Here is a 56,972-nt window from a genome sequence, read left to right on the forward strand (position 1 = left end):
TACTACCTCAGTTAAAAAACATAGATTTCTCTTTAAATTTTACACATCCTTTAAATTATTTAGTACTACTAAAAGAAGAACTGTTAAGAGTTTGGGTTGGCAAGTGTTCGCAAAAAACTAAAGACCTTTTTGGTTATACAAACAGTAATACTAAACTAAAATGGGATTTATCGCATTTAAAATTATGCCTTGCACATTTTGGGGGAGAAGATCAATGGTGTAAATATTTAGAGTCTGACAGGTATAATTATACCGCAAAACTAAAAACAAATCCTGAGGCTGGTATTGACTTTATTAATACTAAAAATAAAGATGAAACAGAGATTAGCTGGAAAAAACTAGAAGATTGCTGGAAACACGTGGATTGGTATTCCATTATATGCAGTATGATGCTGCAACACAAAAATGTCTATGCAGACATTAGTTATATTTTATATAATGAAGCCATTTTTCCGTTATTAAAAGAAACCATTAATCACCCAAACTTAGGTGACAAAGTATTATTTGGAACCGACTTTTTTGTAGTACGTAACCATGCATCAGAGAAAGGTCTGGTATCTAAAACATTAAGTAACTTATCAAATGAAGAATTCGATAAAATAGCACGAGAAAATCCAAGTAATTTTATAAAACCAACAGAAAACCTCTAGTATAATCATATCCATATTGTAATAATTAAACTAGTTTAAATAAAAAATTAACATTCTTAACATTCACCTTACATTTTAGAGTTCTTTTCATAATTTATTCTTAACATCTAAATTTTTACAAATAGTAAAACAATATATTTATTTGCGTTGTAATTTTTAATAATTGTAAATAAATTATAATGAACACTAAAAGAACACTGTTATTATTTTTAATAACTTTAGGTATATTTTATAAAATAACTGCTCAAAATGGAACGCTAACTGGTACAGTTAGTGATTCTAGTTTCCCTTTACCTGGAGCTTCTGTATTAATTCCTAATACAATAAAAGGCACCTCAACAGATTTTGATGGTAAATTTACACTAAACAATTTACCATCTGGTGTAATCACCATTGAGGTTTCCTATATAGGATTTAATAAAAAGAGTATTGAAGTTACTATTAAAGACAACGAAAATACAGATTTAGGAATAATAAATTTAACACCTTCATCTGAACAGTTAAACGAAATTGTTTTACAAACAGGAACAAAACGAAATAGCGAAGCTAGAGCATTAAATATCCAGAAAAAATCTTTAGCGATTTTAAATGTAATCGCTGCAGACGGTATTGGAAAACTACCAGACAGAAATGCTGCCGAAACTGTACAAAGAATACAAGGAGTCTCTATTGAAAGAGATCAAGGAGAAGGACGTTTTGTATCTGTAAGAGGTTTACCTCCTTTCTGGTCTTCTACAACAATAAACGGTAATAGATTGCCTACCGCAGAAGAGGAAACAACGACACGTGCAACAGCTTTCGATTTTTTCCCATCTGAAATGATTGCTTATGTTCAAGCCGCAAAAGCAATAACTCCAGACATGGAAGGAGATGGCATTGGTGGTTCGGTTAACTTTATAACTCAAACTCCTCCCACTAAAGAAACATTATCGGTAACCATAGGTACAGGAACAAATGTAAAAGCAGAAAAAGCAAACTATAATGGCTCTTTTACATACGGAAACCGTTCGGAAAATGGAAAACTTGGTTTTTTAGTAAATATATCTCATTGGAATCGAAATTGGGCAACAGACAATTTTGAAGCACGAAGAAAAGGAGACCAAGGCGTTTTTAGGTTAGAATTAAGAGATTATACAGGGCAAAGAGAAACAACAGGAATTAATACTGCTTTAGACTACAAATTAAACGCTAACAATACTTTAAATTTTAAAGGAGTATATGGCACATTAGTAGATGAAGAAACTCATTATAAGCATAGAATTCGTTTTGATAAGTTTGATGAAGCAAATAATACAACTCGTATTGAGCTACAAAATATTAACAACGAATTAATAACCGAATTAACCGCTTTCGATTTTGGAGGAGAACATAAATTGGCTAATGGTTCTGGCACCTTAGATTGGAACATTGGAACTTACGAAAATGAGTTTAGATACGGAAACATACCAAATGCAGAAGACAACAGTTATTTTGTTTTAAAATTTAATCAATCTGGTGTTGGCATTAAACCAGCTTATGCTATATCTAGGCCAGATGGAGCAGATGACCACAGAGCATATTGGAAAGCGGATGGAGGACCTTTAGACTTTAACAATCCCGAATCTATTTTTAATGTCTTTTCAGACTCTAATTTTAAGCTAGATCCTGCACAACAATCATTAGCTTCAGACGGATTAAATTTTTATAAAGTATATGTAAATGAAAAAGATAAAGTTGTATTATCTATAAATTATAAACATGATGTAAATGATATATTTTCTTTAAAATTTGGAGGAAAATACAGAGATAAAGAACGTATTGCAGAATATGGAGATTATTTTTACACGTTTAATCAAGATGTAACTTTAAATGATTTATCTCAATATTTAATTGAACAACCAGGCAAGTCAGATTTCCTAAAAGAACTTACTGGTAACGCCTCTAACGCTTTTAATCAGGTTTTATCTACAGCTGGAATGAGTGAGTTTTATAACTTAAATCAAGGTGGTTTTTCTTTTATCCCAGGAGATTCAGATGCTTTAGCTTCTGGCGGAGGATTATCTAGAAACTTTACAGTAAATGAAAAGCAATATGCTGCCTACGGAATGGCTACTATTAAACCATCTGAAAAACTTACAATTGTTGGTGGCGCGAGGTTAGAGGTTACTAAAACTGATGTAAAAGGCTTTTCTTATGATGAGGACAACGAACAACTTAATAGAGTAAATAACAAAAAATCATATCATGCTTTCTTACCCATGTTACATGTAAAAATGAAGCTTACAGATAAAAGTAATTTGCGTGCTGCAATTACAAGAACATTTGCAAGGCCAAATTTTGGAGATATTTCTCCAGGTGTATCTTTTAGTGAAGCAGACAATGAGGCTCAAGGTGGTAACCCCAACTTAAACCCAACATTTTCATGGAATGGTGATCTTCTTTTTGAACATTATTTTTCAAACGTAGGTATCTTTAATGCTGGAGTATTTTATAAAAAGCTAAAAGATCCTGTCTTTTCATCTACCTCCTTTATAAATACTATAGAAACTAAAAGGCCAGAAAACGGTGGAGAAGCCTACATTGCTGGGTTAGAATTAGGAGCAAATATTCGTTTCGACATCTTTGCTAAAAAAGGGTTTTTAAGCAAATTAGGTGTACAAACTAACGCAACATTTATGGATTCTAAAATGACGATTCCTAATGGAGATATTAACGGAAACGATCGTGAAATTAACACACCTTATCAAGCCAAAAAACTATATAATGCTCAACTATATTATGAAGATGATAAATTAAATATAAGAGCTGCATTTAACCATAAAGGCAAGTACATTGTAGATTTTGGAAACCAAGATATAAACGATGAGTATTATGGCAAATATTCTACTCTAGATTTATCTGCTTCATTACAATTAAATAAAAGATTTTCGCTGTTTTTAGATGTTAATAACATTTTAAACGAACCTTTAATTTATCACTATGGCGAAAACGATACAGCAAGACCAAAACAAGTTGAATATTACGGTGTAAAAGGAAGTTTTGGTATTAAATACAACCTTTAACACAAATTAGTCTTTTTTAATTAAAGTTGTTTATTAATAGCTCTCTGTAAAAGGAGAGCTGTTTTACTATTTAAATGCAAAAAATTAAAACAAACCATTTCACGTTTATAATACAAGCTTCAATAGCAGCCTTTGGCACCTATTTTTGCATGTATGCTTTTAGGAAACCCTTTACCGTAGCAACATACGAAGGTTTAAGTTTTTGGGGAATAGATTATAAAATTTTATTAATAATTGCTCAAGTTCTAGGTTACACACTTTCTAAGTTTTTAGGAATAAAAATCATTGCAGAAATGAAAGCCAATAAACGTATTCACTATCTTATTGGTTTTATTCTTTTAGCAGAATTAGCCTTGCTTGGTTTTGCAGTAATACCAGCGCCTTATAATATTAGTTTTTTATTTCTAAACGGTATTCCTTTAGGTATGGTTTGGGGTATAGTCTTTTCTTATTTAGAAGGTAGAAAAACAAGCGAAATTATAGCAGTAGTATTATGCTCTAGCTTTATTATGTCGTCTGGAATAGTAAAATCTGTTGGTAAATATGTTCTCGATACGCTTCATTTCTCTCAACAATGGATGCCTTTTATTACTGGTTTATTTTTTATTCTTCCCCTACTTCTATTTGCCTTTTTATTAGAGTGTTTACCAAACCCAACAAAAAAAGATCAAGAAAGTCGTACAACAAGAAAACCCCTTAACAAAAAACAACGCATACAACTTTATAAAGAGTTTGCATTTCCACTAACCTTAATTATTATATTTTATATTTTTATAACAGGGATACGAGATTTTAGAGACAATTTTGCTCGTGAAATTTGGGATGATTTAGGCTATACAGATAGTGTAAGCATCTATTCTTTATCTGAAATACCTATAGCTATATGTGTCTTAATTATTATGGCTTTAATAGGTTCTGTTTCAAAAAACTTTAAAGCTTTTAAATATTACCATATAGCCATTTTGTTAGGAGGTGTCATTATTGGCCTGTCTACTCTAACCTTTCAACTACAAATAATGTCTCCTGTTATGTGGATGATTTTATCTGGTTTTGGTATGTATTTAAGCTACCTTCCTTTTCAAGGTATGTTTTTTGATCGTATGATAGCTACTTTTAAAATTAACGGTAATGTGGGGTTCTTAATTTACATTGCTGATGCCTTTGGGTACCTTGGAAGCATCTTAATTCTATTATATAAAAACTTTGGAGACGATAAAATGTCTTACTTATCATTTTTCACCTATTTAATATATGTTATCTCATTATTATGTATAACTATAGCAATATCTTCTTATTACTTTTTTAAAAAAAAATATCGTAAAAAAACACCAACAACAATACTATTAGCATATGAACAATAAAATATACGACCTAATTATAATTGGAGGAGGCGCGTTAGGTTCCTTCCATGCCTACCATGCTTTAAACCTTGGATTATCTGTTTTAATGATTGAAAAAAACTCTAAACCTCAAGGCGCTACAGTACGTAATTTTGGACAAGTAGTACCTTCTGGCATGAATACCAAATGGCAAAACTACGGAAGAACAAGTTTAAACATATATAATACTATTCAAAACCAATTTGATATTAGTATTAGACAAAACGGAACCATATATGTTGCTTCAAACGAAGAAGAAGTTCAATTAATTGAAGAATTGCATCAAATTAATAAAGCAAACGATTATGAGTCTCATTTACTAACCAAACAACAATGTTTAGAAAAGTATAATGGATTAAAGGCAGATTACTGTAATGCTGGCTTATTTTTCCCTCAAGAAGTTACAGTAGAACCAACAGTTATGATTCATAAATTACGAGAATACATGATTGAAAACTTCAAGTTAAACTATTTATCTAATACTACAGTAATAAATACTCAAGAAGCTAATGGTTATGTAGAAACAATAACTTCAGGTGGACAAGTCTATAAATCCTCTAAAACAGTTATTTGTAGTGGAAACGATTTTAAATCCTTATACCCAGAAGTTTATAACAAAAGTGATTTAGTAGTTTCTAAACTACAAATGATGCAAACAAAACCTCAACATAATTATAAACTTAATGGTTCTATTTTAACAGGATTAACCATTAGACGTTATGAGGCATTTGAAGAGTGTGCTTCATGGAAAACTGTTAAAGCAAAAGAACTTGCCGATAGCTTCGAAAAACAATTTGGAATACATATTCTATTTAAACAAGCTACAGATGGCTCTGTAATTATTGGAGATTCTCATGAGTATGCAGATGCAAAAAATAGCGATGATCTAGACTATAATTTAAATATGGAAATTGATGATTTTATGATAAAAGAAGCTAAAAAAATTATTAATCTTCCTACTTATAAAATACAAAATCGTTGGGCAGGATTTTACAGCCAATGTAAAACCAAAGATATTTTTGAACACCAAGTAAGCCCCAATGTACGTATTGTAACGGGAATAGGAGGAAAAGGTATGACTGGTAGTGCTGGCTTCTCTGCAGAGAGCTTAAATAAAATTTTAAACTAAAATACAATAAATGAATACAATAAAAATGGTAGTGCTTGATATGGCAGGAACTACAGTTAATGAGCATAATGTTGTTTACAAAACATTACAAAAAGCAATTACTAATTATGGTATAGATATATCGTTAGATAAAGTATTAGAAATTGGAGCTGGAAAGGAAAAGTTTCAAGCCATAAAAGATATTGTAAACACTATAAATTTAAATACAGACGTTAATGTAGAAGCTATTTTTAGTGATTTTAAAACACTATTAGAACAAGCCTACAATACCCTGGAGGTCTCTCCCGTAAAAGGTGTAGAAGATGTTTTGTTAAAATTAAAAACCGAAGACATAAAAGTTGTTTTAAATACAGGGTATAATAGTATAGTAGCTAATAATTTACTACAAAAATTAAAGTGGAACCTAGGCACTCATTATGATTTATTAATTACTGCCGATGATGTAGATAAAGGAAGACCACACCCAGATATGATTTTAAAAGCAATGCATCATTTTAATATAGATAATCCTTTGCAAGTATTAAAAGCAGGAGATTCTGCCATAGATATAGAAGAAGGTAAAAATGCTAATTGCGGTATTACAATAGGCGTTTTATCTGGCGCGCAAACAAAAGAACAATTAATGCAGATGAATCCAACCTATATTTTAGAATCTTTAGCAACATTAAGAACAGTTATTTAATAATAGTTAGATAATAAAACAAACATTAACTAACTGTTATGCATACTTAAAGTAATACTAATTTTAATGTTATGAGTTTTACAAAATGATTACCAATAGTCGTTATTTTAATATTTGTAAATAAAATGATTTAATTTTAATTATTAATTTACAAATATTAAAATAATGAAAACAAAAACTATCAACGCATTAATTGTTTACCTATTATTAATTTTTCTCGGTTGCGAAAAACCAGACATTTCAAATAATACAGACGAAGTAAATAACACTCCTCAAACACTAAAATCTAACAAAAAAAGAAAAGTTTTATTAGTTGGTATTGATGGCCTACAATTTGAAAAAATTGCAGGAGTAAATACACCTAATATAGATAAGCTAAATATAGTACGAGCGTACAGTGCTGGCATTACAGGAACAGCATCTGAACAAAAAACGAAGAGCGGCCCAGGGTGGACAACAATATTAACAGGTGTTTGGCTTAACAAACATGGAGTTTCAGATAATAGCACATCTAATAGATCCCAAGCTAAAAGTGTTTTTCAATACATAAAAGAATATAACCCTAGCTTAAAAACAAGTAGTATTGCAACTTGGTCTCCTATTCATGATTTCTTTACAGAGCAAATGAATTTTGTAGATAATAGATACGATGGAGGCAATGATGATAATGCTGTAACACGAGCTTTAAACGATTTAAATACTAATAACCCCGATTTCCTCTTTGTTCATTTAGACGAAGTAGATGGTGTTGGGCATAGTTCTGGTTTTGGTACTAATTATAACAATAGTATTGTTAAAGCAGATACTAGATTAGGTAGTATAATGGATGCTATTGAATTAAGAGAGCAAACATTAAATGAAGACTGGTTAATTATTGTAACTACAGATCATGGAAGAAGCCCTAATGGCGGATACTCTCATGGAGACCAAACCTTATCAGAAAAAAATATTTTTATTGCCATGAATAAAACCGGCAATGAAGAATTTAACGAAACTGCCAATTCTGTGCCAAATACAGGTTTTAATGGCTTATATAAAATTCCAGCACAAACAGCCATTGTCCCTACAATATTAACCTATTTGAGTGTACCTATTAAACCCGAGTTTAAATTTAACTCCACTTCTTTAATAAATACTGTTGGTCCAAGAAAAGTAATGTTAGATGAAAACAACAAGCTTTTTTGGTTATATAATGGTAGTGAATCTGCCAACATATACAGAAATAATGAACTTATAGCAACTGTAAGCGCTAACCAAGGTACTTATAACGATACTAATGCCTCTACTATTTCTGGAACAATAAACTATACTATTGAAATAAATAACCAAATAGGCTCTGTACAATTTAATAACTCAAATATTATAGCAGCTTTAGATTGGAATGATGCTTTAGATATTAGAGCTTATTTTTTTAGAAACGATTTAAACTATTTAAGATATAATAAAGCTACAGACCAAACAGATGCTGGATATCCGCTAGCAATAAATAGTAATAACTGGCCTGGTTTAAACGACTATAAAAATTTAATAACTGCTGCTTTTAAAGGGAGCAACGATAAAGGGTATTTTTTCTTAAATAATGGTACGTATATTCGTTATGATATGGATAACGATAGTATGGATTCTGGATACCCACTTAATATAGATAATTCTACATGGCCTGGGTTAGAAAACTATGGAAATAAAATAGTCGCTGCTTTTAAATGGAATAATAGTAAGGCCTACTTTTTCTTAAATGATGGTACTTATGTCCGTTATAACCTTTCTAACGACAGTGTAGACAGTGGTTACCCAAAAGCTATTAACAATAGTACTTGGCCTGGTGTGGAAAATTATGCCAATATGATTACTGCTGCTGTAGATTGGAACTCACAATACTTTTATTTGTTTTTAAGTAATAACACCTATATAAAATACAATAAACTTACAGATAGTGCAGTTTCGGGATACCCTAAGCCTGTTAATAATACTACTTGGCCTGGTTTATTAAATTAATCTGAGTAAAAATATAATACAAGCATCACGCAATCCGTGGTGCTTCTATTTTCTGGAACATGCGGTAAACGTCCATTAAAATAAATAGAATCTCCAGCTTTTACTAACACTTCTTCGTTATCTATTATATATGTGCATTCTCCACTAATAACATATTTAAACTCCCATGCATCTGTAATAATTTTATCTCTTTTAGAGTTTGGTGAAACAGTAAGTAAAACAGCCTCAAAACCTATAGCATTTAAACTTTTACCAAATATTTGATGATATGTAAAACCCTCTGCTTCAATTTCTTTTTCTATAAATTGCTGCTCTTCTTTTTTTACATGTATAAACTTAGCGCCTGTTTTTTTCTCTACAGCTTCAAAAAAGGTACTTGTATCTATACTTAAAGCATTTATAAGGCCTAATAAAACAGGTAAAGAAGGAATTGTTCTTCCATTTTCTATTCTAGATATTAACCCATTACTAACTCCAGCATCTCTAGCTAAATCACTAATAGTTATACCTTGTTTTTTTCGAATTGACTTTATGCGCTTACCAATACCAATTAAAAAATCATCCATTCTATTCTTTTTTGTAAAAAAACAAAATTTAATTTACAGTATTACATGTTAATATATAAAAATAAAAGAGGGTGCTAATGGACTGCACCCCAAAAGTTGGACTGATTAATATTAAATTTTAGATAAATGAGCTCGATATTGTATCGGGCTCATTCCATTTAAAGCCAACGAAATTCGTTCGTTATTATAGTAACTAATATATTGTTTAATTTCCTTTTCTAGTATTTTGATGCAATTATATTTTTTCAAGTAAAATAATTCAGATTTTAGAGTACCAAAAAAGTTTTCAATAATAGCATTGTCTAGGCAGTTCCCTTTTCTGGACATACTTTGTTTTATGTTATTTTCCTCCAATAATTTTTGATATTCTTTCATTTGATATTGCCAACCTTGGTCAGAATGCATCAATATTTCATTTGTATTGTGTTTTTTAAAAGCTTTTTTAAGCATCTGGATGATTTGTTTAAAATTGGGGATTTTAGATAGTTGATAACTAATTATCTCTCTACTACATAAATCTATGATTGGGGATAAATACAATTTTTCACCATTGACCTTAAATTCTGTAATATCCGTTGCCCATTTTTGGTCTGGAAAATCAGTTTTAAATTCTCTCTGAAGAATGTTAGGAGCTATTTTCCCTTGTTTTCCTCTATATGAACGGTATTTCTTTTCTCTTACTAAAGATTTTAGCCCCATAGATTTCATTAATCTTAAAACAGTTTTGTGATTGATTAAAACCCCTTGATTTTTTAATTCCAGTGTTATTCTTCTATAGCCATATCTGCCTTTGTGCTTATGGTAAATTTTAGATATAGATACTTTAATAGCTTTATATTTATCAGGTTTCTTATTTTCTTTTAAGTGATAATAAAAACTATTTCTCGCCATTTTCATATGATTTAACAACAATGATAAATCGTGTTCATGCCTTAGCTCATCAATGACTATCGATTTTTCCCTCGGGCTTGAGCTAAGGCATGTAGCTTTTTTAGCAAAGCAAGTTCGGCTTTTAAAGATTTATTCTCTATAAGTAACTCTTCCTCTCTGGTAAGAGGTCTCGATTTTTTATTTGGAATCTTACTCTTGCTCATTGGACTACGCCTGCCTTTAGGCTTATCTTTTAACCCTTCTAAACCTAATGATTTATAACGTCTTCTCCAATTTAAAATAACCGATTCGCTACCAATATCATACACTATGCAGGCTTGCCTTACGGAAAGATGGTCTTTGGTAATATGATTTAAGACCTTGAGTTTAAAAGCTACAGAATAACTATTGTTTTTCTTTGGTAACAAACCAACATAGCCATAGGCCTTATATCTCATTAACCAACGTTCAAGTATTGATTTGTGTAACCCTTTTTCTTTACTAACACTTAAACATGTTTGGTGATTCCTAATGATTAAGTCGATACATTCTTTCTTAAATTCAAATGTGTATTTTAATTTTCTAGACATAAAATACCCCCAAATTGTGTCTAACATTTTGGGGGCACTCTATAATAACACCCTCTTTTATAATTATCAAAAAAATTGTTGTTCTATTATTTTCCTAACATTAACAGTTCATTACACACCACTTCTGTAGTGTAACGCTTCATACCATCTTTATCTTCCCAGGTACGCGTTGTTAACTTGCCTTCAATAGCTATTTCCTTTCCTTTTGCAACGTACTTTTCAATAATCTCAGCTACTTTACCGAAAGCGACAATGTTATGCCATTGGGTATCAACAACCTTTTCTCCTGTAGCATTTTTATAGCTCTCATTAGTAGCTAAAGCAAATTTTGCTAATATTTTACCCGATTCTAGATTAATAATTTCTGGATCATTACCTAAGTTACCAATCAACTGTACTTTGTTTCTAAGTGTGTTCATAATTTCTATATTTTAATTGTTTAACAGTTAATACTATTGAACCTTCATGGATTCAACACTGCAAATATGAAACAACAACCAAATACTATTCGGTTAACACACATTTAATTTCGTTTGTAAACATTTGTAGTCGCTTAAATTCGATTAATTAGAAGGATAATCCTTAGCAATCCTAAGGATTATCCTTAGCACTTTTTTAGTTAATCTTTTTACCTTTATTTTTTTAAACCCTACATTTTTTGAATAGTTATTATATAATAGATAATGAAAACGATCTAGTTCAAAACATTAGCAATGTTATGGCAGATTATTCTACGTTTCATTCTTTAGGAAACTCTTCAAATTATGAAGAAGCCATGAATACTATTTTAAAACGCAAACCAGACATTGTTTTTTTAAATTTAGATAATGTTTTAGACAATTCTTTTCAGTTTGTAACAGAGTTAAATAACTATTTAGAAACTATTCCTCATTTTGTAGGTATTTCTACTACCAAAGATTTCGCATATCAAGCTATTAAGCATAATTTCTTAGACTATTTAGTAAAACCTCTTTTAGAATTAGATTTAAGGAAATTTATATTAAAATATAAAAAAAATCACGCTGTCTCTTGTAATAAAATGTTGTGCTTAAAATCTTATAACGATTATCAATATATTAATATTGATGAAATTATGTTTCTTAAAGCAGATAACAATACAACAGATTTTTACATTAATGATGGTAAAATTATAAGTGCGTACAAGACCTTAAAAATTTTTGAAAATTCTTTACCTAATAATTTTTTAAGAATTCATAAAAGCTATATAGTAAATAAAGATTATGTCTCTAGAATTAACTATAGCAAACTTAAATGTACGGTAGACCGAACCTCTCATAAAATTCCTTTTACCAAAACTTATATTCATAATATTGAATTTATAAAAGAATCCTTATCTAGTTTATTTTCTCCAAATTAAAAGTTCTACTTGTAGTTTTTATAAAAAAACTACTCTAATTTATCAAATAAAATTATCGCCTTAGAAAAGCACATTTAAAATTAGTAAAACCTTAAAAAAAAGCATTTCACTAGCGTAGAGGTGTTGTTTACTACTATACTCTAGGCGTTCACTAAAGCCAGTATTGTTTTCTAGTTCAATCCTTTATATCCTACTACATTTGTAGTATAAGAAGCTTCTAAACCAAACATTAAACAAACAAACCCAACAAAGCCACTCCAAATTTTTGGAGTAACTAACTAATTTAAACAATCTAAAACTTATACTATGAAAACCTCAACAAAAATACTCGCGTTACTACTTTTTGCTTCATTATTTTTCTCTTGCTCAGTAGAAGACGTTAATGAAGATAACTCACAAAATATCGAGTTAGCTACTGGAGGTGATGATTCCTCTGAAGTTGATGACGATAGAGACCCAAACGGAGAATAAAACTATTTTTTATAGTTAAAAAAAGCCTTAAGCCTAAGTTTAAGGCTTTTTTTTTTAGCTTTGTTAAACCACAAATAATTACCCGCTATAATCTTAAACTTAAAACTACATATTACTAAATATTGTTTCATTTTTATAACACTAATTGTGTTATACAATTGTTCTGATAATAAAGAGCCAGTAACAGAGACAGTAATAATAGAAAACGACTCTATTAGAAACAAGCGTTTATTAGATGAGGCTTACGAGATTTCTTTAGGAGAGGACTCTATTAGTTTTATAGAAGCTAACAAAAAAGCCTATAAATCCTCTTTAAAATTAAAAGACACTTCTGGAATAGCCGAAACACATTGGAATTATGGTACCTATTACGCTAAAAAAGAAGTATTCGACTCTTCTTATTACCATTATTACCAAGCCTACAAATCTTACGAAGCAATAAACAACGATTATTTTTCTGGAAAAATGTTGTTTAATATGGCCTTTGTACAAAGTCGATTTGAAGATTATGTAAGTAGCGAAAATAAACTTTTTGAAGCTATTTCAAAATTTGAGCCTCTAGATAAAAATTTATCTCTTTATAATTGCTATAAGCTTTTAGGCACCATTTATAAAGAATTAGAAGATTACGAAAACTCTATTAATTATCACAATATTGCTTTAGACTATTTAAAGCGTGTTAAAAACAAAAAAGGCAATATAAAAGAAGGCGCTTTAAACGACCTTGCACTAACCTATCGAAAACAAGAAAATTACGATAAAGCTATTGAGTATTTAGAGCGTGTACTAGAATTAAAAGATCTATCTACAATAAACCCTAAATTATACGCCAAAATCATTGATAATTTAGCCTATACAAAACTTTTAAAGAAAGATACTCTAAACATAAAAAAAGACTTTGAAAAAGCATTAAGTATTAGAAATAAAGTAGAAGATTTTTCAGGTATAGTAATAAATAAACTGCATTTAGCAGAGTATTATATAAAAGCACAAGACACAGCAAAAGCAATTACTTATGCCAAAGAAGCCAATACTTTGGCTTTTAATATTGAAAACAATAGAGACATCCTATCTTCCTTACTTTTATTATCTAAGGTAGATACAAAAAATGCTTCTAGTTATTTAAATGAATATGTTTCGCTTAACGAAAGGCTAGAAAAGCAAGAACACAAAATAAAAAACAAATTTGCTCGTATACGTTTTGAGACAGATAATTATATTTATAGATCCGAAAAACTATCATCACAAAACACCATAATTCTAATTACATCAATTGCAGTAATATTTATACTCATATTATTACTATTTATTAGATCTGAACGTGCTAAAAACAGAGAGTTAATATTAGAAACCCAGAAAAAGCAAGCAAATGAAGATGTTTATAAATTAATGCTTAAACAACAGTCAAAGCTAGAAGAAGGTCGATTAAAAGAACGCAATAGAATATCTGAAGAATTACACGATGGCGTTTTAGGCAAAATTTTTGGAACAAGAATGGGGTTAGGATTCCTTAACCTTCATGGAGAGCCAGAAGACAAAGCCAAACAACAAACATACATTGATGAGCTACATAAAATAGAACGAGAAATTAGAGCCATTTCTCACGAACTAAAAAATGATGTTTTACTCTCTAAACAAGACTACATTACACTTATTAAAGCCTTAGTAGAAGAACAAAGTATTGCAGGAAATTTTAAATATAATATTACAACTATAGATGAAGAGTATTGGAATGAAAGTAGCGATGTTATAAAAATAAACTCCTATCGTATTATACAAGAATCTCTTTTAAATATTATTAAACACGCAAAAGCGACAGATGTAAATATTACTTTGGGTTATACAAATGAAAATCTTAACTTTACTATTGAAGACAATGGCGTAGGATTTAATAATAAAAAAATAAGTAAAGGGATTGGAATTTCTAATATAAACTCTAGAGTAAAAACAATAAACGGCACCTATTCTTTAGTCTCCCAAAAAAACAAAGGTACCAAAACCACTGTATTAATTCCTTTTAAGACTAAAACCAATGAAACCGATTAATGTATTAATTATAGACGACCACCCTATAATTGCAGATGCCTACAAAAGTGCAATGTTAAAAATAAGTAAAACAGAAGAAACTTATAATTTTAATATTAAAGTAGCAAACGATATCGATACAGCTATTTATGAGCTTAAAAACACAAATGATAACAAAATTTTTAACATTATATTTCTAGATATTAAACTTCCTAAATCTAGTAATGGTTTGTTACTGTCTGGAGAAGACCTAGGTCTAGAAATAAGACGTATTACCCCAAAATCTAAAATTATTGTGGCAACTACTTACAACGATAATTATAGACTTAATAACATATTAAAAAGTATAAACCCAGATGGCTTTTTAATAAAAAATGATATCTCTTCAGATGAATTGGTAGAAGCCATAATAACCGTAATAGAAAAGCCACCACATTACAGTAAAACGATATTACAACTATTACGTAAACAAGTTACTAACGATTTTATATTAGACAAAATAGATAGGCAATTACTATACGAATTATCTATAGGAACAAAAATGGGAGACCTACCAAATGTAATTCCATTATCTATTGGCGGTCTAGAAAGACGTAAACGACAATTAAAAGTTTCTTTTAATATTGCTAAAATGGATGATAAAACCTTAGTAGAAATAGCAAAACAAAAAGGTTTTATTTAAATATTAAGCAAGTTTCCTTAGCAATTATAAGGAAAAGCCTTAGCAATATCTCTTCTTTTTTATATAACTTAGTTACTCCTTGAATACTAGGAATTTCCTCCCACAGCAAAAAATCATTGCGTCACTATTTTTTAACTAAGTTATAATACCCCAAACATTATGAAATTAGAAGACATATTAGAATTAGAGGAAAAACAATTATATAACGAAGCCTACCATAGTTATAATATTTTACTAAATGAAAAAAAACAAGATTTCAAACTCTGGAAACACTATTATTTCTTTTTATGGTATATGCTAGATGTTGTAGATGGCCAATTTACTATAGATATAAATTTACGCAGAACACTAGTTATAGAGTTTAAAAAAGGGCTAAAACTATTTAAAAACATACCAGAGTTTAATTTTATTACAGGCTATACTATATCAATCATGCCATACATATTTGGTAATTGTAATAAATATGAAAAAAAAGGAATACAACTGTTAGAAAAAGCAAACCACCTAGAGCCTAACAATTCTATATATAAAATGACATTATTAGGAGCACAATGGGATTTTGGTGGACAAGAGCGATCTTACAACGAGGTTTGTATAAAATCTAAACAAGAAATACTTAAAAAATATAAAGGTAAAGGACTAATAGATAGCTATTTTAGCAGAACCCTAAACAGGTATGAAGAAGTATTAAAGTAAAAAAAATGTTTTTCCTTATTAATACTAAGGATTTTCCTTATAGGTATTAAAAGTTAATAATTTATCTTTACAATAATAAAATTATAGACATGGTCAAGTTTATAAATGTTATTAATAAAAAGAATGAATAATAGTAAAAAGAAGCTTAACTGGCTTTGAAAGTTATTTTGATGGGAGCAAAAATAATATATCAAACCAGTTAGCTTTTTTTATAAAAAACATATAATATAAAGAAGCTATTATAATCAATAAATTGATTGATTAAAGATAACCAAAATCTAGCTGGCGATAAATCACTTAAGTGTAGGGACTTCAAGTAGACTAAGTCGGTTAGATTTTTTTTATGCGTTTATTAAACAATAAAGCAACTCTTCACCTTGTATTCCCTTATTACAGGTCTTATTGTTAAACTTATAAGTTTGTTACAATTATATTAAGTTTATTATCTTAGATTATTAAAATAATACCTCTACAGTAATGAAGCTTATATTAATTCTTGCACTCTCCTTTAGTCTAAGCTATTGTAATAGCCAAAACACCTTACAATATAACAATAACAAAAACGCTCCAAAAGCAACACTACAAGACGTATCATGGATAGCTGGACATTGGATGGGGGAAGCCTTTGGAGGAATTACCGAAGAAATATGGAGTCCTCCCCTAGGAAATTCTATGATGTTTAGTTTTAAACTAGTTAATAATGGCAAAGTTGTATTTTACGAGCTAGGAGCCATTACCGAAACTAATGGCACACTATTACTTCAATTAAAACATTTTGGTCCGGACTTTAAAGGCTGGGAAGAAAAAGACGACTCTGAGGTTTTTAAATTAGTAAAAATTGAATCTAATCGTGCTTATTTTAACAACTTTACCTTCGAAAAAATAAGCGATAACGAAATTAATCTTTATGTAGTTATTAGTGAAGAAGGAGCAACAGAAGAAGTTAAATTTAATTATAAGAGAAAACTATAATGATTCGTATAGAAACAGAACGATTAATTCTTCGCGAATTTATAGATAGCGATGTCGATGGTTTATTTGAGTTGGACTCTAACCCAATAGTACACAAATATTTAGGCAATAATCCTGTAAAAAGCAAAGACGAATCTTACAAGTACATACAAGATTGCAAACCAAAATATAAAAAACACGGTATATGTAGGTTAGCAGTAATAGAAAAAGCAAGTGGTAATTTTATTGGTTGGTCTGGCCTACGCTTTATAGATGATTATACCTTTAACAATCATACAAATTTTTACGACGTTGGTTACCGGCTAATTCCTAAATACTGGGGCAAAGGTTATGCAACAGAATCTGGAATAGCATCAGTTAACTACGGGTTTAACACCTTAAAACTAGACACTATTTATGGTATTACAGAATTAGGTAACGAAGCATCCCATAAAGCACTTTTAAAAATAGGTCTAGATTATCTAGAAGATTTTTATTACCCAAAAGAACAACTAAAACTACGCTGGTATAGTATTAAAAACAACTAAAACTATGGAAAGAAAATGCCCAGAATGTGGTGAGAAAATTGCAGGCAGAATAGATAAAAAGTTTTGCAGTGACTACTGCAGAAACTCGCATAATAACAAATTAAATAAAGATGGTAAAAACCTTATTAGAAACATTAACAATAGACTCCGTAAAAATTGGCGCATATTAGAAGTTTTAAACCCTAACCAAAAAACAAAAACCACTAAATCTAGATTAATAGAGCACGGTTTCGATTTTAATTACTTTACAAGTACTTATACAACTAAAGCTGGTAAAATATATTATTTTGTATACGATCAAGGCTATCTCCCTTTAGAAGATGATTTTTATGCCTTAGTAAAAAGAACATAACACAGCCATAGCAGATTTACTGTAAACACATTAAACCTTGTAAATCATTTCCAATTTTGTCCCTTTAACTCCATAGCAGCTTTTAAAATATCTTTTTGACTTATTTGTCCAACCAATTTTCCATTCTCTACAATAGGAAATCGGCGACGTTTAGATTTTAAAAATTTATTAGCAGCATCAAAAACATCTAAATTACCATCTATGGTTTCTACATCTTTAACCATATGCTTTTCAATTGTATTTTGCTCCATTGGCATATTGTAATAACGGCTTTCGCTTATCTGTTTTATACAATCGCCTTCAGAGATTATACCTACCAATTCATTTTTATCATTAACAACCGGTCCGCCAGAAATACGATGTTTTATTAGCATATTAATTACCTCTTCTACAGATTGATTTGGGTTAAATGTTATTAAATCTCTAGACATATAATCACTAACTTTTAAAGGCGAACTATCTGCTTTTTGCTCTTGTCCTTTTCTTGCCCCTTGAAAACTTTTAATACCCATAATATCTTTTTTTAGTTTAAAACTAAAGTTACTCATTTTTAAACACTTAACCTAAACACAAATAACTATCAATAATTTCTTATTTTTATAACTCCCATAAAACCTCAAACTAATGTTTAAAAAAAGCATAGCATTATTACTAATTATATTTTCTGTTTATGTAAGTTTTGATGCGCTTTTACCAGATCATATTTCTTCTATAAATACTAGTAAAACACAATTTTCTACAGCTCGTGCATTAACACATTTGTCAGAAATTTCTAAAGCACCTCATTTTGTTGGTAATGCTGAACATAAAAATGTAAGAAATTATATAGAACAGCAATTACAAAATCTAGGATTAAAAACACAAATACAAGAAGGTTACACTATAAGCCAATGGGGAAACCTTACTAAAGCAAAAAACATTTTAGCTAGAATTAAAGGAAGTACAAAAGGCAAAGCACTAATGCTATTAACACACTATGATAGTAATCCACACTCTTCATTAGGCGCAAGCGATGCTGGATCTGGTGTTGTAACCATTTTAGAAGGCCTTAGAGCTTATTTAGCAGAAGGAAAAACACCAAAAAATGATATTATTATACTTATTTCTGATGCTGAAGAACTAGGATTAAATGGTGCCGATTTATTTGTAAATCAACACGAATGGGCTAAAGATGTTGGTTTAGTTCTTAACTTTGAAGCTAGAGGTAGCGGTGGCCCAAGTTATATGCTTATTGAGACTAATAATGGCAACGCTAATTTAATGAAAGCTTTTGTTAAAGCAAACCCTAAATACCCAGTAGCAAACTCCTTAGCTTATAGTATATACAAAATGCTACCTAATGATACCGATTTAACAGTATTTAGAAAAGATGGAAATGTTAATGGTTTTAATTTTGCTTTTATAGACGATCATTTCGATTACCATACAGCATTAGACACATACGATCGTTTAGATAGAAACACTCTAGAACATCAAGGCTCGTATTTAATGCCTTTGCTTCATTATTTTGCAGATGCAAATTTAAATAACTTAAAAAGTACCGAAGATTATATCTATTTCAATGCTCCTTATTTTGGAACAGTAATTTATCCTTTCAATTGGATTTTTCCAATGTTAGTATTAACTATTATTGCATTTATTGGCTTATTAATATATGGTTTCAAAAATAAAAGACTAAAAAGGCAAGAAGTCTCTAAAGGTTTTTATGTATTTATAACTACTTTAACAAGCTGTGGCTTATTTGTTTTTTTAAGCTGGAAATTAATTAATATTATATACCCAGGTTACAAAGAGCTACTACATGGCTTTACATACAATGGTCACAGTTATATATGGTGTTTTGTATTATTAAGTCTCGGTATTATATTTTATTGTTATCATAAAGTATACAAGCCTTTTAACACAGCAAGTTTATTAGTTGCTCCCATAACATTATGGCTTATTATTTGCACTCTGGTAGCTTTTAATTTAAAAGGTGCTAGTTTTTTTATTATTCCTGTAATTTTTGCTTTGTTAGCCTTTTTTGTGCTACTAAAACAACAAAAACCTAGTATTATATTATTAACCTTACTTTGTATTCCTGTGTTGTTTATAATAACACCACTCATTAAAATGTTTCCTGTAGGTTTAGGATTAAAAATTCTTTTTGTAAGTGCAATTTTTGTTGTTTTAATTTTTGGACTTACACTACCCGTTTTTGGTTTTTTTAAACATAAAAAACGATGGAGTTACCTATTCTTTTTATTTGGAATCTTTTTCTTTTTTAAAGCACATTTTAACTCTAAATTTACAGCAAACACACCAAAACCTAATAGTTTAGTTTACATCTTAAATAACGATGATAATACAGCACTTTGGGCAACTTACGATACTACTTTGGATACTTGGACTAAAAACTTTATTGGAAATACACCAAAAGAAGCTTCTTACTTAAATAAAAATATATTTAATAGTAAGTATGCTTCTGGATTTACCTATGCAACAAAAGCGCCTATAAAAACTATTTCTAAACCAAAAATTGAAATTTCTAACGATACTATTATAGGAAACAAAAGGTATTTTAATATCTGTATAATGCCCACAAGAGCGGTTCAACGTATGGAAATCTTTTCAGATTCCACAAACGTCTTTCATTCTTTTAAAATTAATGGTGTAAAAGCCTATAGAGCAAAAGACTCTAATTTTGTTTTCGAAACACGAGAGCATAATAGATTATTTAGCTATTATGTTGTAAATAACGAACCATTAGATCTATTCATTAGTGTTCCTGCTGCACAAAAAACATCATTACAGCTACATGAAGCTACTTTCGATTTACTAGAGAATAATTTATTCACTATACCAAAACGGGAAGAAAACATGATACCAAAACCGTTTGTTTTAAACGATGCAATTATTACAAAACAGTCTATTAACATTAATTAGCATTGTTTTAAGAGTTTAAGTCTATATTTTTTTTATTTTGGCAAACCATAAACACAAAACAAATGAAACGACTATTAGTATTAGCGCTTTTAACAAGTTGCTATTTTGTAACTGCACAAAATAAATCTGAATTAACTAAGCATTACGAAGCCTATTATAAACAAATGAAAACACAAGGTGATGCCCAAGGTGTTATTAATGCGTTAACACACTTAAATGTTATTGCGCCTTCTCAAGCTAGAAAAGATACTTTAGCTTATGTTTACTTAAACGAAGGAAAACACATACAAGCCATTAATACTATAGGCTACGAACCCAATGCAACAGACTCTAATTTAGCCAAGGAAATCAAGGCAGTTTCATTAAAGTCTTTAGGAGAAGCTAAATTAGCAATACCACACTTTGAGGCGCTCTTTAAAATAAACCCAAGTCCTAATATTGCATACGAATTAGCTGAATTAAATTTACAACTAGGCAATCTAGTAGAAGCTAGAAAACATAGTGCTTTTGGTGTTAACAACTCAAAAGACGACATGTTAAAAACATACTACGAAACACAACAGCCTTATCAAGTACCTTTAAAAGCTGCCTTTACTTATTTAAGAGCATTAATTAAGTTTAATGAGGATAAAAAAGCAAACATAGACACTGCTGTTTTAATGCTAGACGAAGCCATAAAACAAGCGCCTAACTTTAACTTGGCGTACGTAAGTAAAAAAGCAATATTATCTTTAAAAGCAAAACCAGAGACCGATACAGCAACTCCAAAGAATTAAATAAGAAAAAACATATTTAAAAGCAGTAATTAGAAGGTTCTAATTACTGCTTTTTTGATTTTAATTATCTTATTTAGGTAAAATTTGTAACAGCTAACTATTATTTAACGTCCTATTGTTACTAATAAATCAAACATTGAAAAAGCATATTGTTAATAATTGCTCGAAAATAGCATAGATGTAAAATAAAATACGCAGAAACTTTTGGTATATAAAACTATAATAAATTATGAGTGTAGATGGAACGTATGGCAGGCTAAGTGGACATAACCTAAGGTTTAAAGAATTGCGAAGAAAAAAATTAGATCGCAGAGAATCTAAAATTTGGAAGAACACATACATTTTGCAGAATAATAAAAAAGAAACTCATTTTAAATCTGTCCTCCAGAACAGCTAAACAAAATTAAACAACAAATACAAAAGAAAGTTAAACGTCAACTGTACATAGACCTCTTTGTTTTTGCAGTATCAATGATTCTAGCTAGTTTGTTATTTATTTTTTTATTTGTTAAATAACCATAGCATTTACTTTAAAAAAACACCGTAACAAAAAATGCAACCCTAAATAGAGTTGCATTTTTTGTTATTTTAAACTTGGTATTATTACCAAATTCTCACACGCTTTTCTGGTGCTATATACATTTTATCTCCTTCTTTAATATCGAAAGCTTCATAGAAAGCATCAACGTTTAATAATGGTTGTACAGCTCTATTCATTCCTGGTGAGTGCGGATCTGTTTTAATTCGTGTTTTTAATGCATCATCACGCATTTTTGTTCTCCAAACGGTTGCCCAACTCATAAAGAAACGTTGCTCTGGTGTATACCCATCTATTTTTTCTACTTCCTTACCTTCTAAACTCATTTGTAAAGCATCATAAGCAGCAAGTACACCTCCTAAATCTCCAATATTTTCTCCTAAAGTAAACTCTCCATTTATATTTACACCTGGTAACACTTCTATAGCACTGTATTGATCTGCTAATGCTTTACCTAACCCTTCAAATTGTTTTAAATCTTCGTCTGTCCACCAGTTATTTAAGTTTCCATCTTTATCATAACGCGCACCAGAATCATCAAAACTATGAGAGATTTCATGACCTATTACGGCTCCAATACCTCCATAATTAACAGCATCATCTGCTGTGTAATTATAAAATGGTGGTTGTAAAATTGCTGCCGGAAATACTATTTCGTTGTAAGCTGGATTAAAATAAGCATTTACCACTTGTGGTGCCATAAACCATTCGCTTTTATCAACTGGTTTACCTAATTTTTCTAAATCGTCTTTAAAATTCCATGCTCTTGCGTTTAGCATATTTTGAAGATATGTTCCGCCTTCTTCAACACCTTTTATGTCTAGTGCAGAATAATCTTTCCATTGGTCTGGATAGGCAATTTTCACTTTAGTAGCTCTTAATTTCTCAATTGCTTTCTTTTTAGTGTCTTCGCTCATCCATTCTAGCTTATTAATTCTGTGCTCGAATGCTAAAATGACATTTTTAATCATTTTTTCTGCTTTCACTTTTGCTTCTGGTGGAAACTTTTTATCTACATATAACTTTCCTAATGCTTCACCAATAGTTCCGTTTAATGTTTGTAAGGCACGCTCTTCTAAAGCACGTTGTTTTTTAGCACCACTTAATTCTTTACTGTAAAAATCCCAGTTTGCTTTATTTAACTCTGTAGATAATAACCCTGCTGCATTATTTAATGTAGACCAACGTAAATATGATTTCCAATCAGAAACATTGTTCTCTGCTAATATATCTTGTAGAGCATCAAAATATTTAATTTCGCTAACTATTACTGTATCTAATTGTTTTACACCAATTCCTGTAAAGTAATTTTTCCAGTTTACTGCTGGAACCATTTTTTGTAAGTCTTCTATAGATCTTGGGTTATAACGCTTACGTGCATCACGACGATCTACTTTATCCATTTTAGGTTCTGCTAATCTAGTCTCGAACGCTAAAATTTGCTCTGCTTGTGCTTTAGCATCTGCTTCTGTGTCTCCTAAATATTGTAGCATTCTAGTAATATGCGCCACATACTTTTCTCTTTTTTCTTTAGAATCGGCATCGTCTTTTACATAGTAATCTCTATCTGGCAATCCTAAACCTCCTGTTCCTAAATAAGCTACATTTCTGTTACTGTCTTTAGGGTCCGATCCTACTCCAAAACCAAAGAAACCTGCACCTCCTGTTGGCTCCATTTCTATTAAAAAGTTTTGTAAATCGTCAATGTTATTTATAGCTTCAATTTTAGCTAAATATGGTCTTACTGGGTCTAATCCTTGTTTATTTCTTCCAACAGTATCCATTATTGTTTGAAATAATTGTACTGCTTTTTCTTGGTCTGATCCTGGTAAAACTTTAATACTTTCTAAGTCTTTATTATCAGACATTGCTGCTTTTAAAATAGACAAAGCATCCTCATCAGTTTTTTTACGCAACTCTGCAAAACTTCCCCACGAGGTTCTATCGTCTGGAATCTCGTTAGTTTCTAGCCATTTACCATTAACATGTTTAAAAAAGTCTTCATTAGGTTTTACAGATGTATCCATAAAATCTAAATTAATACCAGGTACTTTTTCTACTTCAACTTTTGCTTGTGCAGTGTCTTCTTGTTTTGCATCTTCTTTACAAGCTACAATGCTTAATAAAGCAAAAGTACCTATGATTGATAGTTTTTTCATTTTAACTTTTTGATTAGTTTTTAATTGTACAATTTACTTAGATATTTTTAAGTAGTAAATAAATTAACATTTTCATAATTTTTTTTAACAAAAAACGCATTCAAAGTAATGAACACGTTTTGCTATGTATAAAAAATTGTAAAAAATTTAATTTCTTGCTTTTAGAGTTTTGGTTAGCTTATCGTCAAATGTTTTCTTTAGTTCTATAACATCCTTTACGTTTTCATTAGGGATAGCAATTGAGAGTACATAGTGTGCTACTTTCCACTCATTATTTTCTAATTTCATTATACCAGAACCTCTACATAATTTCATTTGTGTATCTAATAACTCATCAAACCATGCTAGTTTTTGATCTTCATAAATGTAAATGTTACGTTCTACAGCTGTAAAGCTCCATGCTTTTCCTTTATCGAAATAAGGTTTAGAAAAAGCTTTAAAAGCTTTAAGTTGCCAATTTTCGGTAGCATCCGTGCCTATAAACACACCATCTTTGGTCATTAAGTTAAAATAAGCATCAAAATCAGCATTGCCGGCTGCTTTATGCCAAGCATCTAATGTCTTATTAATGTCTTTTTTTAAATCTACTTTTGCAACTACTGGTGTTCTTCCATTATCTAACTTTGGTGTTTCTTGACTAAAACTGTAGGTTACAGAACATACAAATAGGAAGGTTAAAAATGCTTTCATTCTATTTCTGGTTTTATGATGTTTTGAGCTTCTTTTTCGAATTTTTTATTAATTAATAATGTAACATAGGAAAAGGCCTGAAATACTTCTTTTATAACTAATAAATGTTCCTTTTTTGTAGTTGTAGATAACCTTGTAGCTTCTTCTAACTTATATAATTTTGTTTTTAAAACTAATACCCTAGCACGAACAGCTGCAGTGTCTATATTTTCTGGTATAGTTGTTTCTAAATCCTCTACTGTTGTTTCAAACACAGCCTTATCATCTATAAAAAAACCAAAATCTCCATTATTAACTGCTGCAATGGCAGTTGCGATAGTATTATATGCTAGCCAAGAATCTAGTGTGTTTTTAGCTTTAGCATCTACACCATAATCTAAAAATTGAATTTTAGCTATGTCTTTTTTAGACACCAAAGTAGTGTCTTTTAGCTTTGTTTCCTTAACAGTCCCTTCTGTTGTATCTTGTGTTTTTTTACAGGATACTAAACAAGCTAGTAGTAACAGTACACTTAAAAATTTCATTTATTTATTATTCTTTTTTTCGGCCAAAACATACAAAATAATTATTTTGATAATATTAAAATTAAATCTTTTTATTTTATACATGATTTAACTCTTTGAATTACAAATATATTGCATTCAATACGTTCGTTACGATAAATTATATAAAATTTATGAGTCGATTTTTACCTAAAAATTACGATATTATGATTAAAATCTTATTATTTTTACGCATTATCTAATTTATGCTTAAAATATGTCATCAAGAATTTTAATTATTGGAGCTTGTGGTCAAATTGGGTCTGAACTCACTTTTAAACTTAGAGAGATACATGGAAACGATAATGTTATTGCTAGTGATATTAGCTATAACAACCTAGATGTTGTTAATTCTGGTCTTTTTGAAATTATTGATGCCATGGATTACGCATCGGTTAAAGTATGTGTTGAAAAGTATAATATAGATACAGTATACCTAATGGCTGCTATGCTTAGTGCCACAGGAGAAAAATACCCTATGAAAGCATGGGATTTAAACACAAGTTCTTTGTTTCATGTTTTAAATCTAGCTAAGGCTAATATTATTAAAAAAGTATATTGGCCCTCTAGTATTGCTGTTTTTGGTCCATCTACTCCAAAAGTAAATACTCCACAATATACTACTATGGAGCCTACTACTGTTTATGGTATTACTAAGCAAGTTGGAGAACGCTGGTGCGAGTATTACAATCAAAAATATGGGGTAGATGTTAGAGGTATTCGTTATCCTGGTATTATTAGCTGGAAAACCATGCCAGGTGGTGGTACTACAGATTATGCTGTTGAAATTTACCATGAAGCGGTAAAACATAAATCTTATGAGTGTTTTTTATCTGAAGATACTGCTTTACCTATGTTATTTATGGATGATGCTATTAAGGCAACTGTAGATATTATGGCCGCAGACGATAATGCTATTAAAATACGATCGTCTTACAACCTAGCTGGTATTACTTTTACGCCAAAAGAAATTGCTGCTTCTATACAAAAATACATTCCTGATTTTAAAATTACTTACAAACCCGATTTTAGACAAGACATTGCTAATTCTTGGCCGCAAAGTATAGATGATAGCGAAGCTAGACAAGATTGGAACTGGCAACATGATTACGACTTAGATGCTATTACTAAAGAAATGTTAGAGCAGTTGGGTAAAAAGTATAATAAGTAATTATCTTTCTTACTAATACTTCAAACTTAATCAAACTCTACTGTAATAGAATCTCCGTATCTTCCATTATAATTAATAAATATTGGTGTTTGATATGTTCCTGAAGGAAACATCCCACTATTTACATTCATTTGAAATGTTAGCATTGTGCCTTCAGAATTCACACTTACTGGTGAAGATGAAGACTCATTATAAGCATAAATAGAGCCATTATGAGCTGCTATTCTAATTCCTGGAACTAGATTAGTTCCTGTTAAAATTAGTGTGTCGCCAAAATTATAGCTTGATTGGTTTGAAGATGTAATTACAGGAACGTTTTCGGCAAGCACATCAATTAATTCAATCGTTTCTGTTTTTATAACATCGTCTACTACATATTTTAAAGTATAATCACTAGCAGTAACAATATTATTAGGGAATTCTATTTGAAAATTTGTGAATATATCATCTTCAAAAGTGGTAAAACTATAATTGCTGTAACTTAATTCATAGCTGTTTGTAGCATTAGCCAAAATAATTTTTGAGTTTGGAAGTGTTAAATCAACATTTTGAGTTCTAACATAAGGTTTAGCATTACTGTAGTAAGCAGTAGAAAAATCACTTGTAGAACTTACACTGTTTACGGTAGTTATAAGTAATACCTTTGTCCTAACAGTATATATATTAGACGTTCCATCTTCTGCCGTTACAGTATATTCAACGTCTTCTAAATAGTTTTGAGCATCATCTACTCCTGGCGAAAATGTAGCATTTTCCGAAACTGTAATGGTAGGAACTAAAAGTTGTGCCGTATCTCCATAAACCTCTATATCTATTGTTAAAGCATCATGATTTATAACACCATCAAAAGTATTTCCATTATTACTAAGTTGAAAACTTAAAATCTTTTTTTCGTTAGAAGGCACAGCAATCTCAGTATTATTGGTAGTTACAGTGTAAACTGCCTCATCTCCATTTTCGGCTGTAACTGTATATATAACTGGCTGACTAAAATCTTGTATTGATGTTGGATCTGGAGAAATTGTTGCTTTAGCCGAAAATACTATTTGTGGAACAATGTTACTATTTACTTCTAATCCCACTGTTTCTATTTCAATAGTTTTATTTTGTTCGTTAATTACCCCTGCATAATTAATATCATTAGGCTTTATAGTGAATGATATAATTTTATTTTCAGAACTCAACTTTGCTTCTTGCGAGTCGTCGTCTTTTGAACAATTAATAAATATTAAGCTAACAAAAAGTAGTATTAAGGTTTTAAATTTCATAATTAATTATTGATTAAGAGCACAAATATAAATAATGTATTCTAAAACTATTATCGTTTTGTTAACGATGCATGGTATCTAAAATCTCGATAACCTCAGCTTTTTTACGAACAGAAACGGGTACATTCTCACCATTTTTAAGCATTAAATAGCCGCCATCGGTTTTTATAAATGCACTTATACATTGTAGGTTTACTAAATGACTTTGGTGAATACGTAAAAATTCGTAAGGCTTTAACATATCTGCAAAATACTTAAGGGTTTTAGTTACAAATACTTTTCTACCATCTTGAAGGTGAAACACTGTATTATTACTATCCGACTCGCAACGTACGATATCGTCTAGGTTTACAATAATAATTTTATCTAGTGTGTGTAACGATATTTTATTAGGTTTTTTTTCTGGCGCAGATAATGTTTCCTTTAAAATATCTAGTCGTTCTTTATTAGGTTTTATTTGTGCTTTTGCTCTTGTTATAGCTTGCTCTAACTCTTCGTTAGAATAGGGTTTTAGCACATAATCTATGGCTGCAAACTTAAATGCTTTTATAGCATACTCATCACTTGCTGTGACGAAAATGATTTTCGATTTTAATTCTGGAAAAATCTCTAGCACATCAAATCCAGTACCATCGCCTAACATAATATCTAAAAACAGAATATCTGGCTGTGCTTTTCGTAATGCTTTTGCGGCTTCTACTACACTTCTTGCTGTATCTATAATTTTAATTTCTGGATGCTTAGTTTCTAAGTCATTTTTTAGAAGTGCCATAGCATCTTCTAAATCTTCTACTATAATTGCTGTTAGCATAATTTGTTTTTAATAATCTGTTTCTAATGGAATTTTAAAGGTAATATTTGTGCCTTCTACAATGCCATTATTGTTTTTAATTTCTGAAATCTGTAATGCATTTACTCCCGAAATCGATTCCAATCGTTCTCTTGTTACTTTAAGTGCCATAGATTGATGATCTGTTTTAGGTTTTGCTTCTTGAGATGTAAAAATACCAATCCCATTATCTTTTATGGTACAGTATAAATGTGTTTCTGTTGTTTTAAAAGTGATATCCAATTGCCCTTCTTTTTGCCCTTTTAAAATACCATGCCTAATCGCATTTTCTACAAAAGGTTGAATTAACATTGGAGGCACTAAAATTTCTTCTGGGTCTAAATCACAATTTAAAGTAATAGTATGTTTAAATGATTTTTCTGCCATTAGTTTCTCTACTTCAATATAATGACGCAGTGTCTTTATTTCTTGCTCTAGAGTAATCGTTTCTTTTCTAGAATTAATTAACGTTTCACGTAATAATGTTGCAAAATTATTAATGGTATTATTCATTTTATCTGGCTTTGTTATCGCCATAGCTTTAATACCATTAAGGACATTAAATATAAAATGCGGATTCATTTGCAAGCGTAATGCTTTTTGCTCTAAAGACAACAAATGGTTTTCTAGCTTTAGGCGTTTTTGTTCTGCTTCGTTTTCACGTTTTAAACGCTTAATATAGCGCCAAGTAAATAGTGCTAAAAGGGCTAATATTACAGCAATAAGTGTCCACCGAAACCATGCCTTTTTATGTAATGGACTATCCATATAAAATGCGAAAGCTATTGGCTCGCTATTTTGCCAACGGTTATTTCTGGATTGTACTTTAAATGTATGCGCACCATATTCCAACCCTCTTAGACTTTGCGTATTATTAGTTGTCCAAGGGCTCCATTCTTGGGCATCTAATTTTGTACGGTATTGGATTTCGGTTGGATGATCTAAATCTACAGTTTTATAACTAAAGCCTATTTGAGTTTGCTTTGGGGTTAATTGCAAAACGGTATTATTATCTATCCATTGCTTTATAGCTATAGAATCTACTGTTTTAAAATTTACTTGCAAGTCTTTAAAGTAAACTTTAGGCTTTAAGCTTTCTTTACTTATATCACTTGGCTTATATTGTGTTAAACCATAAACAGCACCAAACCATAAATTACCTTGCTCGTCTTTTTCTACAGCATTTAAACAGGTCTCAATTCCTAAAAATCCATCGTTCCTTCCAAAATGAACAACATCTACAATAGTGTTTTCTTGATTTAGTGTTATTTTATCTACACCACTTTCGGTTCCCGCCCATAAATAGCCTTGATTATCGAAGATAAGTTGGTATATATTTCCTGAATAAACTTTTTTCTCTCCATTTAGCTTTTTAAAATCGCTTACGCCTTTAGCATTAAGAGTTGTCCACCATATACCTCTCCCAGCTGTTCCTATAAATAATTTATCATTTTGAAATAGTAAGACTCCTATCGATATTTTTCTATTTAAAACAGCTTCAAAATGTGTTACTTTTCCATTTTTAATATAACCTAAATCGCCACTTTGAGTGGCGTACCATAATCGTCCTTGGTTATCTTTAACCATTGTTGTTATGTATAAATCTTTAATTCCTTCTTTGCTTCCAAATGTTTTTTTAATATTTAGTTTTTCGTTTGCAGCATTGTAACTAAACTTTGTAATTCCGCCAGAATAACTAGCCACCCATGTATTTTTATCTTCCACTACTATTTTTCTAATCCAGTTGTGTGGAAAGCCTGTTTCGGAATTTAAAATATGGTTTTTTATTACAGTTTTAGTGAAGCGTTCTTCTTTTACATTAAACACATCGCTAGAGTCTATAGCAATACTATCTACTGTTTTTGTTTCTCTGTAAAGCAATCCTCTACCATCAGATCCTGCCCAGATATTTCCTCTAGCATCGCTTGCAATCGTTTTAATTTTTACATTAGAAAAGGTTTTATATCCAGGTATCTGCTCTATTCCAGAAGTATCTATTTTCACCAAACCTTTTTCGGAATTAGAGAGCCAAAGTGCACGCTTTGCTTTATGTACTGCATAGACTCGATTTCCCTTTAAACCATTGTTTCTATTAAAATGCTGAAAGTTATTTTGGAAGTATTTATACAATCCCCAACCCGAAGTTGCTATCCAAATGTTAGATTGTTTATCGGTAATTACTTTTCTAATATGCGGTACAGCTAATCCTGTTTTTGTATTAATAAATGCTTTTTCTGTATTTGTTTTTGTGTCTATTATAGATATACCATCGTTATGAGTTGAGATCCATAATTCATCTTCATTAAGAATAGCCATCTCATTAATATTTAATGGTTCACGCATTAAAATAGGACGTTTTAAATTGTCTACGTTATAAATAAAAGTACCATCATCAAAAGTAGCAGCATAAATACGGTCTTTATATGCGGTAACCGCAGTAAAATCATTAAACTCTAAGCGTTCTATAGTTTCGGCTTTATTATTTAACTCGCTTAATTTCCAGAAGCCTTTGTCTGTTGCCATCCAATAAAAATCATTGTAATAAATAATGGCCTTAATTTTACTTTGGTTTAGTATTGGGTTTATATTAATTTTTTGAAGACTATTATTATCTAAAAGGTGATATAATCCTTCAACAGTTGCTATATATTTTTCTCGTTTAAAATTATATATTTTGTTTACTTGAGGTGCTTCAATATTTACAAATACATCTTTTCTTTTTATTGAAAGGCCTCGTCTGCTTCCAATGTATATAGCATCTTCTAAAACATATAATGCATGGATGTAGTTGGATAATAACCCATCTTTTTCTTTCCAAACTTGAAATGTTTGTCCATCAAAATTACACAACCCACCACCTTGTGTTCCTAACCATAAATAGCCCATATCGTCTTGAGCAATATCGAATACTTGAGATTGCGGCAAACCATCTTCTATAGTATATGCTCTAAGTTGCTTGTTCTGGCCAAAACAAGACGTAGAGACTATTCCGAAGCACAAAAAAATAAAGAGGAAATAAAAACGATTCAATAGAATTATAATTTAATTAGGTTACTAATACAAGAAATTTATTCTTCAGCTTAAAACAAATATAACTAAACTAATGTTTCAGTTATTGTATTCTTTTAAAGCGAGAAACACTACGCTTAAAAAGCGCAGTGTAACTCATTGATTAAATAGCGTGATTACTCTTTAGCTTCTGAATAAAATAAGTAGCAGCAATCTTCGGTAGATAAGGTTTCGGCAGTTGCTATTAAATTTTCTGTTTTTTGTAGTTTATTGTCTTTCCAAACAACATATAACGATTCGCTTGGTACTTCGCAACTGTCTGTAATGGTATTTAATACTATAATATCGTCTACGCCTTCTATACCTTCGTTACCTATGTTTTGTACATTAGCATAGTGTAATACATCTGAAGCGATTATCATTTTATCTAATTCCACTCCATTTTTAACAGCTCTTAATTGGTATTGCTTTTCATCGTCGCTGTTATAACCTGCTTCTCCAAATACAAATCTTACTTCGGCATTAGCTTGACTTACAAATGTTTTTTGCGAAATTAAACCGCCCCAGATCCATCCTTCTTGTGGTCCTAGTTTTACTTTGTACCATCTGCTTGTTATACCGTTTAATTCTTGTGACTCTTCTGTTTTTTCTAATAATCTTACGTTAGTTCCAATTCTAATTGTTGTTAGTTTTTCGCAAAAAGTAGATGGGCAATCTCTCATAGCTACATCGTTTGCTAAAAGGTATTTTGATGCATTTTGTTTAGACTCTGTATAGGTGTCGAATTCTACTTCTGGAGTTTGTGCAAATACGTTTGCTGTTACTACTAAAATTAAGGCTGCGAATGTGTTTTTTAAAGTGTTCATAATATTTTGTTTTAATGGGTTTGTTTTTATTTATACTCCAAAGGTACTGGGGGAATACTCTTAAATATTAGCGCTTCTAGAATTCGTAGTTGCTAAACTAGAATTCGTTTTAATAGTTATACTTGCTAGTAAAACAACTACGAATTCTAGTTGCTAGAGCACAAAAAAGCCTTTCAAAATACATTGAAAGGCTTTGCTATTAAAAACTATGATATCAACTATCAAAAAAACAATAATCAGTCTGTTTTATATTATGCTGCGGTTTTAATTTCATATAAAGGAGATGTATTTATTTTATCTAAAGCAATTACTTTTCCTGCTTCTATCCCTCTACTAAATGCCTGAAGTACTGTATATGAAAACCATATACTCAATAATTTATAAGGTATTTGTAGTGCATCTTTTACCCCTAATTTAGAATCGTCTACATGCACCCAACGGTCTAAAGGTTGCTCGTACATTCTATCCATAATTTGTGCTTTTCCAAAGTGCTTTTTAAGTCTAATAAATATTTCTACATCAAATAACCATCGCGTTATAAAAGCGGTATTATATGCTACAGGAATAATGCTACGTCTAAATACTTTTGCTCCACATTGTGTATCTTCTATTGGTAATCCTAAAATTAAAAACACAATAAGTTTTACAATTTTTGAAAATAGGTTTCTAAATACATTACGTTCTATTTGCCCATCTCCTTTTCCTCTAGAACCGTATACTAAAGATAAATTATCGTTATTATGCAAAGTATCTACCAACTTTTTAAAGTCATTAAAATCGGTAGATAAATCTGCATCAATAAACCCAATATAGTCTACATCTTGTCTGTTAAATAAGTAACGTGCACCAGAACGTACAGCTGCTGCTTTTCCAGCATTTTTCTTTACATCTACAATACTTACTCTAGTTCGTGCTTCTTTTTGTACGGTTTCTAAAACAGATAATGTGTCGTCTTTACTTCCATCGTTTACAAAACATAAATGATAGGACTCATGAGTTGTTATAAATTCTATAAAAGCATTAACATTTAATCGTTTTGCTTCGTTGTAGCATGGTATAATAATTCCAGTTTTCATAGTAGATTTGTTTAAGATTATACCCCAAAATTAGAGGAGATAGCGGCCTTATTTTGGTGTAATTCGATGGTTGGAAGTTTTCTGTAGACGAATGTGTTTTTTGTTTCGATGGCACTACTCGTCGAAACAAAAGATTGTTATATCTTTATTAAAATGAAAAACAGGACTCTTTATTAATGCCTAAAACATCAAATAAATATTTAATAGCGGCTTTACTTATTGGTATTGCATTTCATGGTACGTCTATTTTTTTTACATTAGAAACCACATACGATGCACTAATACACCTCTTTTTTGCAGATCATTATGCTAATAGCTGGTTTGAACCTTGGAACTATAAATGGTATACTGGTTTTACGGTTATGAGCTACCCGCCATTAGTTCACCAAGCTATTGCTGCTTTTTCTTTTATTGGTGGTTTAAAATTTGGACTATTTACTGTAGCCTTAATAAGTATTCTCTTATTTATTACTGGAGTCTATCGGTTTTCTATACTTATTACAGCTAATAGAACCGCTGCTGGTTATGCGGCTATACTTGCGGTATTATCATCCTCGTTTGTAGAAACCTTGCATGTGTTTGGACAATTACCAAGTATTATAGGGATTTCGGTATTAATGCATGCGTTACCAGAAATTTATTTATGGTTAAAAACAGGAAAATACCGTTATTTATTAACATCTCTGTCTTTAATAGCTGTAACAGTTTGTTCGCATCATGTAACTCCTATTTTTGGAATGGTCTTTTTTATTTTCCCATTAATAGGTATGGTTATTATGGATGCCTCTAAAGAGAAAGTGGGTACAATGAAAGCGGTAACTTTTAAAGTATTTTTAAGCTCCTTTTTTAAGTTGTTTAAGCGCATTGTTGGTTTTGGAATGCTCTCGTTAGTTATTATTATAGGTTGTATTTTACCGTATTGGATTAATTCTAAAAATAACCCTATAACACAAGTGCCTATTCCTCATGGCTCTCGTGATAGTTTTCTGGAAGTTACCTCATCTGGTTTGGTTTTCTTTTTAATTCCTTGGGGTATTTTATTGGTTTTATTGCCTTACTTTTTTTACAGATACTATAGTAAACGCTATTTGTTTTTTGGGTTGTCCTTTACCTTATTAACTGTTTTAGGAACTGGAGGTACAACACCAATACCAAAGCTTATTTTAGGGGATACAGCTTTTAATATTTTAACTTTAGACCGTTTTACACTTTGGGCTTCTATAATGGCATTACCACTATTTGGAGAATTTGCCTATCGTTTTATTGAAACTGATTTAAAAACCCGAATACAGCAAAAGTTTGGAGCTATATATCATCGTATTATTGTTGGCGTTTTAGCAGGGCTATTTATATTCATGACGATTTTTACAATGAGTTTAGGATACTTTAGGCCCTCTCAACCTCAGAAAATTAAAATGCTCCCTATTGTTAATTTTTTAAATCAAGATCAACATGACCAATGGCGCTATTTAACTCTAGGGTTTGGCGACCAAATGGCATGGCTTGCGGCGCAAACCAACGCGTTAAGTGTAGATGGTAATTACCATTCTGCAAGGCGTTTGCCCGAGTTAACAACCAGAGCTATCGAACGTTTAGAGAATTCTAAATTTAAGGGTATTGAAGGCATTGGCTCGCTACAACAGTTTTTAACGGTTCCAGAAAAATATAACTTAAAATACATTTTTTCTAACGATAAGTTTTACGATCCTATTCTGTATTTCTGTGGCTGGCAACGTTTACGACAATTAGAAAACGGTATCCAAGTATGGGAAAAATTAAATGTTCCCCCAATAGCTTCGGTATTACCAAAAAACGATGTTTCTAGATGGCAAAAAATACTTTGGGGTGTTGTTCCGTTTTTAACTGTACTTATTGCTTTTGTTTTAAATATTCAACTGTTATGGATTCGTGCTTTAAAAACAAAAGTGAAGACAATTCCTGAGTATCTATATTTTAAAACACAGTACAATAGTTTTTCAAAAGGACTCTTAAAAATTACACATATTTGGTCTGTTATTCTTGCAGTTATTGTATGCTATGGAGTCTACATATTTTATTTAAAAAACGATTCGCAACGCGCACCCGAAAATGCAGTTCTAGCCTATTATGATGCTTTAGATTTTAAGGCTTTTGAAGAGGCTTACAATCTTATAGACCCTAATAGCGAATTATCTATTGCACAATATATGTTAGAGATTTCTGTAACCGATGGCCTATTGAGCTCTTACGCTAAATTAGAAACAATTACCACGGATATTACTTATAAAAATGATAGCATAGCAACTGCCAAAGTAGAAACTAAATGGATTACACCGCTAGAAAAGATTGCTAAAACGGACTATAAAACTATCGTTAAGCATTATAACAAGTGGTATTTACAGCCAGACGATTTAGATACAGATTTACCTCCAGACCAACTGTACAGTAATAATACAACAACATTTTACAACCAAGGACGCAGACGTATTACTAGTGAGCAAACACACCACGAGGATGTATTAAAACAACCTGTTCTAGAGGTGCTAAAAGCAACATTGGTAAAATACGATAACCACTATGCCATAATTGGAGAAATACAGAATATAGATAATACCCCAGCAGATGTTGTTTTAAAAGGTACATTATATAACAGTGCAAATAAGTCTCTTGCCACGTACAATGCAAAATACCTTGTAAAACATAAACTCATGCCCAAAGAAACGAGTGCTTTTAGAATTAATTTTGAAGGCATTGCATGGTCTAAAACCAAAGACTCTATTCCTAAAACATTTAATCCAGACGAGTTTACACCTGTAGAGTTTAGCGAGCAACCTACTAAATTTAACCTTCAAGTTGCTGGCAACGTATCGGGATCAGATTTATACAAAAAAACAACGCTTAGTGCTATTAATATAAATAAAACAACTATTAACGGTACCTTATTTAACAGTGGTGTAGAAGAGGTAACCATACCGCAACTTTTAATTACTTATTATAACGAACACAAACAAATGCTTTGGGTAGATCATTTGTTTTTAAAAGACGGTATTAGGCAACAACGACAGCAACAATTTAATTATACATTGCTAAAAGCAATGCCAATACAAATTATTTCTAACGATATGAGTAATTGTTTTGTAAACGGCTTACCAAATAGGGATATTGCAACAAAAATAATAAGTAATAGAATTAAAAACCACACCTATAATACATTGCAACCCATAACGCACCCTAACTATAGTTTTATAAAAATTGAATTAAATAATTACATAGGAAACCCCAACTAATGCGTATTAAACAACTATACATATTACTACTTGGTCTTTTACTATTGTCTTCTGCTACTTTAGTAGAGTTTACAGAATATGCCAATATAGAGCTACTATCTAAAGAACGCTCCTTTAAAGCTGGCGAGAATATAATATTACGGTTTTCTGCATCTAACAATGAAATTCCAAACCTATATTGTACCCACAGTTATGGTACTACAGTAATTGAACCAGTTTTAAAAAAGAATACTATGGAGTATCACATTCCGCAAAGTATTGGCAATAAATCTGGTGTAGTATTTTGGCAACTTATTAATCAAAACTTATCAGGACAGTTTGAGATTATTCCTAAAGCAAAAGTAAATAGCCTGGAAACCTACATTGGACCACCAAGTATTGCTGCTGGCGGAACCGATTATGCTATGTTAGTTGTTATCCCAACAGACGATTTAGATAACCCTTTACAAGTGAATACGCCTGTAAACATAAAACATTGGTTTTTAGCTTCTCAAGAAAACGATACTGTACACACTAAAAATTTTATAGCTTATAAAAACATCTATTCTAAGCCCGAAACAGGCCGTATTTTAATAGCCACAGACTGTTTAGGCAATGACTCTAAAGAGTATGATATTACTATTTTAGCAGCACCTCCTACCAATTTTACAATTTCTGCAACACGCCATCATGATTATGCCGATGGCAATCAAATCACTCAGTTTTCTACCTCGATACTAAAAGACGCTTACAACAATGTGGTTAATGATGGTACCTATGTTGAGTTTTTAATAACAAATTCAGAAGGAAATAATTTAAAAACAAGCGGTACAACTATAAAAGGTATTGCTACAGCTAGCTTAATTCATCCAGATTATAAAACCCAATGGGCTATACAGGCGTTTGTAAATGGTATGGCCGAAAGCAATAGCATAACACTTAATTACAAACAGGTTATTACGGATTTCGATATTGCTTTTAAGAATAATACGGTTACAGTTGGCCCACTTAAAAGTTTTATGACACAACTTATTCCAGATGGTTTACAAGTTTCATTATCTATTGTAAAAGAAGGTACGGTAATATATTCTACAACAAAGCCATCTAAAGCTGGTTATGCCAATTTCAATTTAAAACAATTAAATCTAGAACAGGGCATTTACTCAATAAGGGTTACAACTGCTGGGTTAGAAAAAACACTTCAAAATATAACCTATGAGTAGTATAAATAAAAACATATTACGAGGGGTTTTAATAAGTTCATATATTGTTATTATTGCGGTATGCGTTTACGGTATTAGCGCATTATATAGTTATTTAAATACTGGAGCAGACCGAAGTACTATGCTGCATACTGAGCTTAAAAAAATAGACCAGTATTTACCCAAAATAAATTGGACTCCTTTAAATAATGAGGGAAGACCAATGGATCGTGAAACCTTAAAGGCTATTGAAAATGATTATTTAGATGCTTGGTATGTTAAAAGTATTGCCTACAAGACAAACACAAAACAAGGCATTGAAGATTATTATACTAGTAATGCAAGACAAAATATCTATAATACAGTAACCACTAATAGTGCTGAAGGTATTACCATAGCGTCTACTTCTTTAGAGCATCATCCTACTTTAGAGTTTTTTAGCGAAGATGGACAATTAGCCGTTATCACAGACCGTAATGTTGTAGAATACAAGCGTGTTTATAACACAGAAACATTACTTTTAGAAACTACCGAAACGTCTACTTATAAAGTGGTTTTATTATTAGAAGACGGTTTTTGGCGTATTCGCCACATGGTAAAACAGCAAACCGAAATAACCAAAGAAAAGAACTCCTTAATACCAATAAACAACTTAGTAATAAAAGGCATTAATTATTATCCTAAAGAAACACCTTGGGACGTTTTTGGGAAGGGTTTTAATATTGAAACAATCGCTGAAGATTTTAAAATTATAAAAACTACTGGATTAAACACTATTCGAGTTTTTGTTCCATACGAAGACTTCGGAAAGGCAAATATTAATCCTGAAAAATTAGAAAAGTTAAAACAACTTTTAGACACTGCCGAAGCACAACAACTTAAAGTGGTCATTACACTGTTCGATTTCTATGGTGATTATTCGGTTTTAGATTGGACATTAACACACCGACATGCTGAAACACTTGTGTCTGCCTTGAAAAATCATCACGCTATTTTAGCGTGGGATATAAAAAACGAACCTAATTTAGATTTTGAATCTCGTAATGCTTCTTTGGTAACTGCTTGGTTAAAGCAAATGCTGCTAGTTGTAAAATCTGCAGACCCTAATCACCCAGTAACTATTGGTTGGTCTAATAGTGACAGCGCTAGTATTTTAAAAGACGAGGTAGATTTTGTATCATTTCATTATTACGAATCACTTGATGATTTAGAGGCGACTTTTACAACCTTAAAAGAAAACATTCCAAATAAACCTATTGTATTAAGTGAGTTTGGAATATCGTCTTACAGCGGGTTTTGGAACTTTTTTGGAAGTTCGGAAGCAACACAAGCAGACTACCATAAAACCGCGCAAGCTATTATTAAACAACAGAACATTCCGTATATGTCTTGGACCTTATACGATTTTAATAACGTGCCAAAAGCAGTCGTAGGGAGACTGCCTTGGCGTAGAAATATTCAAAAAAATTTCGGGTTTATTTCTATAGATGGGACAAAAAAGATGGCTTTTGAATTTATTACTAATTCGGAAGAGTAGATTTATACTTTCAACTCTATACCTATAACATAACTTATAGCTTTTAATAAGCTCTTCTCGATGCAAAATTCCTGAAAAATAAATTCCATTAGAAGTGACGACCAATTAAAAATTAAAGTTAAATCGAGTGCTTCTGAAGCATGAAGAATTGTATCGAGAACCTTTTTTACAGAGCTAACAAACTATTATAGTTCTCTACATTAATCGCTTCAAAAGCTTCTAAATACAAATCTGTTATTTTTTCCATTGGAAAAGCTGTTGCTGCCTTATAATTTGCTTTACCTAAAGCAACTCTATAGCTGTCTTTAGTTATAATTGCTTCTATAGCTTTTGCTAAACTTGTTACATTTTCTGGTTCAAAAAATTCACCTCTGTAACCTTCATCTTTTACTAATAAAGCTAAATCTCCTAAGTCTGGCATAACTACCGCTTTACCATAACTTCCTGCTTGGTGTAATACTCCAGAACTTCCTGTTGTAGAAGTATACGGAAACACCACTACCGCACTATTGTTAAATAATGTAGAGACTTCATGTTCTTCTACATAGCCTGTAAAACGCAATTGCGAAACGTGTTTATACTGTTCTTGTACTTTTGCTAAATATCCTGGTACATTTGGGTTGTCTGTTCCTGCAATTACAATTTCTAAATCTAAACCAGTATACTTTCTAACTTTTTCTACAGCTTCAATCATAGACTCTACTTTTTTATAGGTTCCAAATTTTCCAAACGTCATAATCTGTAATGGGCCATCTGGTAAAGTGTAGTCAGGCTCTTTTTCGGAAACCTCGAAAGTACCATGTGGTATTAATTTTATGTTTTTGGCATTGTATTTTTCTTCTAAAATAGTTACATATTTTTGCATCGTTACAGCTAATACATCGGTTTGTAAAACTATTTTTGTAAGTGTTGTTCCTATATAATTGTATATTTTTTTAAGTATCGGGTTTGCTGTAAACCCTGCACTTTTTAAATCTACTTCTTCTAAAATATTATGTAACAATACAATATTTGGAATGCGTTTTAATTTGCAAACTAAAGGTAAAAATAAGCCTAATGCTGCTGCTGCTTTTTTATCGCCAAACTTCATGAATTGTAAGTTAAATAAAACAGCATCTGGTTGTGTTTGGTTAAGTGCTTTGGTAACAGTGTAAAGGTTTAAATAACTATTAAACTTCCAGCATTGTTTTACCGTAATTTTACAACTGCCTTTAGTAAATGGTAGATCTTTAGCCTGTGGTGTTTCATCGGTTAATAATATTAACTCTGTAATGTCTTCCTTTTGTCTAAAATGTTTTACTAAATGAAAAGCGTATTCATTAAGTGTTACTTTACTAGGCGGATATGCGGTTACAATGGCTAATTTCATAATAGTTATGTTTTAATTACATTACAAATTTGAAGATTTTAATGCATTATAATGGAGCAACTTAGGTGAGTTGCCATTTACTGTAGACGAGTTGCAAATTGCTTTAGGTGGTGTTGGTTTTTGATTTAAAAAATAGACTATCTAGGAACTGGTACTACATCAATAACTTATCGCACGGTTTACACAAAAGCATAAAAACGTTTTATAACATTTATTTTCTATTATTATATTTTAGATGATAGCATTACCAAAACCTAACCTATATTAAATAATAAAAAGGCTTGTATAACCAGCTATTTCTAAATTATCAGCTAAAGGATTTATATTAACTTTAATAAAGAACTCATTTATAGATGTAAATTTTGGTATAACTTTTGATTTTTAGTAAACAATATCGTTTATTTTTAGTAAACATTTTTGTTTACTTTTTAAATCTTTTATATTTTTACATTAAATAGCAAAAATCATGTTACCCAAATTAAATAAAATTAAAGGCATACATCCTGGTACTCTATTAAGGTGGGCATTAGATCATAAAAATCTAAAAGGTTCTGAATTAGCTAATGCTATTGGTGAACACAAACAAACAATAAGTGCTATTCTTAATAAACGGAGAGACATTAATCCAAGTCTTTCAATTAAATTATCAAAAATATTTAAAACCGAGATAGATTACTTTATGTTACTACAGGCAAGCTATGATGTAAAAATAATAGCAGATTCTGAAACAAAAAAAACACCTAATATCAATAACATTAGGAGAATACTTTTTTGGGATACAGATTTTAATACGATTGATTGGGATAAAAATAAAAAAGCGATTATAAAAAGAGTTTTAGAAAGAGGAAATACAGCTGAAATAAATGAAATCATTGCATTCTATGGAAAAAAGATTATCGCTAAAGAGATTAAATCAATGACAAAAAGTTATTTACCGTCTTTTGATAAAAATGTTATAGAGCATAATTTAATATAATGGATTTACACTTAAATACGGTTTCCGATTTACTGTGGGATGCTCTTAAACAATTAATGTTAATTGAAGAATTTAATAATTTTAGAATTGTTGGAGGCACAGCATTAAGTCTTCAATTAGGTCATAGAGAATCAGTAGATATCGATTTATTTACAGATGCAGAGTATGGCAGTATAGATTTTTATATGCTAGAAACTAAATTAAATGAAATGTTTGCTTATGTAGATTCATTATCAGTTGATTTGGTAGGAATGGGTAAATCCTATTTTATTGGTAATACTAAAAATGAATTAGTAAAATTGGATTTATTTTATACCGACCCTTTTGTTTTTCCTGTTATTCTGGAACAAAATATTAGATTTTCGAGTATTGAAGAAATTGCTGCAATGAAATTTGAAGTCATCGCTAATGGTGGTCGAAAAAAAGATTTTTGGGATATACACGAACTATTAGAAACGTTTACCTTAAATCAAATGATTGACTTTTATCTCAAAAGAAATCCATATGGTTATTCCAAAGAAGAACTACTGCTTAAAGTCATTGATTTTTCTAATGCAGATAACGATTTTACGCCAAAGTGCTATAAAGAAAAAGTATGGGAATTAATTAAGTTAGATTTTGAAAAATTAGTAAAGAAATAAAGTCAATCTGCTAAGAAATGTATAATCAAGCCTCACACAATTAATCCCTAATCCTAAAATAATCCAAAAAGAAGAAAGCTAATTGTACTATTAACAACAATACCATAGCTACAATTTGCATGGTTACAACCTCAGCTAGACTATTATGAAAAACCATAATTAACCCGACTTGTAGTAGCCCGAAAACGCCCGATAATACCACAGGAATATAACGATCTAAAGATAAATAGTAGTATGCAAAAATATTAGACACAGCAAATAAGCCTGTTGCTAAAGCATATTGCCATAATAAAGGTGACATTATTAAATAATCTTCACCAAATAGTAGTGATATAACCAGTTTAGGGCATAACGCACAACCTAATATAATTACAGAAGCAATAGCAGAAATATACCCCACATATTTAAGCAAAATAGGCGCTGTAGCCTTTCCTTCTTTTTTTAATTGTACTACCGTTGGTAATAATAGCATAACAAACATCCAAGCTATAAAGTAAACAATACGTCCAATAAGAGCTAAAGCCGCATATAAACCAGCATCGTAAGCATCAAAATAGTGTTTTACCAGTAAAATATCGCTGTTGTTTATTATAATTTGTGTTAATTCGTAAAACGCCGTTATAGCGAAAAAATTACGGACTAACTTAGTATTGTAAGTGGCTTTAATTGTCGTTATTTTAAAGTTTTTCATTTTAAAAGACAAGAGTCCAAAACCTAAAGACACCAAGATACCAATAGCCACTGCTGTAGATGATGGAATGTCTAGAAAATATAATAACCCTAACGTTATTAATAAACGACTTAGCATTTCTGTTTGGTAGGTAATAGATAACGATTTAAACGCTTTTTTACCTTGAAAAACTCCTCTATTTACACTCATTAAAAAGTATAACGGCACCCCAAAGCCAAAGACCACAAATAATGTAGATGTCGCTGTATTAAATAGTTCTTGTAATTGTTTTGAAAACACAATAGTAGCAATACCTAAAAGTAAGCCTACAATTACTGCATTTCTGTACATTCTAGAAATAAAACTAGTAAAAGCGTCTGCTTCAAAAAGTACCGAGAATTTTGCAGTTACTAATTGAAACGTCATTGCCATAAACGATAACACTAATAAAAAGGTTATTAAAACAGCAGCGTCTGCAAAAGCTTCTGGTCCTAAAAGGCGTCCTAGAATAAGGTTATATAAATAATTTCCGCCGTTTACAACCAGAACACTTAACATAAATACGTGTTCTGGCGTAATTGTCTGTTTTAATATTTTAGTGTTAATAGTCATGTTAAAAGGGTGTTTATTATGGTTACAATTAAGCCACTTGGTAATAATTGAATTCTTCGTATATGTCTTTGCAGCCGTTACCTGTAACAAAAAAGCCTTTGTATTGTTTTAATGCACTTGCAAACAAGGTTTTAAAAGCGGCAACACCGTTAGCATCTATTTCTGTTAACTTATCAATATTTACTGTAACATCTTTAACCGTTTCTATTTTATGTTCTAAATGAATAATAAATGCTCTAGATGTTGTTGCATTAAGGTTTCCTTGTAAGTAAAATGTTCCGTTGTGTTCTAAGATTTGTAAAGCCATAATATTAAAATTTAAAAGTGTTAGTGATTGTTTCTGTTACAAATATCATCACTAAAGCTGTTTTATTATGGCAAATTTCGGCGAGATGCCATTTACTGTAGACGAATGAATCGCTTCTATTGACTAACTTGCATATAGTTAAAAATCAATGATGACATTAAAACACACCATAACCTTAGCCCTTACTTTTATTGCCTTTTTGGGGTACACTCAAAATATGCAAGAAGGATTTACGTATTTAGAAACTGGTAAATACAATCAAGCAGAAATCTTTTTTAAATCTGTTTTAGCAGACTATCCCAATAATAAAACTGCGAAGTTATGCTATGGAAGAGCAGTAGGTTTAAACGGAAACGCAACACAAGCAGTATCTATTTTTTCAAGCTTATTAGACACTTACCCTAATGATTTTGAAATACAACTTAATTATGCCGAAAGTCTACTTTGGAATACAAACTATACTGAAGCAAAACAGTATTACAAAACATTGGTTTTAAAAAACAATACAAGTTTCCCTGCGCTTTTAGGCTATGCAAACACATTGTCTAATCTTAAGAGTTATGATAAAGCTTTAGAATATGTTACTAAAGCACTAGCTGTATCACCTGGTAATGTCAATGCATTAACTTCTAAAAAATACATACAGTTAGGGTATGCCAACCAATACATGCAAAACCAAGAGTATGATAAAGCTTTAAGTTTACTACAAAACAACCTAACGTTTTTTAAAGACGATAAAGACACGCTTTTAAATATTGCTAACATTTACCTTATTACAAATGCATTAGATAAAGCAAAAACAACTTACCAAACTATTGCTGTAACCGATACTGTTACAGCTTTAAACGGATTGGCTTTGGTTTCGCATTTAAAAGGGGAAGACAAAACAGCTTTACAACTTAGCGCTAAAGCGTTTTCTAGTGTTGAAAAACAGACTGACACAACTGTAATTAGCCAAACAAAGGAACGTTACATACAAGCCTTAATTTGGAATAAAAAATATAAAACTGCTGAAAGACTAATCGATGCATTACTAGTAGAATTCCCTAATGAAAATTGGGTATTATCGCTACAAGCCACACTTAATATTTACAAAAGTAATTTTAAAGAAAGTATTGCTAATTACAATGCTATTTTAAAAAATGATAGTTTGTCTTTTGATGGTAATTTAGGAAAAGCCAATGCCCAAAAAGCGGCTGGTTTATTCGATGACGCTTATGCTTCTGCGGATAAAACACTACAAATTTTTAAAAACCAAAAGGATGCGTTGCAGTTTCTAAAAACACTAAACCAACAGTTTACACCGTTTATAGAAACAAAAGTTGCCTATACTTTTGATAATGGCGATAACGAAGCGGTTGCATTGCAAACACAAATTAATTATCCTTTAACTACTAAGTTTAAATTATTGGGTTATTATAATTACAGAAACACAACTAATGCAGTTACTAATGCTGAAGCAACGTCTCATGATGCTGGTTTTGGTGCAGCCTATCACTTATTGCCAAACATTACCGCAAAAGGAACTTTAGGTGTTACTAGAGCTCAAGCCAATACAAATAATTATACGCAATTATTAACCGATATTTCTTTTAATATAAAACCATTTAAATTACAAGTTTTAGATTTGGGTTACAAACGTGAATTACAAAATTTTAATGCCGAATTACTAGATCGTGAAATAGTACAAAATCACTTTTACGCCAATTATAACTTAAGCACTAACTTTAATTTAGGCTGGTTTACCCAATACTATTTTACAGCACAAAACGATAACAATAACCGAAATTTACTTTTTACCTCATTGTACTATAATATTCTAAGCAAACCGGGTTTAAAAGCAGGTGTAAATTACCAATATATTACGTTTAAAAATCAAGTACCAACCCTTTATTTTAGCCCAGAGCAATTTAATGCCACCGAAGTGTTTGCAGAGCTTATTAAAAATGAAGCAAGCGCTAAACCTAAAGAGTGGTTTTACCAATTGACGGCTGCGACTGGATTACAATACATTGAGGGTAATAGCAGCCAAAGCACTTATCGCTTTCAAGGAAAACTAGGCTATAAATTATCCGAACGCTCGTTAGCAAATATTTATGGTACACATAGTAATATTGCTTCTGCTACTGCCGCTGGTTTCAGGTTTACCGAAATTGGTATTCGTTTTAAATGGTTTTTGATGGATAAGCCTAGGTTTAGGGAGTAAGAATTTAATCTTCATCATCAATAATTGACTCAGGGTTTTTCAAAAGCTTATCAATAAATACTTTATTTCTCATTTTTGCCCTTGATAATAAAGTAGAATACTTTATTACTTCTGTATATAAATTACCATCTTGATTTTGATTTTTAAACATTCCAGCAATTTTTTTCGCTGGTCTGAATAAATAATCAAAGTTATAAGCGTGTATGAAATCTGCATCATGAGCCCTAACATCATTTGGACTAATCTTTTCTCCAATTAAATAGCCATAAAATGTTACTATTTTAAACTTATCATTAGTATAATTGCGTAATAAAGTAGCATAGTTATTTATTTGATTTAAATGGTCAGAAACACTAATATCTGGATTTTTGAACTCGAGAATAATACACTTAGATTCCATTGGAAATAATAAAATATCAGGTCGTTTACCTAACCTATTTTCTCCTAATGAAACTCGAAACTCCTCTTCTTCATCCGATAATGTTTCCTTTATTAGCTTCTCTCCATCAATCTTTACATCTGATAATGTTGATTCAGAAGTACCTTTAAAATATATAAAATCCTCATTTATGAGCCACAAATCACTTATCTCAGGAGAGCTTGAATTTTGTTGAAAAATTAAGTTATGTAATAATGCTTCATCCTTATTCCTTGAACCATCATTTTGCACCAATAGTTTTTTATCTATTATTTTAGAAAAAAGCTCTAAAACTAATTTTCTTCTAGCAACATAATGAGTCAAATCTGTCTTATTTTGTAAAGGAATTACTTTTGTGATTTTTTCAATTTCTGATTCTAAAGCGTTAATATAATCTTCCGAAGTTGTATCAAGAGAGTTTAACCTATCTATACTATTTTTAATATTAGCATCTATATTTGCTTTCCTTTTTGCTTCTGCTGAGTAAAATTTTTCTAGAATTTTTTTCTCAGAATCGTTAACAGATATTTTTATAGAACCTTCATCATTATCATCAAGCAGAAACATTTCTTTTAATTTTTGATAATTATTTTCATGTTCTTCCTTCACTTTTTTAATCTCTGGATATAGAGATAATATAGAATCATTAATTTGTAATTTTAAATCATCAAGAATAATCTCTTCTTCTTCAAAAAGATTAATATTTTTTGAAAATTGCTCTAAATCAGGAATATTAAGCTCTCCTCTTTCATTAGAATCCTTGTTGTCAAAATAGTCTCCTGAAACTAAAAATAAAAAATGGTTATTTTCAATTACTTCATCTTTTGAAAGCAAGTCTAAATCTATTTCAATCTGTTCAATAACTTCATTTTTGCTAGTAAATTTAATACTATTCTCTTTTAAGGTTGACTTATGCATCTTAAATGCATTAATTGTAAACTCTTCTGTTTTATCGGTCTTTTCTATATCATTAGCATTATCAGAAAGTCTAGAATAATTAAGAAATATATTTTGTGTCTTATCTATTTCTGGTATGTCACTCATATCAATACTTGAAATACCTTGACTTTCTTCAAAAAGAAAATGTTCAATTTTTATTTCAGGAAGAGATTCTTTGTTTAAACAAAAGTATTGGATATACTTTTGAAGTAAACTTTCCTTCAATTTAATATGGTCTAAAGCATGATATATATTACTAGAAGGGTCTAACAAACCATTAAAAGTAACTACTGTGCCTGTATTTTCAGCGGGAATTTCAATATCAGATTCATGGAAGGTTATTGAGTTATTATCTATAAAAGCCTGTGATTTTGATACCGTAAATTTTCTCTTTCTGGTTTTCCTCTCATCTGTTAAATAAACACTTGTAAAATTAGTTTTGTCAAAATGATGAGCAAATTGAATTCTTCCAGATCCTAAATTTTTAAATCCTTTCGTAAAGTCTTTATAAGTATTAAACCTCTTAAATTCTAATTCATTAAAACCAATGCCATTATCCCTAATTTGCAATTTTGAAAAAGTTAAAGTTTCATCAGTATTTTGTGTTGAATATATTTTTATACTAATTTCACCTTTAAAATCCTTAATTTCTTTCCTTTTAATTCTAATAGACTCAAACGCGTTAGTGAATCCTTCATATACAGGTTGTAGAGATATTTTAGATTTTCTTACATCTCTTAAAACACCTTGATAATAAACACCTTCTCCTTGTATATAACTGTTTTCCCCTATATTCATTCTTTACCCTATGAAAATTGAGTAGCCAATTTACTCAATTTAACTTTAAAGACTTAATGATTAGTAAAATAAGTTATCTTTAAAAATCTTGTTCATATATTCTAAAACAAAAAAAGGCAAAAGAGCCCCTCAACTCTTCTGCCTTAAGGTTAAAAAATAACCTGCTATTAATCAAACATTCATCGTATTATTATTTTTGCAGTTTTATAATTTGTAATTCCGCTTTTTATACTATAGAAATATAATCCAGACGGTAATGTGCCACGTTCTAACTGTACTTCGTTATTCCCTTTTATCATGTTTATAGCTTCTTGCTTTACTAACTTTCCTATTTGGTTGTAAAGTAATAGTGTTCCTGTTTCTGCTTTTGGTGCGCTAAAATAAATAGTGGTTCCGTTTACCATTGGATTCGGTATGGCTATGGGTTGCTTTATAGCATCTTCGGCTTCAAACGTTTCAACAGACAATGTGTTTTTATTGGTAAAACCAATGTTTTCTAATTGCATGGTTTTAGTTTCTGTGGTTCCGTTTTCGGCGACCATTGTAAAGACTATGGTTACTACATCGTTTAGGTTTAAAGGTTCTCCATTTGTAGAGGTAAAATCATTGTAAGCTATTATATAATCTTGTGGGTTTTCGGTTAATGTTACTGTAGCTTTGTATTGTTCTTCCCAGTTGTTAATGCTTTGTTTTACAAATCGTATATTTAATGTTCCTGTGCCTTGCCCTGTAAACATGAAGGTGTCGTAGTTAGATAAATCTACTGCTTTAAATCGTGGTGTTAATGCTCTGTAGGCAGCAACATATTCGTTTGTATCTGCGGTTAAATTTAAGTTACGTTCTATACCAAATACATTGTCTGAAAAGTCTGTTTCGTTTGGTAAAATACTATAGTCTGTAACATTAGTACTTTCTGCTGCATCATCAATTCCCCATGGGCCATCGGACATAAATAAATCGTCTGGTGTTTGTATACCATCTCCTATTCTAAAACCAACATCGAATAAATTACCTGTATCTACTTCTAGATTTGTAATATAATTAGCTTCTAAGTTTAATGACGATGTTACGTACTCTATCTCGCTTGTTTCTGTAGCTCTCAGCCCTGCATCGAAAGTAACGGCTTCACTCGCATTGGTATTTACAATTTGTAAGTCTAATTTACCATTAGTATATGCTCCTTTTCTAACAAATACAGTTGGTGGTGTAGAATTGTTGTATGCTGTTACTGGTTTTTGCACATTTAATAAACTAACAACTTCTTCAGCTAATAATAATAAATCGTCTAAGGTGTTGGCCCAAATTTGAAAGTTATAAAAGGCAACGCCTGCTTCATATTTATCTAAATTCCAGTGGCTTTCTATTTCAAAGGCTTCATCGTTTTGTATTGTTTTTGCCGAAAGGCTAAGCACAAACTCCATAGAGCCGTCTGCATTTTTAATAATCGATTTTATAAACTCTTGTCCGCCAATATCTATTGTAGATACCGAAATTAATTGTGCGCCTAAAAGTCTGTCGCAAATGTATTTAGTGTGTTCGTATACACCATTTTCGGTTTTTAATGCTAGTATGGAAGCAACTGCTTCGTCATTTTCCATGTAATCTACAGCATATAATTCGGTAGCATTGGTAATGTTTACTAAATCTAATGGCGAAGATTCTATAATATAATCTTCATTAATAGCATTTACAGGTATTAAATCTGTTAATTGAATGTTAGTATTAGCCGTTCTGTAACCATAATTTGTTGGTTTTACAAAACGATTGGCTGTTGCTCTGTTAAATTTATAACTGGTTTTTGCTCTGTTAAAATTACGCTTATTTATTAATTCAGACAGTCTATTGTTACTTTCCAATCCACCATCGTTAGCTCCTGAGGTTGGCGCAGCAATTGTAGGGCAAGCTTCTACTCCAGAACACGAAGGATCATCGCAATCTATTAAGCCATCGCCATCATCATCTATTCCATTATCGCATATTTCTTGTGGTACTGGTGCAGTTGGGCATCTTGCGCCATCGTTACTTGAACTAGATGGCCCAAAAGCAAAAAGGTTAGAGTTTATGGCATTACTTCCGTTTAAGTCTTGCACATTTTGAATAACATAAATAGTTCCGGTTTGGTTGGCAGAGACATAAAAACGTCCTGAAGCATCAAAATATACAGCGCCATAAGTATAATTTAATCCCGATAATATTGGTACTTCTCCCAGACTTACAACTTCGCTAGTTTCTGCATTAATTCTATATAAAATATTTGTGTTTTTTTCTACTGTATATAATTGACCATCTACTGCATTAAATGCCCAATCGTGTATATTTATATTTTGTGATAATGTTTCTGTTGCCATATGCTGCGCGTAATTAGCAGATTCTGGATCTACGTTAATTTTATAGTATGTTGTTCCACTACCTTTTAAATAGTAAACACCTGCGCTGCTTACATCTCCTATATATCTATTAGAGGTTGGTAACTCGTCTATATAAAATTGAACAGTAGAAAAGTCTTTACCAATACGTACTATTGTTTTAGCTGGTGAACTTAACGACCCCCAAATAAAACCATCTGCTGGATTGTATGCTGCTGCGTTAATGTTGCCTGGTGTTACATTTTCTACAACTACAAAAGCGTTTCCTGAAGCTAAATCTATTGCATACACATCATTATGTTGAAATAAATAGGCATTGTAGTCGCAATTAAAAGGGATATCTTGAGCTGTTGTTCTATTACTTAATAGAAAGAAAACAAGTAATATAAAGCTTGTTTTGTAAGAGTAGTTTTTACAAGTCATAATGTTTCTAGTTTATGTTATAGAGACAAAACTAGTTTGTAATACTCTTATTTTCTGGACTTTTCGATTGCTATAGTTTTCGCTTAGTTGAATACCTTTTAAGTGTCGATGAATGGTTTTTTGGTATTTAATACGCTCTTAAAAGATAAACTAGAAAAAGTGGATTCTAGTTTTCTTAGAAATGAAAACCGAACGTTTAAATCTCTTTATTGTATTCTATAAAAATCGACTTGTGAATTTGAGCTAAAAAAGAAAAGGCAAAGCGTTTTCGCTTTGCCTAATCTAAGCTATTAATTAATTTCATCCTTAGGGAAAAATACTGATACAAAGGTAGTTACACGACAAGCCTTACAGAGATTTTAAAATTTAAAAACCACCTAAATACGATAAAATGCTTAAATAACCGACAAAATACTACAATAGGTTTAACCGTTGCATTAATTCTGGTCTGTTAGAGCGGCTCACTGGTACTACATCTTTTTTTATAAGCACGCTATTATCCTCTATATCAATAATTTTGCTAACATTTATAATGTACGACCGGTGTACTTTTAAAAAAATATCTTTAGGTAATTTTTCCTCTATTTTCTTTAAGGTAGAATGTACTGTGTAATTTTTATCTTCAGTTTTTACATGTATATAATCGCCTTTTGCTTCTATAAGGTAAATACTTGGAATGTCTAATTTTATTAATCGTCTGTCTATATTTATATATAAATCATTCCCCGAAGTTGTTTCCGAAGCTTCTTTTGATAGTGCTTTTGCAGTTTCTACAGCAGCTTTTTCTGCTTTTTTTATTGCTTTTTCAAATCTTGGAAACACTATAGGTTTTACTAAATAATCTACAATACAATCGTACTCGAAAGCTTCTATTGCGAAATTAGAATCGGATGTTGTTAGTATTATTTTTGGTGGATTTTTTAAGGTTTGAATAAAATCGAACCCTGTAAAATCTGGCATGTGTATGTCTAAAAAAATTAAATCGATTTCGTTTTGATTTAAATACTTTATAGCTTTAATAGCGTTAGGAAACTCTGCTACAACATTTAGGTTGTCTATTTGCGAGCATAATTGGTTTATAATTAATCTTGCCGTGGTTTCGTCGTCTATAATAATGCAGTTCATAGGTTAGTTAGATTGTAGCGTAGTTAGGTATTGTGTTATGTGTTTTAAAATACTATCAAATTCCTCTTTTAAAACAGTACTGTTTTCTTTAAGGTTTTCTTCGTATTTAACAGCGATTTCATAACTTTTCTCTAGTCCTAAAATACTAATTTTATGCTTAATTTTATGTACATTTTCGGCGGTTTCTTTATATTTTTTTTTAGCTATATTTTTAAAATAGATTTCTTTTTCTTCAGGAAATTCTAATTGTATTACGCTAATCAATTTAGCTTCGAATGCGTCGTCTCCTCCAGATAATTGTTTTATATAATTTAAATTGGGGTGTTCCATTGCATTTATTTTTTAATTGTAAAATAAAATGTTGTTCCCTCTTTTAATTGCGATTCTACCCAAATTTTACCGTGGTATAAATCCACTATTTTTTTTACTATAGATAAGCCTATGCCTGTAGAGTCTTTGCTTTTATTTAAGGCATGAAAAATTTTAAAAATTTTATCATGGTACTTTTGCTCTATCCCCACACCATTATCTTTTACAGAAAATTGATAGTGCGATTTGTGTTCTAAATAATCTATTTCTATAAGGCCTTTTGCTTTATCGTTAAACTTTATTGCATTGCTTATTAGGTTTTGAAACACTTGTTTTAACTTCGTTTTATCGCCTTTTATTTTTGGTAATGTTTTTAATGTGTGTATAGAAATATGTTCTGGTACAAATAGCACTTGTTTTAACTCTTCTACAAGTTCATTTAAATTAACATCTTGCGCATCGGAGTCATTAGCACCTACACTAGAGTATTCTAAAATATCTGTAATAAGTTGCTCCATTTTTTCTAAAGTGGTTTCTATAAGTTCGAAATTTTGAAGACTCGTATCATCCAACTGCCCTTTGTTATCTTCTTTTATCCAAGCTGTTAATGCATTAATGCTTCGCAACGGTGATTTTAAATCATGAGATACAATGTGTGCATATTCTTGTAGTTCTTCATTACTTTTTGCCAATGCTACTAACAACTCATCATTTTTAGCTTCTACTTTTTCACGTGCTCGTAAATTAATAGCACTTTTTAACTGCATGGCGACCAAGCTAGCAATATTTTCTATGGTTTTTAAATGTTGTGTATTAAAGTAGTTTTTGTGTTTATGTTCTGCATCTATAATACCTATGACCTCTCCATTGTTTAAAATTGGGATTGTTATTTCTGAATAACGGTGTTCTCCATCTACTATATATGCTTTATCTTTAGAGGTGTCATTTATAATTTCTGCCACTCCTGTTTTTGCGACTCTACCAACTATGCCTTCTCCTAAAGGTAATACTATGGTATTTACTATTTCGTTACCTTTTTTAACCTTGTCGCCATAAGCGGCTATTTGTTCCATGGTTTTTTGTCTTGTGTTTACTAAATAAATTACACAATCTTCGGTACCTAAAAACTTAGCGATACTATTTACTATTTCCCATGCTATTTCATAAATATTCATTTTCCCTAAGACAGATTTCGCTACTTCATTAATCATATTAATAATGAGAGCTTTTTCTCTTTGGGAGGTGATATCTTCTATTAAAGCTACTTGATATTTTATTTTTCCTAATTGATCTCTAACTGCATTAACGCTTGTTTTTGCCCATATTCTAGAACCATTTTTTTTCCTGTAGCGTTTGTCTACAACAAAATTGTCTATCTCTCCTGCATCCATTTTGTCGATATGAATTTTAGACTCAGGAAAATCTTCGGGAACAGAAATATCTTTTACAGTTATATTAGTTAGTTCTTCTTCTGTATAGCCTAAGGAGTACTGAAATGCTTTATTTGTTTTTACTATTTTACCAAATTGGGTTAATGCTATACCAAATGGTGCATTTTCTACAATAATATCTAGTTGTGTTTTTTGTTCTTCTATTAACTCTGCTGTATATTTAGATTCTGTTATGTCTCTTATTATGCCTTGCGCAGCAATAGGTTGTTTTTGTTTATCGTATACAATACTAGCATTAATATGCACCCATTTTACTTCTTTTTGTTTTGTATATACTCGTGCAGTATAATCAGAAAAATAGCCTTTATCTGTTAGCTCTATAAAGGACTCCATAGCATACGCATAATCTTCTTTATAGACTAGGCTTATAACATTAACTGCTTCTTTGGTTATATCATAGCCAAAGAGGTCTACAGCGGCATCATTCATTTTAATAGCATTGCCTTTTAAATCCATAACAAGATAGGCATCGTTAATATTCTCAAAGATGCCTTGCAATTGTGCGGTTTTTTCATCTAAAAGTCCTTCTAATTTCTCATTAGCGTGTTTTAGTTCTTCAGCTGTATTGTAGAGTTGTAATGATTTTTCTTCCAGAATTTTCTCAGCTTGTTTCCTAGCAAGTTTTTCACGCTTTAAAGCGCGTTGAAGTATGTCAATTTGATTTTGACTCATTAATTTTTATTAATAATAAATTTTACTTCGGTTCCATCTTCTTTTATATTTTCTAGAGTAATGGTTGCAGTCGAGTTAAAGTGTTCGAACGTTTTATTCATTAATCCTAAGCCAAAATGGTGCATTGCTCTACTAGATTTATATATCATTATTAATGAATTCTCTGTTTTGCTCTCTACAACAAATGTTGGTAATTCTGCATCTGGGTATATTTTACGTACCTCAACATGTATATGGTTTTCTATGGACGACAACATTTCTATTGGGTCTTTATAGGTTGCTAATAACTCTGGATAACTGTCTTTTAAAACACCAAAAAAATGTTCTGCATAAACTAATAACAAATCATCAATAGAAATGTTAGTATTTTCACTTAAATGTTGTAATAATTGTAACATTTCTGAAAACTTGTAGGTACCAACCGATGTATAAACTCCTCCAGATTCTAATTGAGAGTTATTAATAATATTATCTACCATTTCTAACCCAAATTTGTCTTCCACAAGATCTAAAAACTCAGTAAAAACTATACCTTTCATATTATGTTGTTGTTAATTCGTTTATACTCCAATACGATAAAAGTGTTTCTATTTTAGAAACATAATCATCATATCGTAGTGGTTTTAATACATAACCTGCTATTCCTATTTTATAACACTCTAATAAGTCTTTTTGGTTATTAGATGTCGTCAACACTATTGTAGGGATGTGTTTTAATAGGCTATCTTTCTTTAAAATAGATAGAAATTCAATGCCATTAATTTTTGGCATATTTAAATCTAATAAAATAATATCAGGTAGCAATTCTTTTTGCTCTAAAATTTTTAAAGCATCTTCACCATTTCTAGCCTCTATAATATTATGGTTTAATTTTAAAGTTGAAATTGATCTGTTCAATTTCATAATTTCGATAGTATCATCTTCTATTAAAAGAATGTTTAGAATTGATTTCATTGTAAGGGTTTAATGAATTTAATTTATGAAAGTAATATAATACTACAGAGCTTGTAGATTGTTTCGTTTAATCCGTTTTAAGTGTCGATGAATAACGTTTAAGTGTCGACGAATGGTTTTTTACACTTATTCTAGTACACCTTTTTAAGCTAAAAAACCCTTCTGGGGATAGAAGGGTTTTAACTTAAAATCAATTCAAAATCAAAAAAACATCTAAAATTATGTAAGCTTTTAATTTGGGACAAAAAGCCTTTTAATCGTTATACTTACTATTAATTTATTTATTATGAAAACTTATTGATACAAAGGTAATTGCAATACCAATTATTATATTTTTTTGGTCTTAGAAAAATCAATCAACACGATGAAATGCATATAAAATCGATAAAATACTTAATTTGTAGTCTTTTTCAAGCATCTATCACTTACGTAACACGTTAAATATCAAACAAATAAAACACACTTTATTAATATTAGCCAAACGTTCCTTTATAAGAATTTAAAATTAGCGTATAGTTTATCTGGTTGTTCGTTTTGTATTATAATACTATTTATAACGTCATACTGAACTTGTTTAAGCATCGCATAACATTTAAAAGACATAGAGGCCTCATGGTGAAAACCTTAAAATAGTTTATTAGTAATATCGTTTATAATACTATTATTCGCAAAAAGAGAAGTATTAGTAGTTACATCTAGCAAACCTTTAGTATTTTTAATACTAAATTATAAGCTTATGGCAACACAACCTAAATTAACGCGGTTTAACCAAAATGTACTCTCTAAATACCAAATTTATAATGGTATTTTTATGACACTACCTTTCGATACTATTACTAAAACAGGCGTTTTATTACCATTGTTTCATGAAACTTGTAAAAAAGGGTTTGAAAAAGGG

At 30.7% G+C, this 56,972-nt stretch carries 46 protein-coding genes; 23 read left to right on the forward strand and 23 right to left on the reverse strand.

Features of this window, described 5'->3' with window-relative positions:
• The 6 genes from ACVC2P_RS20550 to ACVC2P_RS20575 form a co-directional block, all read left to right on the forward strand.
• Positions 1–650 (forward strand): hypothetical protein (locus ACVC2P_RS20550; RefSeq protein ID WP_452600307.1); only part of this gene is annotated, 650 nt, incomplete at its 5' end.
• Between the two features lie 179 nt (positions 651–829).
• Positions 830–3,691 (forward strand): TonB-dependent receptor, encoded by a 2,862-nt coding sequence (locus ACVC2P_RS20555; RefSeq protein WP_452600308.1) that lies wholly within the window; start codon positions 830–832, stop codon positions 3,689–3,691.
• A gap of 74 nt (positions 3,692–3,765) precedes the next feature.
• A complete protein-coding gene (locus ACVC2P_RS20560; protein ID WP_452600309.1) occupies positions 3,766–5,052 on the forward strand; it encodes a DUF5690 family protein in 1,287 nt (428 codons plus the stop codon).
• Positions 5,042–6,199 carry a TIGR03364 family FAD-dependent oxidoreductase gene (locus ACVC2P_RS20565; protein WP_452600310.1) on the forward strand — a complete coding sequence of 386 codons (1,158 nt, stop codon included), beginning with the start codon at positions 5,042–5,044 and terminating at the stop codon, positions 6,197–6,199. The genes ACVC2P_RS20560 and ACVC2P_RS20565 overlap by 11 nt, the downstream gene beginning before the upstream one ends.
• Before the next feature lie 10 nt (positions 6,200–6,209).
• Positions 6,210–6,881 (forward strand): phosphonatase-like hydrolase, encoded by a 672-nt coding sequence (locus tag ACVC2P_RS20570; RefSeq protein ID WP_452600311.1) that lies wholly within the window; start codon positions 6,210–6,212, stop codon positions 6,879–6,881.
• A 165-nt stretch (positions 6,882–7,046) separates the two neighbouring features.
• A complete protein-coding gene (locus ACVC2P_RS20575) occupies positions 7,047–8,876 on the forward strand; it encodes an alkaline phosphatase family protein (RefSeq protein WP_452600312.1) in 1,830 nt (609 codons plus the stop codon).
• On the opposite strand, the gene ACVC2P_RS20580 is transcribed toward ACVC2P_RS20575, so the two are convergent.
• The 4 genes from ACVC2P_RS20580 to ACVC2P_RS20595 all read right to left on the reverse strand — a co-directional run bounded on the left by ACVC2P_RS20580 (position 8,873) and on the right by ACVC2P_RS20595 (position 11,321).
• A complete protein-coding gene (locus ACVC2P_RS20580) occupies positions 8,873–9,442 on the reverse strand; it encodes a helix-turn-helix domain-containing protein (RefSeq protein WP_452600313.1) in 570 nt (189 codons plus the stop codon). The two genes, ACVC2P_RS20575 and ACVC2P_RS20580, sit on opposite strands and share 4 nt — an antisense overlap.
• Positions 9,443–9,553: 111 nt before the next feature.
• The gene (locus tag ACVC2P_RS20585) at positions 9,554–10,462 is read right to left on the reverse strand and encodes an IS3 family transposase (protein ID WP_452600351.1); all 909 of its coding nucleotides are present in this window, start codon (positions 10,460–10,462) and stop codon (positions 9,554–9,556) included.
• Positions 10,390–10,902: a helix-turn-helix domain-containing protein gene (locus ACVC2P_RS20590; protein WP_452600314.1), complete on the reverse strand. Its 513-nt coding sequence runs from the start codon at positions 10,900–10,902 to the stop codon at positions 10,390–10,392. The genes ACVC2P_RS20585 and ACVC2P_RS20590 overlap by 73 nt, the downstream gene beginning before the upstream one ends.
• 86 nt (positions 10,903–10,988) lie before the next feature.
• The gene (locus ACVC2P_RS20595) at positions 10,989–11,321 is read right to left on the reverse strand and encodes a single-stranded DNA-binding protein (protein WP_452600315.1); all 333 of its coding nucleotides are present in this window, start codon (positions 11,319–11,321) and stop codon (positions 10,989–10,991) included.
• Positions 11,322–11,560: 239 nt separating this feature from the next.
• Here ACVC2P_RS20595 and ACVC2P_RS20600 point away from each other — a divergent pair, with 239 nt between their 5' ends.
• The 8 genes from ACVC2P_RS20600 to ACVC2P_RS20635 all read left to right on the forward strand — a co-directional run bounded on the left by ACVC2P_RS20600 (position 11,561) and on the right by ACVC2P_RS20635 (position 18,005).
• Positions 11,561–12,280 carry a LytR/AlgR family response regulator transcription factor gene (locus ACVC2P_RS20600; protein WP_452600316.1) on the forward strand — a complete coding sequence of 240 codons (720 nt, stop codon included), beginning with the start codon at positions 11,561–11,563 and terminating at the stop codon, positions 12,278–12,280.
• A 306-nt stretch (positions 12,281–12,586) separates the two neighbouring features.
• On the forward strand, positions 12,587–12,751 hold the full coding sequence (locus tag ACVC2P_RS20605; RefSeq protein ID WP_452600317.1) for a hypothetical protein: 165 nt from the start codon (positions 12,587–12,589) through the stop codon (positions 12,749–12,751).
• A gap of 147 nt (positions 12,752–12,898) precedes the next feature.
• The gene (locus ACVC2P_RS20610) at positions 12,899–14,797 is read left to right on the forward strand and encodes a tetratricopeptide repeat-containing sensor histidine kinase (RefSeq protein ID WP_452600318.1); all 1,899 of its coding nucleotides are present in this window, start codon (positions 12,899–12,901) and stop codon (positions 14,795–14,797) included.
• Positions 14,784–15,458, forward strand: coding sequence for a response regulator (locus ACVC2P_RS20615; protein WP_452600319.1), 675 nt, complete (start codon positions 14,784–14,786; stop codon positions 15,456–15,458). Before ACVC2P_RS20610 ends, ACVC2P_RS20615 begins: the two co-directional genes overlap by 14 nt.
• A 159-nt stretch (positions 15,459–15,617) precedes the next feature.
• Positions 15,618–16,154 carry a hypothetical protein gene (locus tag ACVC2P_RS20620; protein WP_452600320.1) on the forward strand — a complete coding sequence of 179 codons (537 nt, stop codon included), beginning with the start codon at positions 15,618–15,620 and terminating at the stop codon, positions 16,152–16,154.
• Between the two features lie 477 nt (positions 16,155–16,631).
• Complete coding sequence (locus ACVC2P_RS20625; RefSeq protein ID WP_452600321.1) at positions 16,632–17,126, forward strand: DUF6265 family protein; 495 nt, start codon at positions 16,632–16,634, stop codon at positions 17,124–17,126.
• Positions 17,126–17,653 (forward strand): GNAT family N-acetyltransferase, encoded by a 528-nt coding sequence (locus ACVC2P_RS20630; RefSeq protein WP_452600322.1) that lies wholly within the window; start codon positions 17,126–17,128, stop codon positions 17,651–17,653. The genes ACVC2P_RS20625 and ACVC2P_RS20630 overlap by 1 nt, the downstream gene beginning before the upstream one ends.
• A gap of 4 nt (positions 17,654–17,657) precedes the next feature.
• On the forward strand, positions 17,658–18,005 hold the full coding sequence (locus ACVC2P_RS20635; RefSeq protein ID WP_452600323.1) for a hypothetical protein: 348 nt from the start codon (positions 17,658–17,660) through the stop codon (positions 18,003–18,005).
• Positions 18,006–18,049: 44 nt separating this feature from the next.
• Here the strand turns inward: ACVC2P_RS20635 and ACVC2P_RS20640 are convergent, their stop codons facing one another.
• On the reverse strand, positions 18,050–18,517 hold the full coding sequence (locus tag ACVC2P_RS20640; RefSeq protein ID WP_452600324.1) for a CBS domain-containing protein: 468 nt from the start codon (positions 18,515–18,517) through the stop codon (positions 18,050–18,052).
• A 112-nt stretch (positions 18,518–18,629) separates the two neighbouring features.
• On the opposite strand from ACVC2P_RS20640, the gene ACVC2P_RS20645 reads away from it, so the two are divergent.
• Together ACVC2P_RS20645 and ACVC2P_RS20650 are read left to right on the forward strand one after the other, a co-directional pair.
• Positions 18,630–20,930, forward strand: coding sequence for a M28 family peptidase (locus ACVC2P_RS20645; RefSeq protein WP_452600325.1), 2,301 nt, complete (start codon positions 18,630–18,632; stop codon positions 20,928–20,930).
• A gap of 62 nt (positions 20,931–20,992) precedes the next feature.
• Entirely contained in the window at positions 20,993–21,706 is a 714-nt protein-coding gene (locus ACVC2P_RS20650) for a hypothetical protein (RefSeq protein ID WP_452600326.1), read from the forward strand.
• Between the two features lie 603 nt (positions 21,707–22,309).
• On the opposite strand, the gene ACVC2P_RS20655 is transcribed toward ACVC2P_RS20650, so the two are convergent.
• From ACVC2P_RS20655 to ACVC2P_RS20665, 3 genes are all read right to left on the reverse strand, one after another.
• Positions 22,310–24,403 carry a M13 family metallopeptidase gene (locus ACVC2P_RS20655; protein WP_452600327.1) on the reverse strand — a complete coding sequence of 698 codons (2,094 nt, stop codon included), beginning with the start codon at positions 24,401–24,403 and terminating at the stop codon, positions 22,310–22,312.
• Positions 24,404–24,550: 147 nt separating this feature from the next.
• Entirely contained in the window at positions 24,551–25,093 is a 543-nt protein-coding gene (locus ACVC2P_RS20660) for a nuclear transport factor 2 family protein (RefSeq protein WP_452600328.1), read from the reverse strand.
• The gene (locus ACVC2P_RS20665) at positions 25,090–25,617 is read right to left on the reverse strand and encodes a hypothetical protein (RefSeq protein ID WP_452600329.1); all 528 of its coding nucleotides are present in this window, start codon (positions 25,615–25,617) and stop codon (positions 25,090–25,092) included. Before ACVC2P_RS20665 ends, ACVC2P_RS20660 begins: the two co-directional genes overlap by 4 nt.
• Positions 25,618–25,852: 235 nt before the next feature.
• On the opposite strand from ACVC2P_RS20665, the gene ACVC2P_RS20670 reads away from it, so the two are divergent.
• Positions 25,853–26,806, forward strand: a complete 954-nt coding sequence (locus tag ACVC2P_RS20670; RefSeq protein WP_452600330.1) for an NAD-dependent epimerase/dehydratase family protein — start codon at positions 25,853–25,855, stop codon at positions 26,804–26,806.
• Between the two features lie 26 nt (positions 26,807–26,832).
• Here ACVC2P_RS20670 and ACVC2P_RS20675 read toward each other — a convergent pair whose 3' ends face one another.
• From ACVC2P_RS20675 to ACVC2P_RS20695, 5 genes are all read right to left on the reverse strand, one after another.
• A complete protein-coding gene (locus tag ACVC2P_RS20675) occupies positions 26,833–28,074 on the reverse strand; it encodes a DUF5018 domain-containing protein (protein ID WP_452600331.1) in 1,242 nt (413 codons plus the stop codon).
• Positions 28,075–28,135: 61 nt separating this feature from the next.
• Entirely contained in the window at positions 28,136–28,885 is a 750-nt protein-coding gene (locus ACVC2P_RS20680) for a LytR/AlgR family response regulator transcription factor (RefSeq protein ID WP_452600332.1), read from the reverse strand.
• Between the two features lie 9 nt (positions 28,886–28,894).
• On the reverse strand, positions 28,895–31,903 hold the full coding sequence (locus tag ACVC2P_RS20685; protein WP_452600333.1) for a two-component regulator propeller domain-containing protein: 3,009 nt from the start codon (positions 31,901–31,903) through the stop codon (positions 28,895–28,897).
• 185 nt (positions 31,904–32,088) lie between these two features.
• The gene (locus ACVC2P_RS20690) at positions 32,089–32,778 is read right to left on the reverse strand and encodes an SH3 domain-containing protein (RefSeq protein ID WP_452600334.1); all 690 of its coding nucleotides are present in this window, start codon (positions 32,776–32,778) and stop codon (positions 32,089–32,091) included.
• A gap of 251 nt (positions 32,779–33,029) precedes the next feature.
• Positions 33,030–33,854, reverse strand: coding sequence for a dolichyl-phosphate beta-glucosyltransferase (locus tag ACVC2P_RS20695; protein WP_452600335.1), 825 nt, complete (start codon positions 33,852–33,854; stop codon positions 33,030–33,032).
• A gap of 176 nt (positions 33,855–34,030) precedes the next feature.
• Here ACVC2P_RS20695 and ACVC2P_RS20700 point away from each other — a divergent pair, with 176 nt between their 5' ends.
• The 3 genes from ACVC2P_RS20700 to ACVC2P_RS20710 are packed head-to-tail and all read left to right on the forward strand — an operon-like array spanning position 34,031 to position 39,838.
• Positions 34,031–37,120: a hypothetical protein gene (locus tag ACVC2P_RS20700; protein WP_452600336.1), complete on the forward strand. Its 3,090-nt coding sequence runs from the start codon at positions 34,031–34,033 to the stop codon at positions 37,118–37,120.
• Positions 37,120–38,322, forward strand: a complete 1,203-nt coding sequence (locus ACVC2P_RS20705) for a hypothetical protein (protein ID WP_452600337.1) — start codon at positions 37,120–37,122, stop codon at positions 38,320–38,322. Before ACVC2P_RS20700 ends, ACVC2P_RS20705 begins: the two co-directional genes overlap by 1 nt.
• The gene (locus ACVC2P_RS20710; protein ID WP_452600338.1) at positions 38,315–39,838 is read left to right on the forward strand and encodes a glycoside hydrolase family 2 TIM barrel-domain containing protein; all 1,524 of its coding nucleotides are present in this window, start codon (positions 38,315–38,317) and stop codon (positions 39,836–39,838) included. Before ACVC2P_RS20705 ends, ACVC2P_RS20710 begins: the two co-directional genes overlap by 8 nt.
• Positions 39,839–40,004: 166 nt before the next feature.
• On the opposite strand, the gene ACVC2P_RS20715 is transcribed toward ACVC2P_RS20710, so the two are convergent.
• Positions 40,005–41,207, reverse strand: a complete 1,203-nt coding sequence (locus tag ACVC2P_RS20715; RefSeq protein ID WP_452600339.1) for a glycosyltransferase — start codon at positions 41,205–41,207, stop codon at positions 40,005–40,007.
• Between the two features lie 466 nt (positions 41,208–41,673).
• On the opposite strand from ACVC2P_RS20715, the gene ACVC2P_RS20720 reads away from it, so the two are divergent.
• Positions 41,674–42,183, forward strand: a complete 510-nt coding sequence (locus tag ACVC2P_RS20720; protein ID WP_452600340.1) for a HigA family addiction module antitoxin — start codon at positions 41,674–41,676, stop codon at positions 42,181–42,183.
• Complete coding sequence (locus tag ACVC2P_RS20725) at positions 42,183–42,824, forward strand: nucleotidyl transferase AbiEii/AbiGii toxin family protein (protein WP_452600341.1); 642 nt, start codon at positions 42,183–42,185, stop codon at positions 42,822–42,824. The genes ACVC2P_RS20720 and ACVC2P_RS20725 overlap by 1 nt, the downstream gene beginning before the upstream one ends.
• Before the next feature lie 40 nt (positions 42,825–42,864).
• On the opposite strand, the gene ACVC2P_RS20730 is transcribed toward ACVC2P_RS20725, so the two are convergent.
• Both ACVC2P_RS20730 and ACVC2P_RS20735 read right to left on the reverse strand, forming a co-directional pair.
• A complete protein-coding gene (locus tag ACVC2P_RS20730; RefSeq protein ID WP_452600342.1) occupies positions 42,865–44,106 on the reverse strand; it encodes an oligosaccharide flippase family protein in 1,242 nt (413 codons plus the stop codon).
• Between the two features lie 28 nt (positions 44,107–44,134).
• Positions 44,135–44,413 (reverse strand): STAS domain-containing protein, encoded by a 279-nt coding sequence (locus tag ACVC2P_RS20735; protein WP_452600343.1) that lies wholly within the window; start codon positions 44,411–44,413, stop codon positions 44,135–44,137.
• A gap of 151 nt (positions 44,414–44,564) precedes the next feature.
• On the opposite strand from ACVC2P_RS20735, the gene ACVC2P_RS20740 reads away from it, so the two are divergent.
• On the forward strand, positions 44,565–46,619 hold the full coding sequence (locus ACVC2P_RS20740) for a tetratricopeptide repeat protein (RefSeq protein ID WP_452600352.1): 2,055 nt from the start codon (positions 44,565–44,567) through the stop codon (positions 46,617–46,619).
• Positions 46,620–46,623: 4 nt separating this feature from the next.
• Here ACVC2P_RS20740 and ACVC2P_RS20745 read toward each other — a convergent pair whose 3' ends face one another.
• From ACVC2P_RS20745 to ACVC2P_RS20775, 7 genes are all read right to left on the reverse strand, one after another.
• Entirely contained in the window at positions 46,624–48,774 is a 2,151-nt protein-coding gene (locus ACVC2P_RS20745; RefSeq protein ID WP_452600344.1) for a hypothetical protein, read from the reverse strand.
• Between the two features lie 179 nt (positions 48,775–48,953).
• A complete protein-coding gene (locus tag ACVC2P_RS20750; RefSeq protein WP_452600345.1) occupies positions 48,954–51,563 on the reverse strand; it encodes a DUF6923 family protein in 2,610 nt (869 codons plus the stop codon).
• 414 nt (positions 51,564–51,977) lie between these two features.
• Positions 51,978–52,688: a LytR/AlgR family response regulator transcription factor gene (locus tag ACVC2P_RS20755; protein ID WP_452600346.1), complete on the reverse strand. Its 711-nt coding sequence runs from the start codon at positions 52,686–52,688 to the stop codon at positions 51,978–51,980.
• Between the two features lie 3 nt (positions 52,689–52,691).
• Positions 52,692–53,018, reverse strand: coding sequence for an Hpt domain-containing protein (locus ACVC2P_RS20760; protein WP_452600347.1), 327 nt, complete (start codon positions 53,016–53,018; stop codon positions 52,692–52,694).
• Between the two features lie 5 nt (positions 53,019–53,023).
• Entirely contained in the window at positions 53,024–55,120 is a 2,097-nt protein-coding gene (locus ACVC2P_RS20765; protein WP_452600348.1) for a PAS domain-containing sensor histidine kinase, read from the reverse strand.
• Positions 55,120–55,659, reverse strand: a complete 540-nt coding sequence (locus tag ACVC2P_RS20770; protein WP_452600349.1) for a heme NO-binding domain-containing protein — start codon at positions 55,657–55,659, stop codon at positions 55,120–55,122. The genes ACVC2P_RS20765 and ACVC2P_RS20770 overlap by 1 nt, the downstream gene beginning before the upstream one ends.
• A 1-nt stretch (position 55,660) precedes the next feature.
• Positions 55,661–56,074 carry a response regulator gene (locus tag ACVC2P_RS20775; RefSeq protein WP_452600350.1) on the reverse strand — a complete coding sequence of 138 codons (414 nt, stop codon included), beginning with the start codon at positions 56,072–56,074 and terminating at the stop codon, positions 55,661–55,663.
• Positions 56,075–56,972: the final 898 nt, after the last annotated feature.

Source organism: Pontimicrobium sp. MEBiC01747, assembly GCF_053601635.1.

What these genes read in the sequence shown, in the direction of transcription:
- ACVC2P_RS20730 (WP_452600342.1), bottom strand. Translation starts at nt 44,106, where the DNA reads ATGACTATTAACACTAAAATATTAAAACAGACAATTACGCCAGAACAC.
- ACVC2P_RS20710 (WP_452600338.1), top strand. Translation starts at nt 38,315, where the DNA reads ATGAGTAGTATAAATAAAAACATATTACGAGGGGTTTTAATAAGTTCA.
- ACVC2P_RS20660 (WP_452600328.1), bottom strand. Translation starts at nt 25,093, where the DNA reads ATGAAAGCATTTTTAACCTTCCTATTTGTATGTTCTGTAACCTACAGT.
- ACVC2P_RS20690 (WP_452600334.1), bottom strand. Translation starts at nt 32,778, where the DNA reads ATGAACACTTTAAAAAACACATTCGCAGCCTTAATTTTAGTAGTAACA.
- ACVC2P_RS20620 (WP_452600320.1), top strand. Translation starts at nt 15,618, where the DNA reads ATGAAATTAGAAGACATATTAGAATTAGAGGAAAAACAATTATATAAC.
- ACVC2P_RS20645 (WP_452600325.1), top strand. Translation starts at nt 18,630, where the DNA reads ATGTTTAAAAAAAGCATAGCATTATTACTAATTATATTTTCTGTTTAT.
- ACVC2P_RS20615 (WP_452600319.1), top strand. Translation starts at nt 14,784, where the DNA reads ATGAAACCGATTAATGTATTAATTATAGACGACCACCCTATAATTGCA.
- ACVC2P_RS20775 (WP_452600350.1), bottom strand. Translation starts at nt 56,074, where the DNA reads ATGAAATCAATTCTAAACATTCTTTTAATAGAAGATGATACTATCGAA.
- ACVC2P_RS20575 (WP_452600312.1), top strand. Translation starts at nt 7,047, where the DNA reads ATGAAAACAAAAACTATCAACGCATTAATTGTTTACCTATTATTAATT.
- ACVC2P_RS20565 (WP_452600310.1), top strand. Translation starts at nt 5,042, where the DNA reads ATGAACAATAAAATATACGACCTAATTATAATTGGAGGAGGCGCGTTA.
- ACVC2P_RS20745 (WP_452600344.1), bottom strand. Translation starts at nt 48,774, where the DNA reads ATGAATATAGGGGAAAACAGTTATATACAAGGAGAAGGTGTTTATTAT.
- ACVC2P_RS20700 (WP_452600336.1), top strand. Translation starts at nt 34,031, where the DNA reads ATGCCTAAAACATCAAATAAATATTTAATAGCGGCTTTACTTATTGGT.
- ACVC2P_RS20655 (WP_452600327.1), bottom strand. Translation starts at nt 24,403, where the DNA reads ATGAAAAAACTATCAATCATAGGTACTTTTGCTTTATTAAGCATTGTA.
- ACVC2P_RS20760 (WP_452600347.1), bottom strand. Translation starts at nt 53,018, where the DNA reads ATGGAACACCCCAATTTAAATTATATAAAACAATTATCTGGAGGAGAC.
- ACVC2P_RS20605 (WP_452600317.1), top strand. Translation starts at nt 12,587, where the DNA reads ATGAAAACCTCAACAAAAATACTCGCGTTACTACTTTTTGCTTCATTA.
- ACVC2P_RS20555 (WP_452600308.1), top strand. Translation starts at nt 830, where the DNA reads ATGAACACTAAAAGAACACTGTTATTATTTTTAATAACTTTAGGTATA.
- ACVC2P_RS20695 (WP_452600335.1), bottom strand. Translation starts at nt 33,854, where the DNA reads ATGAAAACTGGAATTATTATACCATGCTACAACGAAGCAAAACGATTA.
- ACVC2P_RS20735 (WP_452600343.1), bottom strand. Translation starts at nt 44,413, where the DNA reads ATGGCTTTACAAATCTTAGAACACAACGGAACATTTTACTTACAAGGA.
- ACVC2P_RS20665 (WP_452600329.1), bottom strand. Translation starts at nt 25,617, where the DNA reads ATGAAATTTTTAAGTGTACTGTTACTACTAGCTTGTTTAGTATCCTGT.
- ACVC2P_RS20630 (WP_452600322.1), top strand. Translation starts at nt 17,126, where the DNA reads ATGATTCGTATAGAAACAGAACGATTAATTCTTCGCGAATTTATAGAT.
- ACVC2P_RS20640 (WP_452600324.1), bottom strand. Translation starts at nt 18,517, where the DNA reads ATGGGTATTAAAAGTTTTCAAGGGGCAAGAAAAGGACAAGAGCAAAAA.
- ACVC2P_RS20740 (WP_452600352.1), top strand. Translation starts at nt 44,565, where the DNA reads ATGACATTAAAACACACCATAACCTTAGCCCTTACTTTTATTGCCTTT.
- ACVC2P_RS20570 (WP_452600311.1), top strand. Translation starts at nt 6,210, where the DNA reads ATGAATACAATAAAAATGGTAGTGCTTGATATGGCAGGAACTACAGTT.
- ACVC2P_RS20680 (WP_452600332.1), bottom strand. Translation starts at nt 28,885, where the DNA reads ATGCTAACAGCAATTATAGTAGAAGATTTAGAAGATGCTATGGCACTT.
- ACVC2P_RS20590 (WP_452600314.1), bottom strand. Translation starts at nt 10,902, where the DNA reads ATGTCTAGAAAATTAAAATACACATTTGAATTTAAGAAAGAATGTATC.
- ACVC2P_RS20765 (WP_452600348.1), bottom strand. Translation starts at nt 55,120, where the DNA reads ATGAGTCAAAATCAAATTGACATACTTCAACGCGCTTTAAAGCGTGAA.
- ACVC2P_RS20650 (WP_452600326.1), top strand. Translation starts at nt 20,993, where the DNA reads ATGAAACGACTATTAGTATTAGCGCTTTTAACAAGTTGCTATTTTGTA.
- ACVC2P_RS20675 (WP_452600331.1), bottom strand. Translation starts at nt 28,074, where the DNA reads ATGAAATTTAAAACCTTAATACTACTTTTTGTTAGCTTAATATTTATT.
- ACVC2P_RS20705 (WP_452600337.1), top strand. Translation starts at nt 37,120, where the DNA reads ATGCGTATTAAACAACTATACATATTACTACTTGGTCTTTTACTATTG.
- ACVC2P_RS20580 (WP_452600313.1), bottom strand. Translation starts at nt 9,442, where the DNA reads ATGGATGATTTTTTAATTGGTATTGGTAAGCGCATAAAGTCAATTCGA.
- ACVC2P_RS20725 (WP_452600341.1), top strand. Translation starts at nt 42,183, where the DNA reads ATGGATTTACACTTAAATACGGTTTCCGATTTACTGTGGGATGCTCTT.
- ACVC2P_RS20635 (WP_452600323.1), top strand. Translation starts at nt 17,658, where the DNA reads ATGGAAAGAAAATGCCCAGAATGTGGTGAGAAAATTGCAGGCAGAATA.
- ACVC2P_RS20720 (WP_452600340.1), top strand. Translation starts at nt 41,674, where the DNA reads ATGTTACCCAAATTAAATAAAATTAAAGGCATACATCCTGGTACTCTA.
- ACVC2P_RS20715 (WP_452600339.1), bottom strand. Translation starts at nt 41,207, where the DNA reads ATGAAATTAGCCATTGTAACCGCATATCCGCCTAGTAAAGTAACACTT.
- ACVC2P_RS20755 (WP_452600346.1), bottom strand. Translation starts at nt 52,688, where the DNA reads ATGAACTGCATTATTATAGACGACGAAACCACGGCAAGATTAATTATA.
- ACVC2P_RS20560 (WP_452600309.1), top strand. Translation starts at nt 3,766, where the DNA reads ATGCAAAAAATTAAAACAAACCATTTCACGTTTATAATACAAGCTTCA.
- ACVC2P_RS20625 (WP_452600321.1), top strand. Translation starts at nt 16,632, where the DNA reads ATGAAGCTTATATTAATTCTTGCACTCTCCTTTAGTCTAAGCTATTGT.
- ACVC2P_RS20770 (WP_452600349.1), bottom strand. Translation starts at nt 55,659, where the DNA reads ATGAAAGGTATAGTTTTTACTGAGTTTTTAGATCTTGTGGAAGACAAA.
- ACVC2P_RS20750 (WP_452600345.1), bottom strand. Translation starts at nt 51,563, where the DNA reads ATGACTTGTAAAAACTACTCTTACAAAACAAGCTTTATATTACTTGTT.
- ACVC2P_RS20595 (WP_452600315.1), bottom strand. Translation starts at nt 11,321, where the DNA reads ATGAACACACTTAGAAACAAAGTACAGTTGATTGGTAACTTAGGTAAT.
- ACVC2P_RS20670 (WP_452600330.1), top strand. Translation starts at nt 25,853, where the DNA reads ATGTCATCAAGAATTTTAATTATTGGAGCTTGTGGTCAAATTGGGTCT.